Raw genomic sequence first — 56,500 nt, 5'->3', positions numbered from 1 at the left:
AGCTTCGCCATATAGTCGCTAAAAGTGTCGAGTTCGATGTTAAAGGCTTTATCCGGACGCCAGCTTGGCAGCACTTTGATATCAAACGCGGTGTCTTTTGCAATGACCGCGTGATGCTCCAGCGAGTCGATCGGGTCGTCGGTGGTGCCCACCATCTTCACGTTCATCTGCTTCATGATGCCGCGCGCGGAGAAGTTATCCTGTGCCAGCAAGTCGTTGCACTGCTCCCAGATCTCATCCGCCGTAGCCGGTGAAAGCAGCTTACCGGTAATGCCAAACGGACGGCGCAGTTCGAGGTGCGTCCAGTGATAGAGCGGGTTACCGATGGTCTGCGGCACGGTAGCCGCCCAGGCATCAAATTTCTCGCGGTCGCTTGCGTCGCCGGTACACAGGCGTTCAGCGACGCCGTTGGTGCGCATGGCGCGCCATTTATAGTGATCGCCCTTCAGCCAGATGTCATACAGGTTTTTAAAACGGTAATTGTCGGCAACCTGCTGCGGCGGTAAATGGCAGTGGTAATCAAAAATGGGCTGGTCTTTTGCGTAGTCGTGATACAGGCGGCGGGCAAATTCAGTGTCTAACAGAAAATCGTCGGTCATAAACGGTGTCATTATCGTCTTCCTCGTAACGGGAGCGGCAGAAAGCTTATGTTCAGATGCTGCAAAGTTATCACACCAATTTCCAGAGCCTGAGGTTTTTTTCGTGAGTTGGATCAATAAACCTGGACAAAAAAATTACCCCGAATGAGGTAAACCCTTCTGCAGACCGCGTCAGGACTGGCTTCGCCTGCGCCAGATAATGCCCCTACAAAGAATCATACATTTGTGATGTCACTCACCTTTTAAAGTTGTATGACAAGTTATCTTTTCGCCGTCGCAAACACGCAGCCGACGGAATGCATTACCGGTGTCAGACATCGGATTTAACGGTACGGAAACCGACTTATGCACGCTTATTTATGGCAAGGTTCGGGCCGTTCCGGGACGTTCTCCCGGTTACGCCCCTCCCGTTACACAGCCCTCCCCCAAACCGGTGAGAGGTTGCCGTGCCCTGGCACGGAAATAACATAACGATGAGGTTTTAGATGCGTAAAATTAAAGGGTTACGTTGGTATATGATCGCACTGGTGACGCTCGGCACCGTGCTGGGCTACCTCACGCGTAACACCGTGGCAGCCGCCGCGCCCACTTTGATGGAAGAGCTGCACATCTCCACGCAGCAATACTCCTACATCATTGCCGCCTACTCCGCGGCTTATACCATCATGCAGCCTGTTGCAGGCTATGTGCTGGACATTCTCGGTACCAAAATCGGTTATGCCTTCTTCGCCATCGCCTGGGCGGTGTTCTGCGGTGCAACGGCGCTGGCAGGCAGCTGGGGTGGCCTGGCGCTGGCACGCGGCGCGGTAGGTGCGGCGGAAGCGGCGATGATCCCGGCAGGGCTGAAAGCCAGCTCAGAGTGGTTCCCGGCAAAAGAGCGTTCTATTGCGGTCGGTTACTTCAACGTCGGCTCGTCCATCGGGGCGATGATTGCCCCTCCTCTGGTGGTGTGGGCCATCGTCATGCACAGCTGGCAGATGGCGTTTATTATCTCTGGCGTACTGAGCTTTGCCTGGGCCATGGCGTGGCTGGTGTTCTATAAACACCCGCGTGACCAGAAAAAACTGTCTGAAGAAGAACGCGAGTACATCATTGGCGGTCAGGAAGCGCAGCACCAGACCAACAACGGCAAAAAAATGTCCGTCTGGCAGATCCTGGGGACCCGTCAGTTCTGGGGTATCGCGCTGCCACGCTTCCTGGCTGAACCGGCCTGGGGCACCTTTAACGCCTGGATCCCACTGTTCATGTTTAAGGTCTATGGCTTTAACCTGAAAGAGATCGCCATGTTCGCCTGGATGCCCATGCTGTTCGCTGACCTGGGCTGTATCGTGGGTGGTTACCTGCCGCCACTGTTCCAGCGCTGGTTTGGGGTGAACCTGATTGTTTCCCGTAAGATGGTCGTGACCATGGGCGCGCTGCTGATGATTGGCCCGGGGATGATCGGCCTGTTCACCAGCCCGTACGTGGCTATCGCCCTGCTGTGCATCGGTGGTTTTGCACACCAGTCGTTATCCGGTGCGCTGATTACCCTCTCGTCTGACGTGTTCGGCCGTAACGAAGTGGCAACGGCCAACGGCCTGACCGGGATGGCCGCCTGGACCGCAAGTACCCTGTTTGCGCTGGTGGTGGGTGCGCTGGCGGATACCATCGGTTTCAGCCCGCTGTTTGCGGTACTGGCTATCTTCGACCTGATGGGGGCAGTCGTTATCTGGACGGTGCTGAAAAGCAAATCTGCCGACGAACTGGCGAAAGAGTCCCTCGGGAAACCGGCGACGCAGAGTTAGCATTGCTGTGCCGGGTGGCGCTGCGCTTACCCGAGCTATAAAACCAGCCGCCTCCGGGCGGCTTTTTTAATGGCAAAATCTGGAGAGTGGCATGCAAAAGTGGTATAACAAATCATCCGCCGTACCCTGCCTGGAGCGCATATGGAAATCACCGAACCACGTCGTTTATATCAACAACTTGCTGCCGAGCTGAAAGATCGCATCGAGCAAGGGGTCTATCTTGTCGGTGACAAACTCCCCGCTGAGCGCTTCATAGCCGATGAAAAAAACGTGAGCCGCACCGTGGTGCGCGAAGCGATCATCATGCTCGAAGTGGAAGGTTACGTTGAGGTTCGCAAAGGTTCCGGCATTCATGTGATTTCTAATCAGCCTAAACACTCTCCTGTTGCGGACGAAAGCCTGGAATTTGCCAGCTATGGTCCGTTTGAGCTGCTCCAGGCCCGCCAGCTCATTGAAAGCAACATTGCGGAATTTGCGGCAACTCAGGTGACCAAGCAGGACATCATGAAACTGATGGAGATCCAGGAGAACGCCCGCAAGGAAAAATGTTTCCGCGATTCGGAGTGGGATCTGCAGTTCCACGTTCAGGTGGCACTGGCAACGCAAAATACCGCGCTGGCCGCAATTGTAGAAAAAATGTGGACTCAGCGCGTTCACAACCCGTACTGGAAAAAACTGCACGATCATATCGATTCACGTACGGTGGATAACTGGTGTGACGATCACGACCAAATCCTCAAGGCGCTGATTCGTAAAGATCCCCACGCCGCGAAACTGGCCATGTGGCAGCACCTCGAGAACACCAAGCAGATGCTGTTCAATGAGACCAGTGACGACTTCGAATTTAACGCCGACCGTTATCTTTTTGCGGATAATCCTGTCGTTCACCTCGATACCGCGTCAAGTCAGGCAAAATAGTTTGCCTCCGTGCTGGCAGGCGCTTCGCTGCGCCTTCCCACGCTTATGGGTAAGCAAAACATATATAGTGTCAGCCTTTGTAAATCCCCTCGCTCACTTCCAGGGCTTACGCCAAAATCATCACACCCTGCAAATTCTGTGACGCAGAACGTTGGGCTTTGTTACAATTGGATTCAATTCCTTATTTTGTAAGTTAGTGCTTGCTAACCAGCCAATTAACAGGGAACAGTGTTGGCCACACCGCAATGTGTCCGCGAGCGACCATAATGAAATCACAACAATGTCGCCGTGCTGTTTGTCCCGGATAACAGGCGTGACGTTAACCGATTTCCAGGAGCACTGAATGGAACTTTTGACCCAACTACTGAATGCCCTCTGGGCTCAGGATTTCGAAACGCTGGCCAACCCTTCCATGATTGGCATGCTCTATTTTGTCCTGTTTATGATCCTGTTCCTTGAGAACGGTCTGCTGCCTGCGGCCTTTTTGCCTGGCGACAGTTTGCTGGTGCTGGTCGGCGTGCTGTGTGCCAAAGGGGCGATGGCGTTTCCGCAAACCATTTTTTTACTGACCGTCGCCGCCAGCCTCGGCTGCTGGGTGAGCTACATCCAGGGACGATGGCTTGGCAATACGCGGATCGTGCAGAACTGGCTTTCGCACCTTCCGGCACATTATCACCAGCGGGCGCACCATCTTTTCCATAAGCACGGCCTTTCCGCACTGCTGATTGGCCGCTTTATTGCGTTTGTACGTACTTTGTTGCCGACCATCGCGGGTCTGTCAGGTCTCAGCAGCACTCGCTTCCAGTTCTTTAACTGGATGAGCGGCCTGCTGTGGGTGCTGATCCTCACCACGCTGGGCTATGCGCTGGGTAAAACGCCGGTCTTTATGAAGTATGAAGATCAGCTGATGTCATGCCTGATGCTGCTGCCTGTCGTCCTGCTGGTCTTCGGCCTGATCGGTTCGCTGGTTGTCCTGTGGAAGAAAAAATACGGAGCCAGGAGCTAACCATGGTTATCTCAGCGCTCTCCCTGCGTCGTTGTGCGTACGCACTGATCGCCCTGGTGCTTATCAGCGCCATGCTTCTGGTCTGGAGCGCGCTTTCGCATCAGGAATCTACGCTGGCCATTCGCCCGGTTAATCAGGGTGTCAGCGTACCGGATGGGTTTTCTGTCTGGCACCATCTGGATGCCAACGGGATCCGCTTTAAAAGTATCACCCCACAAAACGATGTGTTACTGATCAAGTTTGACTCTCGTGCGCAGAGCGCGGCCGCGAAAGTGGTGCTTGACCGCACGCTGCCGCAGGGATACATCATTGCCCAGCAGGACGATGACAGCCGGCCAGCGGCCTGGCTGTCGCTGATTCGCGATACGTCGCATCGATTTGGATAATTACCAGGATTCCGAATCTTTTCACTCACTTTGGTGAATCCCCCGTTTACTTACTATGCTTAAGTACGCGGAGCACCCCTCAAATGTTCTCCGCTTAGTCTGGATAGCGGCGTATGCCGCAACACAATGGAAGGTTTCGATAATGAAATTCCGCATTACTCTGGCTTTGGCCCTTTTATCTTTAAGCACTGCCTCCTTCGCCACTTCTCTCTGTCAGGAGAAAGAGCAGGATATTCAGCGTGAGATCGGTTATGCCGAAAAGCACAACAATCAGCATCGTGTTGAGGGGCTGAAAAAAGCGCTGAGCGAAGTGAAAGCGAACTGTTCAGACAGCCAACTGCGTGCCGATCACCAGAAAAAAATCGCTGAACAGAAGGACGAGATAGCCGAGCGTCGTCACGACCTGCAGGAAGCGAAAGAGAAAGGGGATGCGGAAAAAATTGCCAAGCGCGAGAGAAAGCTGAAAGAAGCGCAGGACGACCTGAAAGCGCTGGAAGCTCGCGATTATTGAGTTAACGGAAATCTCAACAGGAGAAAATCATGTCAAAAGATACGACGTCTGAACATCTGCGCGCTGAACTGAAATCCCTGGCTGACACCCTTGAAGAGGTGCTGAACTCCTCCGCCGATAAGTCAAAAGAAGAGGTCAGCAAACTGCGCAGTAAAGCGGAGCAAGCGCTGAAAGAGAGCCGTTATCGCCTGGGTGAAACCGGTGATGCGCTGGCAAAACAGACCCGTGAAGCCGCAGCGCGTGCTGACGAATATGTTCGCGATAATCCGTGGACGGGTGTCGGTATTGGTGCCGCAATCGGTGTGGTACTGGGCGTACTGCTGACGCGTCGTTGATATGGAAGATCCTCGTCACGCACAAGGGCCTGCTAACAACGTCCTCGGCATCGGCCAGCGTATCTTAACGACGCTGGTCGGGATTGCCGAAACGCGCGTCCGGCTGGCAGTGGTAGAGCTGGAAGAGGAGAAAGCCAACCTCTTCCAGATGCTGCTGATGCTTGGACTGACCATGCTCTTCGCCGCGTTTGGTCTGATGAGCCTGATGGTACTCATCATCTGGGCCATCGATCCGCAATATCGACTCAACGCGATGATTGCCACCACCGTCGTTTTGCTGGTTGCAGCACTGATTGGCGGTATCTGGACGATGCGCAAAGCGCGTAAGTCCACTTTCCTGCGCCATACGCGCCAGGAGCTGGCGAACGATCGCGCTCTGCTGGAGGATGACAAGCCGTGAGCGATAAAGCCGAACGTGAAAAGCGAAAAGCCTTTCTGTTAAGTCAGATCCAGCAGCAACGGCTGGATCTGTCTGCCAGCAGCCGCGACTGGATTGATGCGACGCGTCGGTTTGACCGTGGCTGGAACACCTTCCTGAGCCTGCGTTCCTGGGCTCTGGTTGGCAGCAGTGTGATGGCAATCTGGACGATCCGTCATCCGAATATGCTGATCCGTTGGGCCCGACGCGGCTTTGGTGCCTGGAGCGCCTGGCGTCTGGTGAAAGCGACGATTCGCCAGCAGCAGCTTCGGTGATAAAAGCAAAACGGTAACCCTGGTTACCGTTTTTTGTTTTTACGCCCTCTCCCTGTGGGAGAGGGTTGGGGTGAGGGCACCAGCGCGCTCCTGCCCTTACTCAATATCTTTGAAAAAGATTGACAGTTTTCCTTGCTAACAATCGCCAACCGTCACGTTTATGATGCTCTCCATCGACAGCAAAGACGCGGTATCTACCCGAATTTGCAGACAAATAATGTTCAGCCGCTGATGTGGTTTCCTGGAGAGTAAAATGAAAAAATTAGAAGATGTTGGTGTACTGGTAGCACGTATTCTGATGCCAATTCTGTTCATCGTTGCAGGTTGGGGCAAAATCACCGGTTATGCGGGTACCCAGCAGTATATGGAAGCCATGGGCGTTCCGGGCTTCATGCTGCCACTGACCATTCTGCTTGAGTTCGGCGGCGGCCTGGCGGTACTGTTCGGCTTCCTGACCCGTACCACGGCGCTGTTTACTGCGGGCTTCACCCTGCTGACGGCGTTCATCTTCCACAGCAACTTTGCTGAAGGCGTGAACTCCCTGATGTTCATGAAAAACCTGACCATTGCGGGTGGCTTCCTGCTACTGGCTGTCACCGGCCCGGGCGCATACAGCATCGACCGCGTTCTGAATAAGAAATGGTAAGCACGCTATACTGAATAAACACAAAGCGAGGAGACCTCTCCTCGCTTTTGCTATCTGACGGAGGAGAAAAAAATGGGACAACTCGTAGACGGCGTCTGGCAGGATGTCTGGTATGACACCAAATCCACCGGTGGACGCTTCAAGCGCTCTGTTTCGGCCTTCCGTAACTGGCTTACCGCCGATGGTGCTCCCGGCCCGAGTGGCGAAGGTGGCTTTGCGGCCGAGAAAGATCGTTATCACCTCTATGTTTCCCTCGCCTGCCCGTGGGCGCACCGCACGCTGATTGTGCGCAAGCTGAAAGGCCTCGAATCCTTAATTCCGGTGTCGGTGGTGAACCCGCTAATGCTGGAAAACGGCTGGACGTTCGACCATGATTTCCCTGCTGCGACGGGTGATGAACTGTATCATCACGATTTCCTCTACCAGCTTTATCTGCGCGCCGACCCGCACTACACCGGGCGCGTCACCGTACCGGTTCTGTGGGATAAGAAAAACCAGACGATTGTCAGCAATGAATCTGCGGAGATCATCCGCATGTTCAACACCGCCTTCAACGCCCATGGCGCGCGCGCCGGGGATTACTATCCGGTTGAGCTGCGAGACAAAATCGATGAGCTGAACAGCTGGATTTACGACAACGTTAATAACGGCGTTTACAAGGCCGGTTTTGCCACCAGCCAGGAAGCCTACGACGAAGCGGTTGGAAAAGTCTTTGAATCTCTTGAGCGTCTGGAGCAGATCCTCGGCCAGCACCGCTACCTGACGGGCGATCGTCTGACGGAAGCGGATATCCGCCTGTGGACGACGCTGGTTCGCTTTGATCCGGTCTATGTCACCCACTTTAAGTGTGACAAACACCGCATCAGCGATTATCTGAACCTGTATGGTTTCCTGCGCGACATCTACCAGATGCCGGGAATTGCCGAAACGGTCGATTTTGACCATATCCGCACCCACTATTTCCGCAGCCACAAAACCATTAACCCGACGGGTATTATCTCCATCGGGCCGTGGCAGGATCTGAATGAACCCCACGGGCGCGACGTTCGTTTTGGATAAATATTAAGGGCATCGTGAGATGCCCTTTTTTAATTCACAATCTCCATCTATCCTTACCTCGATCGCTTAGAAAACAAGTGATTGACTGATAAATGAGGCAAGGAAATGGATTGGTATTTAAACGTACTGCGCAACTACATTGGATTTGGTGGCCGCGCGCGCCGCAAAGAGTACTGGATGTTCATTCTGGTGAACTTCATTTTTGCTCTGGTGCTGAGCATCGTGGATAAAATTCTGGGCTGGGAGTGGGCGAGTGGGGAAGGCGTCCTTACATCGATTTATGCCATCTTTATTCTTCTGCCGTCCTGGGCCGTACAGTTCCGCCGGCTTCACGACACGGATCGTTCCGCCTGGTGGTTACTGCTGCTGTTAATCCCGGTAGTAGGGTGGATTGTGATTTTAATCTTCAACTGTCAGAGCGGGACGCCGGGTGAAAACCGCTTTGGTCCGGATCCGAAGATCGGCGCGTAAATTTATGCCCGATGGCGCTTAGGCACATCGGGCTTACTCTTTTATTTGTTGTGATGCGCAAAGAGCTTTGGAATTTCTCGCAAACACCATGATTTCGCTTCGCCCATGCTGTCGCGACGCCACGCCATAATGATATCCACTTCGCTGGTGTACTCCGGGCTGACGACGCGCAGACGCCCTTCAGCAATGTCTTTTTCAACAAACGGATACGGCATAGTCGCCACGCCCAATCCTGCCAGCAATGCCTGGCGCTTATCTTCCAGCGATGTGACCGTCAGACGCGGCTGTTTATCCAGCAACTGCACCGTTAGCACCGGACGTTCACGCGCGGTATCCGCAACCGCCACGCCCCTGTACTTCACGCGCGTCACTTCAGAAAGCGGCTCCGGCTCCTGGTGAATCGGGTGATTTGGCGCGGCGACGTAAACGTTCATCACGCTGTAAAGTTTGCGGGAGTTGATCTCAGACGATGAACGGAAGTGCATATCCGGTGCAATTACGATATCCGCCCTGCCCGTCTCCAGACGCTCCCACGCGCCTGCCAGCACCTCGGTGATGATTGAAAGCTGCGTGTTCGCTTTGTCTGCCAGCCTGTCCACCAGCGGGAATAACGCCTCGGTAGGCACCAGAGCCTCTGTGACCAGCGTCAGGTGGGTTTCCCAGCCACGCGCCAGCGCCTCGGCGTCCGTCGTCAGTTTGTCTGCCGCTTCCAGCAGTACGCGACCACGTTCCAGCAGCATCCGTCCAACGTTCGTGAATTTTGTTCGATGACCGGAACGGTCAAAGAGCACCACGTCCAGCTCTTCCTCCAGCTTTTGCATGGTATAGCTGAGCGCAGACGGAACGCGCCCCAGTTCATCTGCCGCGGCGGCAAAGCTGCCACGCCTGTCAATCGCGTCCATGACGCGAAGCGCCTCAAGCGTCAATGCTCTCTCTTTAGCCATCTCGTTCTCATTCAGGAAATTTGAACATACCGGGCAGAATATCTGGCTAACAATGAAGCGTCCATACCTTTACCATTGTTTTAGTGTAAAGAGAGGTCAAGTTTATGATTACGACAAGAACAGCTAAACAGTGCGGACAAGCCGATTTCGGTTGGCTGCAGGCCCGCTACACCTTTTCCTTTGGACACTACTTTGACCCTAAACTCCTCGGTTACGCTTCACTGCGCGTGTTAAATCAGGAAGTGCTCGCCCCGGGCGCCTCCTTCCAGCCGCGTACGTATCCGAAAGTCGATATCCTGAACCTGATCCTGGAAGGCGAGGCAGAATACCGCGATAGCGAGGGCAATCATGTCCAGGCAAAGGCTGGCGAAGCGCTGTTAATTTCCACGCAGCCGGGCATTAGCTATAGCGAGCATAATCTCAGCAAAGACAAAACGCTGACCCGCATGCAGCTGTGGCTGGATGCATGCCCTGAGCGAGAAAATCCGCTGGTGCAAAAAATAGATCTGCAGAGCGAAAAGCAACAGCTGATCGCTTCTCCGGACGGGAGCAAAGGCAGCCTGCAACTGCGTCAGCAGGTGTGGCTGCACCATATTGAACTGAAGAAAGGTGAACAGGCGAGCTTTCAGCTTCATGGCCCGCGCGCCTACCTGCAATCGATTCACGGTGCGGTGCATGCGGTAACGCACACGGAAGAGAAAGAGGCGCTCACCTGCGGCGATGGGGCATTTATTCGTGATGAAGCGAATATTACGCTGGTGGCCGATACGCCGCTGCGTGCGCTGCTGATTGATTTGCCGGTGTAGAGAATGCCCTCACCCTAACCCTCTCCCACAGGGCTGAGGGCTCCCCAGTAATTTTTTAACCATAAGCGATAACGCTGCTCTCAGAATTACTGAGAGCATTCAGCGATGCTCTGGTCCGGCTGTAAATCGCTGAGGCGTTTCCTGCAGGCCGGGGCGAGGCGCATGGATGCGCCGAGAGGGCGGCTTTACAGGGACGTTACATCCGCCCGTCCCCGATAAGCCGGAAGGAATAAGCCGAAGGCACCGCGAAGCGGCGATTTACCGCCGGGAGCCCGGGTCGCCAGGGCGGTGGCGACTGAGCCGCCCTGGCACGTTCACAAGTCATGCCGTTACAGAGTAGCAAGGAACATAAAGTGAACGGAATGACCTCTACAGCCATATGTTCCCCCTCACCCCAGCCCTCTCCCTCAAGGGAGAGGGGGTCCTCCATGCAGGCATTATTTTATGGGGAACCCTCAGCCCACAGGGAGAGGGAACCGATCGAGCCCCTGAACTCGCTACACCTTACTCGCCATAATCTCAATAATCTGCCGGTCCGTTGCCTGCATTGAGCGGCACGCTAACGCGCACAGGTTCGAGATAGACTGCTCCACATCGTGCGCCACAATCCCTTCATTGCCCGTCACGGCAGACTCATCCAGCGCCATCATCACCGCTTTCCAGGCACTGCTGACGCTGGTTGAGACTTTCATCGCGCAGCTGTTGGATGCACCGTCGCAAATCATCCCGCTGACGTCACCGATCATACTGCTGATGGCCATCGCGATCGTTTGATAGTTTCCCCCCATCAGCCAGGCCATGCCGGCTGCCGCCCCCATCGCTGCCGTTGTCGCAGCGCACAGCGCCGACAGGCGCGGAAGCTGGGCGTGGATATAGATCGCCGAAAGATGGGACAGCATCAGCGCTCTGGCCAGCCGTTCCTCATCAGCCTGAACGTGCTCCGCCACAACCACTACCGGCATGGTGGCGGTGATCCCCTGATTGCCGGACCCTGAATTGCTCATTGCCGGAAGCGTAGCACCGCCCATTCGGGCGTCAGAGGCCGCGCTGGTGCGGATAACAATGTCCGAGCCAACATCCTTCGCCATCCATCCGCGCGTACGCTGCTTATTCAGCGTCGCGCCAATATGCAGCCCCCATTTTCCGCTCAGCCCTTCACGAGAAAGGGCATCGTTAAGCTGCCCCGCCTGCAGAATAAAGCGGATCGCCTCACACGGAACCTGCTCCACGAACGTGAGGATCGCCGACAGCGTGGTGTGAGAGAACACCTCCAGCGGATCGTCACCCGCCTCTCCCGGCTGTTCATCACGGGTGAAGCGTGTTTCGCCCTCACAGACCACCTCCACCACGCGAGTATGCCCGCCTGCGATGGTCACCATGGCCGAGGCCTCTCCGGCATAAACACAGGCGCGCGAATAGAGGATTTCCTCGCACGGCACCTGCAGTTTCACCTGGACCTGACCCGCATTGAGCAGGGCTTTGGCGCGTTCCAGCGCATCGGCTGACGCCCCTTTTAGCACCTCCAGCCCGGCGCGGGCATTCCCGCCCGTCGCTCCCAGCGCCGCCGCAATGGGTAGCCCGACCATGCCGGTGCCGGGTACCGTTACGCCAAGCCCATTTTTCATCAGATTGGGCGATACCCATGCTTCAATGCGCGTTACCTCACCGGGCAGGTGCTCAGCGGCTATCGCACAGGCCAGCGCCAGAGAGATAGGTTCAGTGCACCCCAACGCAGGTTTAACCTCTTCCTGCACCGCGCGAATAAAATGATTCCATAAAGGGTTAGTTTGCTCAGACATCGTTACGACCTTAATTGCTCCTCAGGAGAATGCGAGGAAAGGAGAAACACAAAGCAGCAGCCCGGTAATGATGATAATCACCAGTGATACGCCTTTATATTTATGCAGGGCGGGTACCTTGTAGACCAGCCATGCAGGGATCAGGCAGCCCACCATGCCGAAGATGGGGCTGCAAATGGAGGTGAAGCTCAACACCGGCGCGTTTAACACAATCGCGCTCCAGGCCAGCAGGATGGCGAACAGCATAATCCCGCGCTGCACGGTGTTTTCATTGATTTTCTCTGCCGACATTTTGCGACGCAGGATGTTCATCACGATGCCCTGCGTGGCCTCGCGAAAGCCAAGATAGACGCCGAAGAAGGCCGTCATAACAGCAAAGATATTGAGGATCACGCTGACGATTTTGACCCAGCCCGCACCCTCTCCGCTGATAAACTGCGCCGCAATCGCCAGGGCAGAGATGTTCTGCTCATAGGCTTTTACCGCTTCATCGTGCCCCATCGCCAGCGTGAAGGAGACGGCGTAGAAGAATACCGTCACAAACAGCACGCCAAAGGCGATATTCATGGCGCGCAGCGCTTTATGACGCGCCACCTCAACGGACTTTTCCCGTGAACGGTAGGAGATCACCATCGGGCTTAAGGTCTGAATAAACAGAATGGAGGTTAAGGTAAAGGGAAGCGTAATGATGGCATTTTTAATCAGCAGCCCCATCGGCGGCAGCATGCCTACGTTGGCTAAATGCCAGAGGCCAATCATCGACAAGCCCAGCGCGGCAACCACAAATAGCTTGGTCAACACCATCAGGCTGGAGACTTTAAACAGCAGCTTTTCACCGCGGGAAGAGATGGCCACCAGAATACAGATCAGCACTAACCCGTAGAACGGGTTTTCTGAGAGTAGCCCGTCGGTAACGCCAAAGGTCTGCAAATAAGAGGCGCTGTCGTTGGTAATGGCGGTGGAATAGACAAACATCCAGATGACCAGCATCACAAAATAGAGTGCGCCTAATAAGATGCCCCAGTTTTTCCCGAGATATCCGCTAATGACGCTCGGATAATCTTTGCATTCCGGTGATTCCGCCAGCGTATTAATAAACAGGCGCTGGAATAAATACATCGCCGGATATCCAATCACGGACGAGAGCAAAAAGACCCACAGCCCCATTAATCCGACCTGCACCGGGAGAAAAACAATCCCCGCGCCGATGGCCATCCCGATACTCATGATGACCCAGCCCGTATCGGTACTGTCGAACTTGATCGCCTCGCGCCATTCGCTCTCACGCATTCCCGCCCGCCTAGCCGCGGGGGAATCATTCACAATCACACTGCTGTTTGTAGCCGTATCCATAAGGCACTCGCTTTTTTGTAGGGTAACTGATTAATTTTTATAGGTTTCCGTTCGCCAGCGATGGCGAGTCAGAGAGTGCAGGTGCTTGTTGTTAGTGTGAGAAAATCATAGCCGGAGAGAGGGAGAAAAAAGTCACAAAATAAATAGGGCTTTTCTAATGCTGGAGGAAGATTTGCTTTTGAAATACTCAATAAGGTGGATATTTTCTAAACGTGATGGCATTCACGAAATTAAAAGCCTCCCCAAAGGGGAGGCCCAGCCTTAGCCTGGATTACATCGCCTGCGTAAACGTCCTTGAAATCACATCCTGCTGCTGCTCGCGCGTCAGGGCATTAAACCGCACCGCATACCCCGAAACGCGGATCGTCAGGTTCGGGTAATTTTCCGGGTGCTCAATGGCATCCAGCAGCATTTCCCGGTTCATGACGTTGACGTTCAGATGCTGCCCGCCCTCGATGGCTGTTTCATGGTGGAAGTACCCGTCCAGCAGCCCCACAAGGTTGGTTTTGCGTACCAGCTCGTCCTTGCCCAGCGCCTGCGGCACGATGGAGAAAGTGTAAGAGATCCCATCCTTGGCGTAGGTGAACGGCAACTTGGCAACCGAGGTTAACGACGCCACTGCCCCTTTTCTGTCACGTCCGTGCATTGGGTTGGCACCCGGCGCAAACGGCGTGCCGCCCCGGCGTCCGTCTGGCGTGTTGCCGGTCTTCTGGCCGTACACCACGTTCGAGGTGATGGTCAGGATCGACTGGGTCGGCACCGCGTTACGATAGGTTGGTAACGCCTGAATCTTCTTCATAAAGCGCTCCACCAGGTCACAGGCGATGCTGTCCACGCGATCGTCGTTGTTACCGTACTGCGGATAAACCCCTTCAATGACAAAATCGACCGCCAGACCGGTATGGTCGCGCACCGGTTTCACCGTCGCATATTTAATGGCCGACAGGGAATCGGCGGCCACCGACAGTCCGGCGATACCGCAGGCCATGGTGCGGTAGACGTCCCGATCGTGCAGCGCCATCAGCGAGGCTTCGTAGCTGTACTTATCATGCATGTAGTGAATGAGATTCAGCGCGCTGATGTACTGTACCGCCAGCCAGTCCATAAAGTGATCCAGGCTCGCCATCACGGTGTCGTAGTCCAGCACCTCGTCCAGCAGCGGCGCGGTTTTCGGCCCGACCTGGATCTTCAGCTTCTCATCCACCCCGCCGTTGATCGCATACAGCAGCGTTTTGGCGAGGTTGGCGCGGGCACCAAAGAACTGCATCTGCTTGCCGATCACCATCGGGCTGACGCAGCAGGCAATGGCGTAGTCGTCGCTGTTGAAGTCGGCACGCATCAGATCGTCGTTCTCATACTGCAGCGACGAGGTGACAATCGAGACCTGCGCGGCGTATTTCTTGAACGCGATCGGCAGTTGTTCAGACCACAGGATCGTCAGGTTTGGCTCTGGCGCAGGCCCCATGGTGTGCAGCGTGTGCAGGTAGCGGAAGCTGTTTTTGGTCACCAGCGTGCGGCCGTCCAGCCCCATCCCGCCGATCACCTCTGTCGCCCAAATCGGATCGCCAGAGAAGAGCGTGTCGAACTCCGGCGTACGCAGGAAACGCACCATGCGGATCTTCATGATGAAGTGGTCGATCAGCTCCTGGGCCTGTACCTCGCTAAGGCGTCCGGCCTGCATATCGCGTTCAATGTAGATATCGAGGAATGACGCGGTACGCCCCAGCGACATCGCCCCACCGTTCTGGGATTTCACTGCGGCCAGGTAGGCAAAGTACAGCCACTGCACCGCTTCCTGCGCGTTCATCGCCGGACGCGAGATATCAAAGCCGTAGTTCGCCGCCATCTGCTGGATCTGCAGCAGCGCACGCTTATGCTCCGCCAGCTCTTCGCGCAGGCGGATCGTCGCCTCCAGATCCTCGCCGCGTTCCAGTCTCGGCTGCAGATCCGCGAACTGCAGTTCACGCTCACGCACCAGATAGCTGATGCCGTACAGCGCCACGCGGCGGTAGTCGCCGATGATGCGCCCGCGTCCGTAGCCGTCCGGCAGCCCGGTCAGTACGCCCGATTTACGGCAACGCATCATCTCCGGCGAGTAGACGTCAAACACGCCCTGGTTATGGGTTTTACGCAGGTCGGTAAACAGGTATTCGAACTGCGGATCCATCTCGCGGCCGTAGGCTTCGAACGAGCTGCGGATCATGTTGATCCCACCATACGGATGCAGGGCGCGCTTGAGCGGCTTATCGGTTTGCAGGCCGACGATGGTCTCCAGCTCCCGGTCGATATAGCCCGGTCCGTGAGCGGTAATGGTGGTGGCGATGTTGGTATCGAAATCCACCGGGGCGTGGGTGGCATTTTCCTGGCGAATCCCCACCATCACCTTTTGCCACAGCGCCGTCGTTGCTGGCGTCGCCTGCGCGAGGAAAGTTTCGTCGCCTTCATAAGGGGTGTAGTTATGCTGAATAAAATCGCGCACGTTAACGGCGTCTTTCCATTCTTCACCGCGAAACCCGGCCCATGCGTCGCTGTAGGGCGCAACGCGCGTATCAATCGTTACTTTCATGAGATTCTCGCTCTGTCAGGCGTAAGCCGCAGCCGGGGTAACCTTCCCAAGACGGAGGGCGTCCAGCGCGATCATTTTTTCTTCATTGGTAGGGATCACCGCACACGCCACGCGGGACGTATCGGCGCTGATGATGCGTTCACCCGCGCTGCCAGGCAGGGCGTTGCGGGTCTCGTCGAGGATGAGGCCAAAGACCTTGAGATGTTCTGCTACCAGCCTGCGGATGAGCGTAGAGTTCTCGCCAATCCCTCCGGTAAACACCACCCCGTCCAGGCGATGCAGCGACGCCGCGTGTCCGGCGATATGCCGTGCAATGCGGTGCACAAAGGTGTTTATCGCCAGCTGCGCCCGCGGATTTCCCTCGCGCCAGGCTTTTTCCAGCGTCCTGAGATCGGCGGAAATTCCGGAGATCCCCAGCAAGCCAGATTCTTTGTTAACCACACGCTCCAGATCCTCGAACGACTGGCCGGTTTGCTGGGCAATCCACGCCATCGCGCCAAAATCCACGTCGCCACAGCGCGTGCCCATCATCAGCCCTTCCAGCGGCGTCATCCCCATCGAGGTATCGACGCTTTTGCCATTACGAACCGCGCAAATCGACGCGCCATTACCCAGGTGGGCAATCACTAACCCGCTGTCGTCCGGCGAAAGCCCGAGAAGCGCATGCGCCTGCCCGGCAACGTAGCGGTGGGAAGTACCGTGAAAACCGTAGCGCCGCACGCCCAGCTCCTCAAAATAGCGGTACGGCAACCCGTAAAGATACGCCTGCGGCGGCAGCGTCTGATGGAAACTGGTGTCAAACACCGCCACCTGCTGAACGTTCGGGAACAGGCGTTCCGCCGCTTCCACACCGCTTAAGTTGGCGTAGTTGTGCAGTGGTGCCAGAGAAGAAACCTGGCGGATCTCATTGATAACCTGCTCCGTGATAAGGGTCGACTCGCTGAAGCGTTCACCGCCGTGGGCAATGCGGTGGCCAATTAAGGCCACGCTGCTCATCAGGTCACGCTTCTCCAGCTCCAGGGCGATGGCAGCCAGCGCCCCTTCGTAGTCATGGTGAGCCAGTGTGGCTGGCTCACTCCCGTTCACGGAAATAAAGGCTTTTTCAGTGTTGATACCGTCGGCAATGCCCGTCATCAGGGCATAGCAGCTGCTGGCATCGAGCACTGAAAACTTAACAGAGGACGAACCGCAGTTAATAACCAGTACAACCGGAAACTCAATCATGGTGTGACTCCGCTCTTCCTGAGCATTGATTTAGAACAGTTTGTAAACGATGTTCAGAATGGTCAGCAGACCGACAACGGTGACGAAGATGTTCTCGGGTCTGCCCTTATACTTCGCCATTGCCGGGGCTTTGCGGATGGCATACATCGGCAACAGACACAGCAGAGAAGCGATGATGGGTGCTCCCATGGCCTCAATAAGGTCCAGAATGTTCGGGTTGGCATACGCGACAACCCAGGTGGAGCCCATGATGAAGACCATGCTGATGGTGTTCAGTTTGCCCACCGAGACTTTCTTCTTATCGCCCTTGTACCCGAACTTCAGGATCAGGCCGTTCAGCCCTTCCAGCGTGCCCAGATAGTGGCCGAAGAAAGATTTGAAGATTGCGACCAGCGCGATGATAGAGGCGCCGTATTCCAGCACCGTCGCAAACGTCGATTTGGTGCCTGACATCGACGCAAAATGGTTCGCCAGATAAGAGAGCACCGGAATGTTCTGCGCTTTGGCATCAGCCATGTTTTGCGGAGAGAGCGTAAACAGGCAGCTAAAGGCGAAGAACATCACCACGGCGACCATCAGCAGGCTGGCGCGGCCGATGATTCTGGAACATTTCTGCTCGGTGAATTCTTTACCGAACTCCGGTTCGTACTCTTCGCGCTTGGAGACCACAAACGAGGAGACAATCGGCGAGAAGTTAAAGGAGAAGACCATGATGGAGATCCCCAGCCACACCGTCACCAGTATGCCGTCATGGCCGGTGAAGGCGATATCGCTCAGGTTAACCTGGTCGATCACCGCCGAGTTCCAGTAAGGGATCAGCGACAGGGAAATCAGCACCAGACTGGCGATAAACGGGAATACCAGATAGCTCATGACCTTCACCATCAGGTCTTTACCGAACCAGATCACAAAGGCCATCAGCAGCAGCAGGAACAGCGCCACCACGCCGCGGTTTAGCGCCGGCATCTGGAGCTGGTTTTCCCAGAAGGTCATAAAGGTGTTGGTAATGGTGACGCCGTAAATCCACAGCAGCGGGCAAATGGCGAAGAAGTAGAGGAACGTGATGACCACTCCGCCTGTTTTACCAAAATGCTCCTCCACCGTTTCGGTGATATTGCCGGAAACGTTGCTACCGGACAGGCACAGACGCGCCAGCGCGCGGTGGCAGTAGAACGCAATCGGGAACGCGAGAAGCAGCATCAGCAGGATAGGGATCAAGCCGCCGAAACCTGCACGTATAGGGAAGAACAGCACGCCTGCGCCAATGGCGGTACCAAACAATCCCAGCGTCCAGGTGGTGTCTGACTTACGCCAGGAGGACGTTTTTGTCTGGCCAACGATAATGCTTTCAGTGTTGCTCATAGGTCATCCTTATGCGTCAACGAAGCCGGTAATTTGGGAAACACGAGAGAGATCGATATTGCCGCCGGAAATAATGCAGACGGTTTTGCGCCCCTGAATATAATGGTCGAGCTTGCCGCTCAATAACGCCGCGCAGGCCAGCGCCCCCGCCCCTTCGGTCACCACTTTGTTTCGCTGAATTAACGCAATCATGCTGTTACGAATATCGTCTTCGCTGACCAGCACAATGTCGTCGACTAATTCACGAACAATTTCGAAGGTTAATTTACCCGGACGAGAAACGTCGCAGCCGTCTGCTAATGTGCCGGTAACCCGATGGTTAATAATTTCACCCGCCTGATACGACGCCGCCATGCCGTGAACGTTTTCAGACTGTACGCCGATAATATTAATGGTCGGGTTAATCGATTTTATTGCCGTTGCGATGCCAGCAATTAACCCGCCACCGCCGATGGGCACAATGACGTTATCCACATCGTATAAATCTTCGAGAATTTCGAGGCCGATCGTGCCCTGGCCGGCGATCACTTTCGGGTCATCGTAAGGCGGGATAAAAATACGCCCTTCCATCTCAACGATTTCGCTCACTTTGGCGATCGTGTCGTTGAAGTTCTCGCCGTGCAGCACCACTTCCGCCGAGTAGTCACGCGTGGCGGCAACTTTGGATTTTGGCGCGCCCATCGGCATCACCACTTTGCCGTCGATGCCGAGCATGGCACAGGAAAGGGAGACGCCCTGCGCATGGTTTCCCGCAGAGCAGGCCACAACCCCTTTACGTCTTTCAGCATCGGTCAGCGAGCTTAATTTATTGAACGCGCCGCGAATTTTGAAGGAGCCGGTACGCTGCATATTTTCAAACTTCAGAAAGATTTCACCCTTACAGCGTTCGCTGAGATAATTCGAGCGCGGCATGCCGGTTTTATATATCTTTCCTGCCAGTCGTTTTCTGGCGTCCTGAATATCTTCAATGGTTACCGGGAGATCGTAGGTAATATGCATAATATCCTCGTTATAATAATTCATTCTTTTCGGGCAAAGTCAGGGTATCAGAGCACAGCTAAAATAAGCTCTGGGGTGTTTTTCAAAAAATAGGCAGTACTTATTTGGAAATTAATTATTCATCGTCGTCGTTCACTGGTCAGTGACGCATATTGTTTCGCCAGCTCAACTAACACTGACGCTGATTTTTTAATTCTGTAATTTTTTGACCACACGGCGGCATAGCGTGCTACCGGTAATTCATCTTCCACTGGTAGCACTATAAACTGCTCTGAACCGAACGGCGCAATCATGTCGCGGGGGATCACCGTCAGGTAGTCGGCATTGAGGACAAGGTTATAAATGGTGACGACGGAATCGGTCTGGACGATGTTTTCAATACTGATGTGGTTGTCTTGCAGGGTGGTCAGAAGTTCTTTGTAGTAGCCCATGTCGGTTTGCGGCATTACCCACTGCTCATGGGTGAGCGATGCCAGTGTCGTCGGGGCGGTGCACGTTCGTGATTTGCTGGCCACCAGCACAAATTCAGACTCGAACAGCGGCTCGACATGCAGATCCTGCAGCAGCATTTCATCACTCAGCGTGCCGATGGCAAAGTCCAGCCGCCCGTCACGAATGGCGGGAAGGAAAGAAGAGAGCTGTGCTTCATACATGGAGACCCGCGCTTTCGGGAATACTTCCTTGAATTTTTTGATCATTTCAGAGAGGAACGTGAAGCCAATCAGCGACGGATAACCAAACGAGACGTCCATGACGGTGCTGAAACTGAGGCTGTTAATCTCGCTCACCATGTTTTTCATCTCACGGGTGATCGACTCTGAGTACGAGAGCAGAACCTGGCCCGCCGCCGTCAGTTTTACGCCCGTGTTTTTACGCACCATCACTTCCACACCGAAGTAAGATTCGATGTCACTGATAATTTTGCTGACGGCGGGTTGCGTCAGACCCAGTTGTCTTGCTGCAGAACCTATGGAGCCACTTTTAATGACTTCCTGAAATACCACGAGGTGCTGTGTTTTCGGTAGAATAATAGTGTTCATAATATTCTGCGCTTATTTCCCTATGACGGGGTGGATTCTACTCAATATTGTTTCAGGGGGTATGTGCTGTTACTCACAATTTGCCTTTCCGCACCCTTACCAGGAACTACCCAACCCCATTAAAAACCTTTTAAATCAATAAAATACAACCAATAAAATACGCGATTACGCTGATATTGATCAACAAAAATGGCGGTAATAAATTTATTTTATGGCGATAACCCGGATAAATTTTGCTGCGTTTAAAAAATCAATAAAGACTATCTTTCAGGCAATTAAAGAACAATAAATAACCATTATTCATGTGAAACATTCTTTCAGTTTTTTGAAATTTACGGGCGTAATTTGACAGAGATTCGGGAAAGAGTGGAATACGTCACACATTCTTAGGGTGAATGTTTTTAATTTCAAAATATGCATATCAAATAAGAAAACATTCGGGATCATCAAGTTAACATTCATAACAAATTAATCATACTCAGAATTCAGGATTTTTTAGCGGTAAATTTTGTGATAACGATCGGGATTAGACAGCAGAGCGGCAATGAATGGAGAAAACAGTGAAATGTGCTTAATGTCGCAAATATGAGAATTGGTGTCGTTTGGGAGGTTGCCGGGTGGCGCTGCGCTTAACCTGCGTACATACCCATTAAGCAAAAACCCCGCCGAAGCGGGGTTCTCTAAGAAGTTGAAGCTGACCGATAAGCCGCGTTCTTTCATAGAAAGCGGAGTGGACAGTCATTCATCTCTTTTAGCGCAGATAGCAAAAACCCCGCCGAAGCGGGGTTTTCTAAGAAGTTGAAGCTGACCGATAAGCCGGGTTCTGTCGTGGACAGTCATTCATCTAGGCCAGCAATCGCTCACTGGCTCAAGCAGCCTACCCGGGTTCAGTACGGGCCGTACCATGTGAACCCCTATTTGGCCTTGCTCCGGGTGGAGTTTACCGTGCCACGGACTGTTACCAGCCGCGCGGTGCGCTCTTACCGCACCCTTTCACCCTTACCTGATCCCACTTGCGTGGGCCATCGGCGGTTTGCTCTCTGTTGCACTGGTCGTGGGTTTCCCCCCCAGGCGTTACCTGGCACCCTGCCCTATGGAGCCCGGACTTTCCTCCCCTCCGCCCGTCTCCACCCGAAGGTGGACGACGACGAAGCGGCGACTGTCTGGTCAGCTTCGGCGCGCAGTATAGTGGGTTTGCACGCCGCTGTCACCCTTGGTTGTAGGGAAGCCGAAATTAACGGGAGACTTCCACCTTCGCCAGTTTTTCGTAGTAGCACGCAATGGCACTGTGGTCAGCGCTGCCCAGGCCATCGGCACGTAGCGCCTGCATCATCTCCATGACGGCGGCGGTCAGCGGCAGTTGGGCCCCTACGCCGTGTGAAGTGTCCAGCGCGTTAGCCAGATCTTTAATGTGCAGGTCGATACGGAAACCGGGTTTGAAGTTACGATCCATCACCATCGGCGCTTTAGCGTCCAGCACCGTGCTACCCGCCAGCCCACCGCGGATCGCCTGGTAAACCAGGTCCGGGTTGACGCCCGCTTTGGTGGCCAGAGTGAGCGCCTCCGACATGGCGGCAATATTCAGCGCCACAATCACCTGGTTTGCCAGCTTGGTTACGTTACCCGCGCCAATCTCCCCGGTGTGCACCACGGAACCGGCCATCGCTTTCATCAGATCGTAGTATTTGTCGAAAATCGCCTTATCGCCGCCGACCATGACCGACAACGTGCCGTCGATGGCTTTCGGTTCACCGCCGCTCACCGGGGCATCGAGCATCTCGACGCCTTTCGCTTTCAGCGCCTCGCTGATTTCCCGACTGGCTAGCGGTGCGATGGAGCTCATGTCGATCAACACCAGGCCCGGCTTCGCGCCGTCGATAATGCCGTTCTCACCCAGCGCGACCTCTTTTACATGTGGAGAGTTTGGCAGCATGGTGATAATGACATCGCACTGCTCTGCAATGGCTTTGGCTGTGGTGGCGGTTTCTGCGCCAGCCGCCATCACTTCGGCCACGGCCTGCGAATTATGGTCTGAAACCACCAGGGAGTATCCTGCTTTGATGAGGTTTTTACTCATTGGTTTGCCCATAATGCCGAGGCCAATAAAACCCACTTTCAGCGTCATAATCTGTTTTCCTCAAGATGGTTATTTTTTAAAAGCGTCCGCTAATTTCTGCGTCGCAGAACGGAATACGCCGAGGTCGCTGCCGACGGCAACGAAGGTCGCGCCCCACTCCAGATATCGGCGTGCGTCTGCTTCAACCGGCGCCAGAATGCCACACGGTTTGCCGTGCGCTTTGGCGCGGGCAAAGATGTGCTGAATGGCGCGCTGCACATCCGGGTGACCCGCATTGCCCAGGTGCCCAAACGCGGCCGCCAGATCGCTTGGGCCGACGAAAATGCCGTCCACGCCCTCGGTGGCGGCGATGGCATCCACGTTATCGACACCCTGCTGACTCTCAATCTGTACCAGAATGGTGATGTTGCTGTTGGACTGCGCAAAGTAGTCCGGTACGGTGCCAAACATGTTGGCGCGATGCGAAACGGAGACGCCGCGGATCCCTTCCGGCGGATAGCGTGTTGACGCCACGGCCTGTGCCGCCTCCTCCTGCGTTTCGACAAACGGGATCAGGAAGTTGTAGAAGCCGATATCCAGCAGGCGCTTGATGATCACCGGCTCGTTCGTGGGGACGCGGACCACCGGCGCGCTCTGGCTGCCTTTGAGCGCCATCAGCTGCGGAATAAAGGTGCTGATATCGTTCGGCGCATGCTCGCCATCAAGCACCAGCCAGTCGAACCCCGCCAGACCCAGCACTTCGGTGCTGATTGGGTTTGCCAGTGCGGACCAGCATCCAATCTGAATCTGGTGCGCCGCAAGCGCCGCTTTAAATTTATTTGGGAAGATAGCGTTATTCATCGTATTTACCTTTTTAATTCCGCAGCCCTGGTCAGTATATTTATTACCAGCGTTATATTTATTCTCTATTTCGGCGTGATAAAATCGTCATTCAGTATAATCGCCACTTTCCGGCAGCACATTGTTTTAATGCTCAAGTGTTACGCTCTGTTTCAATAATATTTTGAGCATATGCACAAACCATTGGGCGCTGATGCACAGAATCAGCCATTACTGGTTCGGGAGCGATCGCGATCACATTCTCACGTTCTGTCTCCTGACATGCTCTATTTTCGCAAGCTGCGTTTTTATTTTTGCCATAAGAAAATTGGCTGTATTTATTATCAGATTCTTTGCTGGAGAATATTGAACAATGGCCGACATTGAAATTCGACAAGCGTTGCCGACGGCGTTCTATATAAAAGTTCACGACACGGATAATGTGGCAATTATTGTGAACGACAATGGCTTAAAAGCCGGAACCCGCTTCCCGGATGGCCTGGAGCTGATTGAACATATTCCGCAGGGGCATAAAGTGGCGCTGGTGGATATCCCGGCCCAGGGTGAAATCGTGCGTTATGGTGAAGTCATTGGCTATGCCGTCCGTGCCATTCCGCAAGGCAGCTGGATTGATGAGTCTCTGGTTGAGCTGCCAGAAGCCCCACCGTTGAACACCCTGCCGCTGGCGACCCGCGTCCCGGAGCCGCTGCCACCGCTGGAAGGGTACACCTTTGAAGGCTATCGCAACGCAGACGGCAGCGTTGGAACCAAGAATCTGCTCGGCATTACCACCAGCGTTCACTGTGTGGCAGGCGTGGTGGATTATGTGGTGAAACTCATCGAGCGCGATCTGCTGCCAAAGTACCCGAACGTTGATGGCGTGGTGGGGCTGAATCACCTTTACGGCTGCGGCGTGGCGATCAATGCCCCTGCGGCCGTGGTGCCAATCCGAACTATCCACAATATCGCCCTGAACCCGAACTTTGGTGGCGAAGTGATGGTGATAGGCCTGGGTTGTGAAAAGCTACAGCCTGAGCGCCTGCTGCAGGGCACCGAGGATGTAAAAGCCATTCCGGCCGATGAGGCCAGCATTGTACGTCTGCAGGACGAACACCACATTGGTTTCCGTTCGATGGTTGACGATATCCTTGAGGTTGCAGAGCGTCATCTGGCTAAACTCAATACGCGTCAACGTGAGACCTGCCCGGCTTCCGAGCTGGTGATTGGTACACAATGTGGCGGCAGCGATGCGTTTTCCGGCGTGACCGCCAACCCGGCGGTGGGTTATGCCTCCGACCTGTTTGTTCGCTGCGGGGCCACGGTGATGTTCTCTGAAGTGACAGAAGTGCGAGATGCCATTCATCTGCTCACGCCGCGTGCCATCAACGAAGAGGTGGGCAAACGCCTGCTCGAAGAGATGGCCTGGTACGATAACTACCTCAATATGGGAAAAACCGACCGCAGCGCCAACCCCTCTCCGGGGAACAAAAAAGGGGGCCTGGCGAACGTGGTGGAAAAAGCGCTCGGCTCTATCGCCAAATCCGGTCAAAGTGCCATTGTAGAAGTCCTCTCGCCGGGCCAGCGCCCAACGAAACGCGGCCTGATCTACGCGGCAACCCCGGCCAGTGACTTTGTTTGCGGCACCCAGCAGGTGGCTTCCGGTATTACGGTGCAGGTCTTTACCACCGGACGCGGTACGCCGTACGGCCTGATGGCGGTGCCTGTTATTAAAATGGCCACCCGCACTGAGCTGGCTAACCGCTGGTATGACTTAATGGACATTAATGCAGGCACCATCGCCACCGGGGAAGAGAGCATAGAAGAGGTAGGCTGGAAGCTGTTCCACTTTATTCTGGATGTGGCGAGCGGCAGGAAGAAAACCTTCTCGGACCAGTGGGGGCTGCACAATCAGCTGGCGGTGTTTAACCCGGCACCGGTGACGTGATAGCCCCTCACCCTGCCCTCTCCACAGTGGAGAGGGTAAAAACCGCACCGAGCAGTCCCCTCTCCCCTGTGGGGAGAGGGTTAGGGTGAGGGGAGAAACTACCCTTTCACCAACACCACGTCGATCCCGCTTTTACGCAACCCATCCAGGCTCTCCGCCGGAATGCCTTCGTCGACAATAATCATATCAATCCGTTGTGTATCAATGATTTTATGCAGGCTCGAGCGGTTAAATTTGCTGGAGTCGGTCACGACAATAATACGCTCTGCCACTTCGCACATCCGGCGGTTGAGGCGCGCCTCGTCTTCGTTGTGCGTGCTCACACCGCGATCAAGATCGATGGCGTCAACGCCCAGGAACAAAAGATCGAAGTGATAATTCTGCAATGACTGCTCCGCCTGGTCGCCATAGAAGGATTGCGACTGACGGCGCAGATGCCCGCCTGTCATCAGCAGTTCCACTCCTTCCGCTTCCAGCAAAGCGTTCGCGACGTTCATGCCATTGGTCATGGCAATCACATCCGTGTGCTGGCGCAGCATTCGGGCAATTTCAAACGTTGTTGTACCCGAATCCAGAATGATGCGATGCCCTGGCTTTACCAGTTCTGCGGCAACCTTCGCGATGCTGCGCTTCACGGCAGTATTCAGCGAGCTTTTATCTTCAACGGAGGGTTCAACGCCCGGCACATTGCCTTCGCAAATCAACGCGCCGCCATAGGCACGAACGGCGATACCTTGCTTCTCCAGAAAAGCCAGATCGTTGCGGATCGTTACCGTCGACACGCCGTATAAATGGGAAAGATCGTTAACCTGTACGCTTCCCTGCGCCCGCAACCGCTGAATGATCTGCTCTCGCCTTTCACTGGTGCCGGTGATGCGCTTTTCCGCGGAGGAATCAGTGCTGCTCATACGCGATCCTTTATAAATAAACTTTCGTTTCATTTCGTTTTGCCTATTAAGGCCTTTCTTTTAGGGGAATGCAAGCCCCATATGCCGTTCTTACCCTCCCCTTACCGACGCTGAAACCTTTCATTGCGTTTCTTTTGTGAAACAGATCGGAAAACTATTATCTTTCGTTTTATTTTTATACCACCATAATGCAGTATCAAATGAAACAAAACGAAAGATGAATACCATCACCATCCGAAATGGAGAGGAAAGTGAAACATCTGACTGATATGGTGGAACAACATAAACGGGGGAATACAAACGGGATTTATGCCGTCTGTTCCGCACATCCATTAGTACTTGAAGCTGCAATTCGTTACGCCCATTCGCAACAAACGCCGCTGCTGATTGAAGCCACCTCAAACCAGGTCGATCAGTTTGGCGGTTACACCGGCATGACGCCCGCCGACTTTTACGGGTTCGTCCGCAAACTGGCGGAATCTCTTGGCTTCCCCGCGTCACAGCTGATCCTCGGCGGCGACCACTTAGGGCCAAACCGCTGGCAACACCTGCCCGCGCAGGAAGCGATGGCCAATGCTGACGATCTTATTAAAAGCTATGTCGCAGCCGGGTTCAAAAAGATCCACCTCGACTGCAGTATGTCCTGCGAGGATGATCCGGTTCCTTTGACCGACGCGATCGTCGCCGAACGCGCGGCACGTCTGGCGAAAGTCGCCGAACAGACCTGCCGTGAACAGTCTGGTGAATCCGATCTGGTCTATGTCATTGGCACTGAAGTCCCTGTGCCGGGTGGCGCACACGAAACGCTTACCGAGCTTGAAGTCACCACGCCGGACGCGGCTCGCGCGACGCTTGAGGCGCATCGTCATGCGTTCGAAAAGGAAGGGTTAGGTGACATCTGGCCACGCATTATTGGCCTGGTGGTTCAGCCTGGCGTGGAGTTCGACCATGCGCACGTCTGTGACTACCAGCCGCAAAAAGCCCATGCCCTGAGCACCATGGTTGAAGCCTACGATACGCTGGTTTTTGAAGCGCACTCTACCGACTACCAGACGCCACAGGCGCTTCGCCAGCTGGTAAAGGATCACTTCGCCATTTTAAAAGTCGGCCCGGCCCTTACCTTCGCTCTGCGTGAGGCACTCTTTGCGCTGGCTGCCATAGAAGAAGAGCTGCTGCCAGCGAAAGCCAGCTCGGGCCTGCGTCACGTGCTGGAAACCGTGATGCTCGATCGGCCGGAATACTGGCAAAGCCACTACCATGGCGACAGCAACGCACGCCGCCTGGCGCGTGGCTACAGCTACTCTGACCGCGTACGCTACTACTGGCCGGACAGCCAGATTGACGATGCCTTTGAACATTTGGTGCGTAACCTGGCGGACGAACCGCTACCGTTGCCGCTGATTAGCCAGTATTTGCCGTTGCAGTACAGCAAAGTTCGCGAGGGGGCTCTCAAGTCAACGCCGCGAGAACTCATCATCAACCACATTCAGGACATACTTCAGCAGTACCACGCCGCCTGCGAAGGCGTAACGACTCAGCATGCATAATTAAAAAGAGGAAAAAGCTATGCCAAACATTGTCTTATGCCGAATTGATGAACGTCTGATCCACGGTCAGGTGGGCGTGCAATGGGTGGGGTTCGCGGGGGCGAACCTGGTACTGGTCGCGAATGACGAGGTGGCAGAGGATCCGGTTCAACAGAACCTGATGGAAATGGTGCTCGCGGAGGGGATCGCCGTGCGTTTCTGGTCATTGCAAAAAGTGATCGACAACATTCATCGCGCCGCTGATCGCCAGAAAATTCTGCTGGTCTGTAAATCTCCCGCTGATTTTCTGAAGCTGGTTGAGGGGGGCGTGCCCATCACCCGTATCAACGTAGGAAACATGCACTACGCCAGTGGCAAACAACAAATTGCCAAAACGGTATCTGTAGACGCGGACGACATAGCCGCCTTCAACGGCCTGAAAGCGGCCGGGGTGGAATGCTTCGTTCAGGGCGTTCCAACAGAGACTGCTTTGGATCTCTTTAAACTGCTTTGAGGGATTCACAATGGAAATCAGTCTGTTGCAGGCTTTCGCGCTGGGGCTTCTCGCCTTTATCGCGGGTCTGGATATGTTTAATGGCTTAACACACATGCACCGTCCGGTCGTACTCGGGCCGCTGGTTGGCCTGATCCTTGGCGATCTGCACACCGGGATTTTAACCGGCGGGACGTTAGAGCTGGTCTGGATGGGTCTGGCACCGCTCGCGGGCGCACAGCCGCCAAACGTCATTATCGGCACCATCGTCGGGACCACGTTTGCCATCACCACAGGCGTGAAACCGGATGTCGCCGTCGGGGTCGCCGTGCCGTTTGCCGTCGCGGTACAGATGGGAATTACTTTCCTCTTCTCGGTAATGTCCGGCGTGATGTCCCGCTGCGATCGCATGGCGGCTAATGCAGATACCAACGGCATTGAACGGGTTAACTATCTGGCTCTGCTGGCACTTGGCCTCTTCTATTTCTTGTGCGCATTTCTGCCCATTTACTTTGGTGCGGAGCACGCGAAAACCGCCATTGATGTGCTGCCGGAGCGCCTGATTGATGGCCTTGGCGTCGCGGGCGGCATCATGCCTGCCATTGGCTTTGCCGTGCTGCTCAAAATCATGATGAAAAACGTCTACATCCCCTACTTCATTATCGGTTTTGTCGCTGCGGCCTGGCTCAAGCTTCCGGTTCTGGCGATTGCCGCTGCCGCGCTGGCCATGGCTTTGATAGACCTGATGCGTAAATCACCTGAACCGGTGGCACCTGCAGCCCAGAAAGAGGAATTCGAAGATGGCATCTAATCACACAACATTACCGGGCGTGTCTGAAAGCGAAGAGACGCTGCTGACCGGCGTCAATGAAAACGTCTACGAAGACCAGAGCATCGGTGCCGAACTGACCAAAAAGGACATCAACCGCGTCGCCTGGCGTTCTATGCTGCTGCAGGCCTCATTCAACTATGAACGTATGCAGGCCTCCGGCTGGCTTTATGGGTTACTGCCTGCGTTGAAAAAGATCCATACCAACAAGCGCGATCTGGCACGCGCCATGAAAGGTCACATGGGGTTCTTTAATACCCACCCGTTCCTGGTGACCTTTGTTATTGGCATTATTCTGGCGATGGAACGCTCCAAACAGGATGTAAACAGTATTCAGAGCACCAAAATTGCCGTCGGTGCCCCGCTTGGCGGCATTGGTGACGCCATGTTCTGGCTGACCCTGTTGCCTATCTGCGGCGGTATTGGTGCCAGCCTGGCGCTGCAAGGTTCGATTCTGGGTGCGGTGGTGTTTATCGTGCTGTTTAACGTGGTGCATCTCGGCCTGCGTTTTGGCCTGGCGCATTACGCTTACCGGATGGGCGTCGCAGCCATTCCGTTGATCAAAGCCAATACTAAAAAGGTCGGCCATGCGGCTTCCATCGTCGGGATGACGGTAATCGGTGCGCTGGTGGCAACCTATGTTCGTCTCAATACCACACTCGAAATCAAAGCCGGGGATGCGGTCGTTAAACTGCAGGCTGACGTTATCGATAAGCTAATGCCTGCGTTTCTGCCGCTGGTCTACACCCTGACCATGTTCTGGTTAGTGCGTCGTGGCTGGAGCCCGCTGCGGCTGATTGGTATCACCGTGGTGCTGGGTGTTGTCGGTAAATTCTGTCACTTCCTGTAAAAACAAAGAGGTTGCGATGTTAGGCATTATTTTGACGGGTCACGGTGGATTTGCCAGCGGGCTTGAGCAGGCTATGAAGCAAATCCTCGGCGAGCAGCCGCAGTTTATCGCCATCGATTTTCCGGAAACCTCCACCACCGCGCGGCTGACCGCGCAGCTTGAGCAGGCGGTGAGCGAGCTCGATGCCCGGCACGATATTGTGTTCCTTACCGATCTGCTGGGCGGGACGCCGTTTCGCGTTGCTTCTACGCTCGCTATGAAAAGACCGGGCAGCGAAGTGATCACCGGCACCAACCTGCAATTGCTGCTGGAGATGGTGCTCGAACGTGAGGGTCTGAGCAGCGAAGCGTTTCGTCGGCAGGCGCTGGAGTGTGGTCACCGCGGTCTGACGAGCCTGGTAGATGAGCTTGGCCGCTGTCGCGAGGAAGCGCCCGCTGAGGAAGGGATATGAGTCAGCTACTGCGCGCGCGGCGGGTACTGACCGAACAGGGCTGGCTGGATGACCACCAGCTTCGTATCGAGAACGGCGTTATCACGGCGATTGAACCTGTCCCGGCGGGGGTTAACGCCCGCGATGCCGGGCAGCTTTGTCCGGCGTACATCGATATTCACGTTCATGGTGGCATGGGTGTGGATGTGATGGATGACGCCCCCGATGCGCTGAACGTTTTGGCTCTTCATAAAGCACGTGAAGGCGTCGGGGCATTTTTGCCCACAACGGTCACCGCGCCGCTGGAGGCGATTCACGGCGCACTCACGCGGATCGCCCGACGCTGTCAGTCAGGCGGCCCTGGCGCGCAGATTCTGGGCAGCTATCTGGAGGGCCCGTACTTTACGCCGCAGAACAAAGGGGCGCATCCGCCTGCACTGTTTCGTGAACTGGATATCGCCGAGCTGGACGCGTTGATTGCGGTATCGCACAACACACTGAAGGTGGTGGCACTGGCACCGGAAAAGCCCGGCGCGCTACAGGCCATTCGCCACCTGAAGCAGCGGGGTATCCGTGTGATGCTGGGCCACAGTGGCGCCACGTACGAGCAAACCCTCGCCGCCTTTGACGCCGGTGCAGACGGACTGGTGCACTGCTTTAACGGTATGACGGGGCTGCATCACAGAGCGCCGGGTATGGTCGGTGCCGGGCTGACGGACAAACGGGCGTGGCTGGAGCTTATTGCCGACGGTCATCATGTTCATCCGGGCGCCATGCGTATATGCAGCTGCTGTGCGAAGGACCGCGTGGTGCTGATTACCGATGCCATGCAGGCGGCAGGTATGCCGGACGGGCGGTATATGCTCTGTGGCGAAGAGGTCACAATGCACCACGGCGTAGTGAAAACCGCCTCCGGCGGGCTGGCGGGAAGCACGCTGTCGCTGGATGCCGCCGTCAGGCATATGGTGGAACATGCGGGTGTGACAGCAGAAGAGGCTATTCATATGGCTTCGCTGCATCCTGCCCGCCTGCTGGGCATTGATCATCAGCTTGGCTCCTTAGCGCCAAGGAAACGCGCCAATATTATTGCGCTGGATGACGGTTTACACCTTCAGCAGATCTGGATTCAGGGCCAGGCTCTCCCCCTTTAGCCCTTTTATTGTGTCTCCTTTTGGCTTTACGGCGCCAAACCGTAAGGCCTTTCTTTTCCTTTCCTTAAGTTTACCCTTTCCTTTCGCGATCACACTTTTCGTTTTATTTCTTTTCTTTCATTGAACTTTCGATTTCTTTTCTATAGATTTTATTTAACTGCTTAAGTGAACAAGTGAAACGAAACGAAAGATAGCGACACATTTGCCAGCGTCTGATGTGGAATTCACACGACTAAGGACTGAGTTATGCCACAGATCACTCCCACCGCCACCACCGGCACCTGGACCGAAGAAGAGATTCGCCAGCAGCCTGCCAGCTGGATCCGCTCGCTCCACAACATCGATAATTTGCGCTCCTCAATTGACAGTTTCCTGACGCCACTGCTGCGTAAGCACGATCTGCGGATCGTACTGACCGGCGCGGGCACGTCCGCGTTTATAGGCGATATCATTGCGCCATGGCTTGCGGGCCACACCGGGAAAAACATCTGCGCCGTTCCGACAACCGATCTGGTCACAAACCCGATGGATTACTTCAGCCCTGCACATCCGCTGCTGCTGATCTCTTTTGCCCGTTCCGGTAACAGCCCTGAGAGCGTCGCCGCCGTTGAGCTGGCCAATCAGTTCGTGCCGGAGTGCTACCACCTGTCGATCACCTGTAACGAGGCGGGAAACCTGTATCAGAGCGCTATCGACAGTGATAACGCCTGTGCCCTGCTGATGCCTGCCGAAACGCACGATCGCGGTTTCGCGATGACCAGCAGTATCACCACCATGATGGCAAGCTGCCTGGCCGTATTCGCGCCAGAGACGATCAACAGCAACACCTTCCGCGACGTGGCCGATCGCTGTCAGGCGATCCTCACCTCACTTGGTGATTTCCGCCATGGCGTATTTGGTAACGAGCCCTGGAAACGGATCGTCTACCTGGGAAGCGGTGGCCTGCAGGGGGCGGCGCGGGAATCGGCGCTGAAGGTACTGGAACTGACCGCGGGCAAGCTGGCGGCATTCTACGATTCCCCAACGGGGTTCCGTCACGGGCCTAAGTCGCTGGTAGATAACGAAACGCTGGTGGTGGTGTTTATCTCCAGCCATCCGTATACGCGTCAGTACGATCTGGATCTTCTGGCCGAATTGCGTCGCGATCGCCAGGCCCTGCGCGTTGTCGCCATCGCCGCTGAAAACGATCCGGTGATTGAAGCGGGCCCGCACATCCTGCTGCCGCCTTCACGCCCGTTTATTGATATGGAACAGGCGTTCTGCTTCCTGATGTACGCCCAGGTCTTTGCGCTGTCCCAGTCCCTCAGCGTGGGCAATACACCCGATACGCCATCCGCCAGCGGCACGGTCAACCGCGTGGTACAGGGCGTTGTTATTCACCCGTGGCAGGCTTAAGAGGATCACATCATGAGCATTATCTCAACGAAATATCTTCTGCAGGACGCACAGGCAAAAGGCTACGCCGTACCGGCGTTTAACATCCACAACGCAGAGACGATCCAGGCGATCCTCGAAGTGTGTAGCGAGATGCGATCGCCGGTGATCCTCGCAGGCACGCCGGGCACGTTCAAACATATTGCCCTGGAAGAGATCTACGCCCTGTGCAGCGCATATTCATTAACTTACGACATGCCGCTGGCGCTGCATCTCGATCATCACGAATCCCTCGACGATATTCGTCGCAAGGTTAACGCTGGCGTGCGTAGCGCGATGATCGACGGCAGCCACTATCCGTTTGAACAAAACGTGAAGCTGGTGAAATCGGTAGTCGATTTCTGCCACCTCAACGACTGTAGCGTCGAGGCTGAACTGGGCCGTCTGGGCGGCGTGGAAGATGACATGAGCGTCGACGCGGAGAGTGCATTTCTCACCGACCCGCAGGAAGCGAAACGCTTTGTCGAACTGACCGGCGTGGATAGCCTCGCCGTCGCCATCGGCACCGCACATGGCCTGTATACCAAACGCCCTAAAATTGACTTTCAGCGCCTGGCCGAGATCCGCGAAGTGGTCACCGTGCCGCTGGTGCTGCATGGCGCGAGCGATGTGCCAGATGAGGATGTACGTCGCACCATCGCGCTGGGTGTGTGCAAAGTCAACGTGGCGACCGAGCTGAAAATCGCCTTCTCTGACGCAGTGAAAGCCTGGTTTGCTGAAAACCCGCAGGGTAACGATCCGCGTTTTTATATGCGGGTCGGAATGGATGCCATGAAAGAGGTGGTCAGGAGCAAAATTACCGTGTGTGGCTCGGCAAACCGCTTGCTGCTTCCGACAGAAGCCTGATGAAAAAGGATCTTACCCTGATGAAAAAAATCCTCACCCTATCCATGCTTGCCCTGTGTGTTTCCCATAGCTCGATAGCAGCGAATTACACCCTTAATAACCACAACATTGCCCTGTCATTTGATGACGCGAACTCGACGGTCGTGGTGAAGGACACCAGGGCTAATCATCCGCTGACGCCGCAGGAGCTGTTCTTTCTGACGCTGCCGGACGAGACTAAAATTCACACGGCGGATTTTAAGGTCAAACATGTCGAAAAACAGGACAGTGGAATTGTCGTCGACTTCACCCATCCTGACTTTAACGTGACGGTGAAGTTGAACCTGGTGAAGGGCAAATACGCCAGCATCGACTACACCATCGCCGCCGTCGGGCAGCCACGGGATGTGGCGAAAATCACCTTCTTCCCGACCAAAAAGCAAGCTCAGGCACCTTACGTAGATGGGGCAATTAACAGCTCGCCGATTATCGCAGACTCGTTCTTTATCCTGCCGGATAAACCCATCGTTAACACGTACGCCTATGAAGCGACGACCAACCTCAATGTGGAGCTGAAAACCCCCATTCAGCCGGCAACACCGGTCAGCTACACCACCTACTTCGGTACCTTCCCGGAGACCAGCCAACTGCGCCGTAGCGTAAACCAGTTTATCGATGCCGTGCGTCCGCGTCCGTATAAACCTTACTTACACTACAACAGCTGGATGGATATCGGCTTCTTTACACCGTACTCCGAGCAGGATGTGCTGGGGCGGATGGACGAATGGAACAAGGAATTTATTGCCGGGCGGGGTGTCGCGTTGGATGCTTTCCTGCTTGACGATGGCTGGGATGACCTTACCGGGCGATGGCTGTTCGGCCCGGCTTTCAGCAAAGGTTTTGGCAAGGTACGGGAGAAAGCAGACAGCCTGCACAGCTCTGTTGGCCTGTGGCTCTCGCCATGGGGCGGATATAACAAACCGCGCGATACGCGCGTCTCGCATGCAAAAGAGTACGGTTTCGAAACGGTAGACGGGAAGCTGGCGCTGTCAGGCCCGAATTATTTTAAAAATTTTAATGAGCAGATCGTTAAGCTTATCAAAAACGAGCACATTACCTCGTTCAAGCTCGACGGGATGGGTAATGCCAATTCGCATATTAAGGGCAGCCCGTTCGCCTCGGATTTTGACGCCTCTATTGCACTGCTGCATAACATGCGCAGCGCCAATCCGAATCTGTTTATTAACCTGACGACCGGTACCAATGCCAGCCCATCCTGGCTGTTCTACGCCGATTCCATCTGGCGTCAGGGAGACGACATCAACCTGTACGGCCCCGGCACACCGGTGCAGCAGTGGATGACCTATCGCGATGCGGAGACGTATCGCTCTATTGTGCGTAAAGGTCCGCTATTCCCGCTGAACTCCCTGATGTATCACGGGATCGTCAGCGCGGAGAATGCGTATTACGGTCTGGAGAAGGTGCAAACGGACAGCGATTTTGCTGACCAGGTCTGGAGCTACTTCGCCACCGGCACCCAGTTGCAGGAGCTGTATATCACCCCTTCAATGCTCAACAAGGCGAAGTGGGATACCCTGGCGCAGGCTGCCAAATGGTCCCGGGATAACGCCAGTGTGCTGGTGGATACCCACTGGATTGGCGGAGACCCAACGGCGCTTGAGATCTACGGCTGGGCGTCGTGGAATAAAGACAAAGCCATTTTTGGATTACGAAACCCGTCGGATAAGCCGCAAAGCTATTATCTGGATTTGACGAAAGATTTCGAAATCCCGACCGGAGATGCGACGCCGTTTAGCCTGAAAGCGGTCTATGGCAGTAACGCCACGATACCGGCAGAGTATAAAAACGCGGTGGTGATTACCCTCAAACCGCTGGAAACGCTGGTATTTGAGGCGATGCCTGTTCACTAATCGTAGGCCGGGTAAGGCGCAGCCGTCACCCGGCAAAATAAGCACGCAGGGGCTTACTCCCCCTGCTGCTCCAGCGCATATTTATAGAGCGCATTCTTCTTCACGCCGTGGATTTCTGCCGCCAGTGCTGCTGCTTTCTTAAGCGGCAATTCAGCCTGTAGCAGTGCCAGAGTACGCAGCGCATCGGCAGGCAGTGCGTCCTCCTCCGCTTTATGCCCTTCGACAATCAGCACCATCTCACCCTTGCGACGGTTTTCGTCCTCTTTTACCCACGCCAGCAGTTCGCCGACCGGCGCGCCGTGAATGGTTTCCCAGGTTTTGGTCAGCTCGCGCGCCAGCACCACGTAGCGGCTCTCTCCCCAGACGGTCACCATATCTTCCAGGCTTTCCAGCAGGCGATGCGTGGATTCGTAGAAAATCAGCGTACGCGGTTCAGCTTCCAGCTCTTTTAACACGTCACGGCGGCCTTTGGATTTGGCGGGCAGGAAACCTTCATAGCAGAAACGATCGGACGGCAGGCCCGCTGCGCTCAACGCAGCAATCGCAGCACACGGTCCCGGCAGTGGGACCACCCGGATCCCGGCTTCACGGCAGGTACGCACCAGATGGTAGCCCGGGTCGTTAATCAGCGGCGTACCGGCGTCAGAGACGAGCGCAATGTTCTGCCCCTCTTTGAGCTTCGCCACCAGCGTTTCTGCTTTTTGCTGCTCATTATGATCGTGCAGGGCGAAGAGACGAGCGTTAATCGCAAAGTGTTGCAGCAATAAACCGGTATGCCGGGTATCTTCAGCGGCAATTAAATCAACAGCTTGCAATACGGTCAGCGCACGTTGGGTAATATCAGACAAATTCCCGATAGGAGTAGGTACAATATAAAGCTGGCCTTGAGAATTCTCTGCCGTTTCGTGTTGTTTCATTGTTTCGTCCGTATTGCCGATTTAATATTGAGCATTGCGTAAAAAAAATCACTGGATACAGTATGGTACCGTTAACGTTTCTTCGAAAAAAAGCCACGCGCAGCGTGCCGCTTCTGCTGGCAGCCCTGATCTTTGCAGGCTGTGGCACCCAGGCACCTGACCAGAGCACGGCCCATCTGCAGGGATCCGCTCAGGCTGATTCTGGCTTTTATCTGCAACAAATGTCGCAAAGCTCAAATGATACCAGGATCAACTGGCAATTACTCGCCATTCGTGCACTGCTGAAAGAGGGCAAAACCCAGCAGGCCGCCGAACTGTTCAACCAGCTTCCGCACGAGCTTAACGATGCCCAGCGTCTTGAGCAGAGCCTGCTCTCTGCCGAGCTGAAAGTCGCGCTGAAAGATTATGCCGCCGCGAAAAAGATCCTTGGCGACATCGACGTGAGCGCGCTGGATAAAAATCAGCAGGCCCGTTTCTGGCAGGCGGGTATCACCGCTGAGCAGGGACGTCCTTCCCTGACGCTGCTGCGGGCGCTGATCGCCCAGGAGCCGCTGCTCGGCGGTGCGGACAAGCAGAAAAATATCGATGCCACCTGGCAGGCGCTCGCCTCAATGACCCAGGAACAGGCGCAGGCGCTGGTCATCAATGCTGATGAAAACGTGTTGCAGGGGTGGCTGGATCTGCAACAGATGTGGTTTAACAACCGCAGCGATCCAAACATGCTGAAAGCCGGTATTACCGACTGGCAAACGCGCTACCCACAAAACCCGGGCGCGAAAATGCTGCCGACACAGCTGGTGAACGTGCAGAACTTTAAGCCTGCCTCCACCAGCAAAATCGCCCTGCTTCTGCCGTTAAACGGCCAGGCGGCGGTATTTGGCCGCACCATTCAACAAGGTTTTGAAGCGGCGAAGAACGGTACCACGCCAGTGACCGGCAGTGCAGTTCCGGCGCAGGCAGCTCAGGCGGCAAACGTGAACGACGTTGTCAGCCCTTCCGCCGCGGAAACCAGCGACCTGACCACAGCACAAACGCCGCCGCAGGGGACGATGCAGAACCCGGTGACGGCACCGACTACACCTGCGGCCTCAGCACCCGCGCCTGCGACTCCGGTAGAGACACAATCCGCACCGGCGACGGAGCCTGCGACAGAGGAGCAACCTCAACCGCAGACCACTGAGCCCGCAGCACAACCTGCCGCTCAGCCTGCCGCCCAGCCACAGGCCGTAGCTACCACCAGCGCTAACCCGGCCGCTGAGCTGAAAATCTACGACACCAGTTCTCAGCCGCTCGATCAGGTTCTGGCGCAGGTGCAACAGGATGGCGCCAGCATCGTTGTGGGTCCGCTGCTGAAAAACAACGTCGAAGAGTTGATGAAGAGCAACACTGCGCTGAACGTGCTGGCGCTCAACCAGCCTGAACAGGTTCAGAACCGCGCCAATATCTGCTATTTCGCCCTCTCTCCGGAAGATGAAGCCCGCGATGCGGCGCGTCATATTCACGAGCAAGGGAAACAGTCTCCGCTGCTGCTGATCCCTCGCAGTACGCTGGGCGATCGCGTCGCCAACGCCTTTGCCGAAGAGTGGCAGAAGCTGGGCGGCGGCATCGTGCTGCAGCAGAAATTCGGTTCCGTCTCTGAACTGCGCGCGGGCGTTAACGGCGGCGCGGGTATTGCGCTTAACGGCAGTCCGGTGAGTGCAAGCCTGCCACAGCAGCAGAGCGTGACGATTGGCGGTCTGACCATCCCTGCCCCACCTACCGACGCGCAGATTAGCGGTGGCGGTAAAGTGGATGCGGCCTATATTGTCGCTACGCCACAAGAGATTGCCTTCATCAAGCCGATGATCGCCATGCGTAACGGCAGCCAGAGCGGCGCCACGCTCTACGCCAGCTCTCGCAGCGCACAAGGCACCGCAGGCCCGGATTTCCGCCTGGAGATGGACGGCCTGCAATACAGCGAAATTCCGATGCTGGCGGGCAGCAATCCGGCCCTGATGCAGCAGGCGCTGAGCGCAGTCCGTAACGACTACTCACTGGCGCGTCTGTACGCGATGGGCGTCGATGCCTGGACGCTGGCGAACCACTTTACCCAAATGCGTCAGGTGCCGGGCTTTGAGCTAAACGGCAATACCGGCGATCTGACGGCCACTCAGGATTGCGTGATTAACAGGAAGTTATCATGGCTCAAATACCAGCAGGGACAAATCGTCCCGGCCAGTTAAGCCGTAAAGAGACCGGCGACGCCTGGGAATTAAAAGCGCGTCGCTGGCTTGAGGGCAAAGGACTGCGCTTTATCGCCGCTAACGTTCGCGGACGTGGCGGCGAAATCGATCTGATCATGAAAGAGGGTCAGGTCATTGTGTTTGTGGAAGTACGCTACCGACAGTCTTCCCGTTTTGGCGGTGCTGCCGCCAGCGTGACGCCCGCCAAACAACATAAATTATTACAGACTGCCCACTTGTGGCTTGCCCGCCATAATGGGAGTTTTGATACTGTGGATTGCCGGTTCGATGTGTTAGCCTTCACCGGAAACGAGATCGAATGGCTGAAAAACGCTTTTGGCGAAGACGCATAATTAAGATTTAAAAGGGATAACGTGCTCGAAAGAATTAAAGTGTGCTTCACAGAAAGCATTCAGACTCAGATTGCCGCGGCAGAAGCCCTCCCTGACGCAATCTCTCGCGCCGCCATGACGCTGGTGCAGTCCCTGCTCAATGGCAACAAAATCCTCTGTTGTGGCAATGGCACGTCCGCTGCCAACGCACAGCATTTTGCTGCCAGTATGATCAATCGTTTTGAAACAGAACGCCCCAGTTTACCTGCCATTGCACTTAATACCGATAATGTGGTCTTAACAGCGATTGCTAACGATCGTCTGCATGACGAGATTTACGCTAAGCAGGTGCGTGCCTTGGGCCATGCGGGCGATGTGCTGCTGGCCATCTCCACGCGCGGCAATAGCCGTGACATTGTCAAAGCCGTCGAAGCCGCCGTTACCCGCGATATGACTATCGTTGCCTTAACCGGCTATGACGGGGGCGAGCTGGCGGGCCTGCTGGGGCCGCAGGATGTGGAAATCCGCATTCCGTCTCACCGTAGCGCACGCATTCAGGAGATGCATATGCTCACGGTGAACTGCTTATGTGATTTGATCGATAACACGCTTTTCCCTCACCAGGATGATTAAGGAGTTCTCATGAAGGCTTTATCGACCCTCGCAGTCCTTATGTCTGCATTACTGCTGCAGGGATGTATCGCTGCGGCTGTCGTGGGTACCGCTGCCGTCGGCACCAAAGCAGCGACCGATCCGCGCACCGTTGGCACCCAGGTAGATGACGGCACGCTGGAGCTGCGCGTTAACAGTGCGCTGTCGAAAGACGAACAAATCAAGAAAGAAGCGCGGATCAACGTGACGGCTTACCAGGGCAAAGTGCTGCTGACAGGCCAGGCGCCAAATAGCGAACTCTCCAGCCGCGCGAAACAGATCGCGATGGGTGTAGAGGGCACTGCGGAAGTCTTCAACGAAGTCCGTCAGGGGCAGCCAATCAGCCTTGGTACCGCCTCCAATGATACGTGGATCACCACCAAAGTCCGTTCCCAGCTGCTGGGTTCAGACCAGGTGAAATCATCCAACGTGAAAGTGACGACCGAAAACGGCGAAGTGTTCCTGCTGGGTCTGGTTACCGACCGTGAAGGGAAAGCGGCGGCCGATATCGCCAGCCGGGTGAGCGGCGTGAAACACGTCACCACCGCATTTACCTACATTAAGTAATTCCCACCTGACTGTAAGCCCGGTGAGCGCTCGCGCCACCGGGCTTTTTTCACAGAAGCGCAATACCCCCCACAATCACCCCACTCAACGCCACCAGCCCTGCGGTGAGCCACAGCGCTTTCGCCGGGAATGACTTACGCAGCATGATAAGCGACGGCAGGCTGATGGCAGGCAAGGTAATGAGCAATGCCAGTGCCGGTGCGGTGCCCATGCCGGCCAACATCATGGTCTGCACAATCGGAATTTCAGCCGCCGTTGGGATCACAAACAGACAACCGGCAATGGCCATCGCAATGACCCACATCAGGGTATTGTCAATGGCGCCGTCGGCATGCGGGAATAGCCATACACGTGCGGCCCCGAGCACCAGCACCGCCAGGATATACACAGGAATGGTGCTCCAGAAAAGCTGCCACAATGCATTACCCCAGCGCGCAAAGAAGCTTCCCTGTGGCTCGCTGACATCAAGCTCAATGGCGGCCGGTTCAACGGCGTTATCTTTCACCCATTTCTGCACCAGCGTTGCCACCACCAGCACCGTCAGCAGACCGGCCACCAGGCGGATAAAGGCGAAATGCCAACCCAGCACAAAGCCCATAAACACCAGCGTTGCCGGGTTTAACAGCGGGTTGCCCATCCAGAACGCCAGCGCACCGCCCATAGAGACTCGCTGACGGCGCATACCGGCGGCGACAGGCGCGGCACAGCACGAACACATCATGCCCGGCAGGGAGAAAATGGTCCCCAGCAGGGTGCCCTGAAAACGTGGCTGCCCCAGGGTTTTCACCAGCCAGTGACGCGGGATAAGCACCTGAATCAACGAGCCCAGAATGACGCCTAATACGGCGGCTTTCCAGACGGCAAGGAAATAGACCATGGCATAATCCCACGCCGCGCGAAGCGGGCTGGAATCAGCGTGAGCGAGAATAGATTTACCGATGCTGTGCGTTTCGGCGGCAGTGAAGGCTTTACCGTAGTACGGCTGCCATTTCACATACCAGAGGCCGATAATGACCACGAGAAAGAAGAGCGCGGGCTTCCACCATTGGACAGGTGTTGCCGCCTGAGATGAAGACTGACCAGTCATAGCATTCCCCGGAGAGTGTTATTTAATTAGCCGGGGGAGTTTACGCCTCGCCCTGCGCGATTTCACGCAGTTTCGCCGAAGGGATGATATTCACTCCCTCCTGCGATGGTGACAGCCCCTCTTTTAGCATCGCACGCGCCACATCGCGCGCCTCGATGGATTTCCAGTTACCGGGGAGAATGCGGAACAACGGGGCAAACATCGACTCGTTAAAACGACGCTCGTCGCGATGCCCCAGCAGCATGGAGGGACGGACTATTGTCAACCGCTCCCACTTCTGGGCAATCAGGGCCTCTTCCATCTCGCCCTTCACCTTGCTGTAAAAGAACGGCGAACGGGCGCTGGCGCCCAGCGAGCTGACCACCACAAAATGGGTGGCACCCAGCTTTTTCGCCGTTAGCGCCGTATCGACCACCAGCGTATAGTCAGCATGAACAAACGCCTCTTTACTGCCCGCCTCACGCCGCGTTGTCCCGAGGCAGCAAAAGGCGATATCGATGGGATCCTGCACCTGCGCCAGTGCGTCGGTCAGCTGTGGATCGTGAGGATTAAAGACGCCAGAAATGTCCGCCAGCGGTCGACGTGTCGGGGCCGCAATGTAGTTCACCCTGCGATCCTGGATCAGCAGCCGCAGCAGATGATCGCCCACCAGCCCGGTTGCCCCCGTAATCAGTACCTGACTCATTTCATCCCCTTTACAGAATAGTCCGTTTGCGAACTCAGCATGGTCAACCACACTTAGAAGTCTGTTACCGGTAAGTATTTACCACAAACGGGAAAAAAACAGTCTGAAGCGAAAACAACGGAGGAAGCATGGGTAAAAAAATCGCAGTCCTGATTACCGACGAGTTTGAAGATTCAGAATTCACCTCACCTGCTGAGGCGTTCCGCAAGGCGGGACATGAGGTCATCACCATTGAGAAAGAGGCGGGAAAAACGGTGAAAGGCCATAAGGGCGAGGCCAGCGTGACCATCGATGAGACCATCGATAACGTCAGCCCGTCTGATTTTGATGCCCTGCTGTTACCCGGCGGTCATTCACCGGATTCCCTGCGCGGCGACGAACGCTTCGTAACGTTCACCCGCGATTTTGTCTCCACCGGAAAACCGGTCTTTGCTATCTGCCACGGTCCGCAACTGCTTATCAGCGCGGATGTGGTGCGCGGGCGTAAACTCACTGCCGTGAAACCGATCGTTGTCGATCTGAAAAACGCGGGGGCCGAGTTTTACGATCAGGAGGTGGTCAACGACAAAGACCAGCTGATCACCAGCCGAACCCCGGACGATCTGCCGGCGTTCAACCGCGAAGCGCTACGCCTGCTCGGCGCGTAGCCAGTGCAGCTTTTTGCCAAAGCCCAGCGTGTTGTCGGTAAATTTCAGCTCATCAAGGCGGATTTCCCACACCGGGGCTTTTAAGGCGGCGGCTACCGGAAAGCGGCGCGTGTAGTGCTTACGGCGCGCGTCGCTCTCTTCACCGTCCAGACGACGGATCTCCCCTTTAAACTGCACCCCACGGATCAGTGCCACCGTTTTAGGCTGACCGTTAACTGTCCCTGCCACCTTCGCCTGCTGACCGGTCATCTGCGCATGGCGCGTTTTATCTTCGCTCATCACATAAAACGCAACGCGCTCAGGGTCATAATAGTAAAACGCATTCGCGCACCACATTTCACCGTCGTCATACACGCACCAGGTGACAACATGCTGTTTCGCCAGCCAGCGGTTAATGACAGCCAGAGTTTCCATTTTCGTTCTCTCTCATGCTATGGTGCGTTCACCTTAACATACTGAATCTGTTTACCGTGTGCTGGTTTCTCTATCTTGTCCGTACCGCCGATAACGCTCTCTACACCGGGATCACGACCGATGTGGCGCGGCGTTTTCTTCAGCATCAAACGGGAAAAGGGGCAAAAGCGCTGCGGGGGAAAGGAGAATTGACGCTCGCCTTTTCTGCCCCCGTGGGTGACAGATCGCTGGCGTTAAGAGTGGAATACCGCATTAAGCAGTTGACGAAGCGCCAGAAAGAGCGCCTCGTCACCGGAGACGGATCGTTTGAGGCGCTGTGTGAAAGCCTGATTAGAAGCGATTAAAATGGTCGTGATACTCCACGAGGCCATTTACGCCGTTGAGCGCGTCATCCGCCAGACGGTGCACCTGGAAGGCAGTTTCGGTGCCCGGCCAGCGACAGCGGAGATCGTACTGCGCCGCCGACTCGAAGCCCAGGCGACCATAGAAAGCAGGATCGCCCAGCGTCACCACCGCGGCGTAGCCAAACTCATTGAGCGAGTCCAGCCCTTCATACACCAGCTGACGTGCCAGCCCTTGTCCACGATAGTGTTCATCTACCGCCAGCGGCGCCATTCCTACCCACTGTAATTCTTCACCCTGAACGGTTACCGGGCTGAAGGCAACGTAGCCCACCACCTGACCTTCGTCATCGGTGGCAACCAGCCCCAGCGTGATCAGGCCGTCTTCGCGGAGATCGTGGACCAGTTGGGCTTCTGCGTCGCTCGCAAAAGAGCGGCGTAACAACGCATCGATACCCGGTGCATCAATCCCAATTTCGACTCGAATCAGCATGGCTCACCTACTGAAGTGTGTTTACTGTCAGGCGGGGTTTTCAGCCCGGCCTCAACGAAATCTGCCATTTGCATTAACATCACGCGCAGCGCTTTTGGCATCTGCTCCAGCTCAATGGCATCCATTAAATTTTTGACGTACAGACCCAGTTCCGTATCGCCTTCAATGACCAGACGGCGCTGGAAAAAGAGGGTATCCGGATCCTGCTTACGCGCGGCGATCATCAGCAGATCGCAGGCGTCGGCGCTAAAGCTCACATCCGCGTCGGCGGACTGGCGCACAATCAGCTGGTCATTCTCGACGGAGGTAAACCAGCGCAGACCGATATCACGCACTTCAATGCTTAACCAGCGGCCTTCCAGAAACGTCAGTTCGCCTTCCTGCAGCGCCTGGCGGAACTGCCAGCTCAGGAGCTGCTCCAGCACCTGACGTTTAAGCGCGAACGGCGCCAGTTTTACCGGCACGCTCAGCATTGATGGACCAAATTGTACGAGACGTGAACGCAGTTTATCCAGCACGAGCTTTACTCCCTGATAGCGATAGTCCGGGTATTTTGCCATATCCGGAGGAGAACATAGCGGCGTAAATCAACAAACCGTCGTCCGGTGTACCTCATTATTGGTGCCATCAATACGCCATTAGCTGCCTTAAATCAAAAATTGTCGCGTATGGGTTAATTAAAATCCCAGCTCGTTAACATTTTTGCTCTCGACGACATCAGGATAAATTATGGAGCTGCTCTGCCCTGCCGGAAACCTTCCGGCGCTTAAGGCGGCCATCGAAAATGGGGCCGATGCGGTCTATATCGGGCTGAAAGATGATACTAACGCCCGCCATTTTGCTGGCCTCAACTTTACGGAGAAAAAGCTTCAGGAAGCCGTTAACTTCGTACATCAGCACCGCCGCAAATTGCATATTGCCATCAATACCTTTGCCCATCCTGATGGCTATGCCCGCTGGCAGCGCGCGGTAGATATGGCAGCACAGCTGGGTGCCGATGCGCTGATTCTGGCCGACCTCGCCATGCTAGAGTATGCGGCAGAACGCTATCCTCATATTGAGCGCCATGTCTCTGTTCAGGCCTCTGCCACCAACGAAGAGGCGATACGTTTTTATCATCAACACTTTGACGTGGCCCGGGTGGTTTTACCGCGCGTGCTCTCTATTCATCAGGTTAAGCAACTCGCACGCGTCACGCCAGTGCCGCTGGAAGTTTTTGCCTTTGGTAGCCTGTGCATCATGGCTGAAGGCCGCTGCTATCTCTCCTCGTATTTAACCGGTGAATCCCCTAATACCGTTGGCGCCTGCTCGCCTGCCCGCTTTGTTCGCTGGCAGCAAACGCCACAGGGGCTGGAATCTCGCCTGAATGAGGTACTGATTGACCGCTATCAGGACGGTGAAAACGCTGGCTACCCGACGCTGTGCAAAGGCCGCTATCTGGTTGACGGCGAGCGTTATCACGCGCTGGAAGAACCCACCAGCCTCAACACGCTGGAACTGCTGCCGGAACTGCTGGCCGCTAATATTGCCTCGGTGAAGATTGAAGGTCGCCAGCGCAGCCCGGCCTACGTCAGTCAGGTGGCGAAAGTCTGGCGTCAGGCCATTGACCGCTGCATGGCAGATCCGCAGAACTACGCCCCGCAATCGGCCTGGATGGAGACGCTCGGCGCAATGTCTGAAGGCACCCAAACCACGCTTGGCGCGTATCACCGTAAATGGCAGTGAGATAACCATGAAATATTCATTAGGACCGGTGCTCTACTACTGGCCAAAAGAGACGCTGGAAGATTTTTATCAACAGGCCGCGACCAGCAGCGCCGATGTGATTTACCTTGGCGAAGCGGTATGCAGCAAGCGCCGTGCCACCAAAGTGGGCGACTGGCTGGAGATGGCGAAAAGCCTGGCCGGTAGCGGCAAACAGGTGGTGCTCTCTACGCTGGCGCTGGTGCAGGCCTCATCTGAACTGGGTGAGCTGAAGCGCTACGTGGAGAACGGCGAGTTTCTGCTGGAGGCCAGCGATCTGGGCGTGGTGAATATGTGCGCCGAACGCAAGCTGCCGTTTGTCGCGGGCCATGCATTGAACTGCTATAACGCCGTGACCCTGCGCCTGCTGCTGAAACAGGGGATGACGCGCTGGTGCATGCCGGTAGAGCTGTCGCGTGACTGGCTGGTAAACCTCCTGAACCAGTGTGACGAGCTGGGTATTCGCAACCAGTTTGAAGTGGAAGTGTTGAGCTATGGCCATCTGCCGCTGGCGTACTCTGCCCGCTGCTTCACTGCCCGCTCTGAAGATCGCCCGAAAGACGAGTGCGAAACCTGCTGCATCAAGTACCCGAACGGACGCAGCATGCTGTCGCAGGAGAATCAGCAGGTGTTTGTCCTGAACGGCATTCAGACCATGAGTGGTTATGTGTATAACCTTGGTAACGAGCTGGCGTCGATGGACGGACTGGTGGACATGGTGCGTCTGTCCCCGCTGGACACCAGCGTGTTTGCCATGCTGGATGCTTTTCGTGCCAATGAAAACGGCGCATCGCCGCTGCCGCTGACGGCAAACAGTGACTGTAACGGCTACTGGAAGCGGCTGGCCGGACTGGAGTTGCAGGCCTGAAAAAGGCTCACTTTGTTAACAACGGTTATCATTATTTAATGCAGTATTAAAGATTGACCGTCGACAAAGTGAGCTGTTATGACTGACAAAACCCTTCCGTTTTCGGTGCTGGATCTGGCGCCGATCCCACAAGGCTCCTCGGCAAGAGAAGCCTTTTCGCACTCTCTCGATCTGGCTCAACTGGCCGAAAAGCGTGGCTATCACCGTTACTGGCTGGCGGAACATCACAACATGATCGGCATCGCCAGCGCTGCCACCTCGGTGCTGATTGGCTATCTGGCCGCGAACACCACTACCCTGCACCTGGGATCCGGTGGCGTGATGCTGCCAAACCATGCTCCGCTGGTGATCGCCGAACAGTTTGGTACGCTGAATACCCTCTACCCGGGCCGTATTGATTTAGGCCTTGGCCGTGCGCCGGGCAGCGACCAGCCCACCATGCGCGCCCTGCGTCGCCATATGAGCGGTGACATCGACAATTTCCCGCGTGATGTGGCTGAACTGGTGGACTGGTTCGATGCGCGTGACCCGAACCCGCACGTGCGCCCGGTGCCGGGCTATGGCGAGAAGATCCCGGTATGGCTGTTAGGCTCAAGTCTTTATAGCGCGCAGCTTGCTGCACAGCTGGGGCTGCCCTTCGCGTTCGCCTCCCACTTCGCACCGGATATGCTGCATCAGGCGCTGCATCTCTACCGCACGAACTTCAAACCTTCTGAAAGGCTGGAGAAACCGTACGCGATGGTGTGTATCAACATCATTGCCGCCGACAGCAATCGCGATGCGGAATTCCTGTTTACCTCCATGCAGCAGGCGTTTGTGAAGCTGCGTCGCGGTGAGACCGGCCAGCTTCCACCGCCGGTGGAGAATATGCATCAGCTGTGGTCAGCTTCCGAGCAGTATGGTGTTCAACAGGCGCTGAGCATGTCGCTGGTGGGAGATAAAGCGAAGGTGCGTCACGGGCTTGAGGCGGTGCTGCGCGAAACGCAGGCTGATGAGATTATGGTTAACGGCCAGATTTTCGATCATCAGGCGCGTTTGCACTCGTTTGAGCTGGCGATGCAGGTGAAAGAGGAGTTGGTGGGGTAGTTTTTTTGCCCGGTGGCGCTTCGCTTACCGGGCCTACGGGATCGCGTAGGCCGGATAAGGCGTAGCCGCCATCCGGCACAAAAACTTACTGATATACCGGCAACAGATTAAAGCTCGACAGCACGTGGACCAGCGCGTTACCAACACCAAACACCAGAATCAGTGCAATCATCGGTTTACCGCCCCAGACGCGGAATTTCGGGCTACCGAAGCGCTGACGGGATTTACGCGCCAGAAGCGCCGGCACAATTGCCGCCCAGATGGTAGCCGCCAGACCGGCATAACCAATGGCGTACAGGAAGCCGTTCGGCCACAGCAGGCCGCCCACCATCGGTGGCAGGAAGGTCAGCAGTGCGGTTTTGAAGCGCCCCATAGCGGAGTCATCAAAGCCAAACAGGTCCGCCAGATAGTCAAACAGGCCGAGCGTCACGCCGAGGAAAGAGCTCGCAACCGCAAAGTTGGAGAATACCACCAGCAGCAGATCCAGACTGCGGCTGTTCAGTACACCGCTCAGCGCCTGCACCAGCACATCTATATTCCCGCCCTTCTGCGCAATGCCGATAAACTCAGGACGCGGGATGTTGCCCATCGTCCCCAGCAGCCAAATCACATACAGCCCCAGCGCCAGCAGCGTACCGTAAACCAGGCACTTGACGATTGTCCGCGGGTCTTTGCCGTAATACTTCATCAGGCTCGGTACGTTGCCGTGGTAGCCAAACGACGCCAGACAGAACGGCAGGGTCATCAGCAGATACGGCGTATACGACGTATTGGTTTCAGCCACGTTAAACAGTGTTGACGGGGTAACGTGCCCCAGCAGGCTACCGAAGGTCAGGAAGAAAGTGATGACCTTTGCGCCCAGTACGATGGCCGTCATCCGGCTCACCGCTTTGGTACTCATCCAGACGATAAACGCGACACCCAGCGCAAAGCACAACCCGGCCAGACGCGCCGGAACGTTCAACGACATCTCCGAAAAGGTGTGATGCAGAATCGAGCCACTTGCTGAGATATACGCGTAGGTCAAGATGTAGAGCACAAACGCGATGGAAAGGCCGTTCACCAGGTTCCAGCCTTTACCCAGCAGATCTTTCGTGATGGTGTCGAAGCTGGAGCCAATGCGGTAGTTCAGGTTGGCTTCAAGGATCATCAGCCCTGAATGGAGCATACAGAACCAGGTGAAGACCAGCGCAGCCAGCGACCAGAAGAACCACGCACCGGACATGACCACTGGCAGGGAGAACATCCCGGCACCAATAATGGTTCCGCCGATGATCACCACGCCGCCAAGCAGCGAAGGTGACGTTTGGGTGGTGGTTAGTGTCGCCATACAGCCATATCTCCAGTCAAAAATGTGGTTTGCATTTTAATGTGCCGCACTGTACCAGTACAAGAGTACAAAGGGAATAAAAAAAGCCCCGATAGTCTTTATCGGGGCTGTATATATTACTTTACGTCAGAAACGAAAGGCTTACGCGTCACCAAAACGACGACGGCTGGTACCTTCTTCACGACGTGGGCCACGGCTATCACGGCGTTCACCGGAGAAACGACGACCTTCACCACCGCGACCTTCGCTACGACCGCCCTCACGACGCTCGCCACCGAAACCGCGACCACCGCCACGACGTTCGCCGCCACGGTCAGGACGTGGCTGTGCATCGCCCAGCAGCTGCATGTTCATCGGCTTGTTCAGGATGCGGGTGCGAGTAAAGTGCTGCAGTACTTCGCCCGGCATGCCTTTTGGCAGCTCGATGGTGGAGTGAGATGCGAACAGCTTGATGTTACCGATGTAACGGCTGCTGATGTCGCCTTCGTTCGCGATCGCGCCAACGATATGACGAACTTCAACACCATCATCACGGCCCACTTCAATGCGGTACAGTTCCATTTCGCCAGCGTCACGACGCTCACGACGTGGACGGTCTTCGCCACCACGCTCTGAACGGTCACCACGTGGGCCACGATCGTTACGGTCACCACGGCGTTCGAAGCGATCGTCACGATCGCGGAACTCACGACGAGGACGCATCGGTGCATCTGGTGGCACGATCAGGGTACGTTCGCCCTGTGCCATCTTCAGCAGTGCTGCAGCCAGCGTTTCGATATCCAGCTCTTCGCCTTCAGCGGTTGGCTGAATCTGCGCCAGCAGCGCACGGTACTGATCCAGGTCGCTGCTTTCCAGCTGCTGCTGGACTTTCGCGGCGAATTTTTCCAGACGGCGTTTGCCCAGCAGTTCTGCGTTTGGCAGCTCCGCTTCCGGAATGGTCAGCTTCATGGTGCGTTCAATGTTACGCAGCAGACGACGCTCGCGGTTCTCAACGAACAGCAGGGCACGACCCGCACGACCTGCACGACCGGTACGGCCGATACGGTGAACGTAAGACTCGGAGTCCATTGGGATGTCGTAGTTTACAACCAGGCTGATACGCTCAACGTCCAGACCACGTGCTGCCACGTCGGTTGCAATCAGGATATCCAGACGACCGTCTTTCAGACGCTCCAGCGTCTGCTCACGCAGAGCCTGGTTCATGTCGCCATTCAGCGCTGCGCTGTTGTAGCCGTTACGCTCCAGGGCTTCAGCCACTTCCAGGGTCGCGTTTTTGGTACGAACGAAGATAATCGCCGCATCAAAATCTTCCGCTTCCAGGAAACGCACCAGCGCTTCGTTTTTGCGCATGCCGTACACAGACCAGTAGCTCTGGCTGATGTCCGGGCGAGTGGTAACGCTGGACTGAATGCGCACTTCCTGCGGCTCTTTCATGAAGCGGCGGGTAATGCGACGGATTGCTTCTGGCATGGTGGCAGAGAACAGAGCGGTCTGGTGACCTTCCGGGATCTGCGCCATGATGGTTTCTACGTCTTCGATGAAGCCCATACGCAGCATTTCGTCGGCTTCATCCAGTACCAGACCGCTCAGTTTAGAGAGATCCAGTGTACCGCGCTTCAGGTGATCCAGCAGACGGCCCGGCGTACCGACCACAATCTGTGGGCCCTGGCGCAGGGCGCGTAACTGCACGTCATAACGCTGGCCGCCGTACAGGGCTACCACGTTTACGCCGCGCATGTGTTTAGAGAATTCCGTCATCGCTTCCGCAACCTGAACCGCCAGTTCACGGGTTGGAGCCAGGACGAGGATCTGCGGTGCACGCAGGTCCGGATCAATGTTGTTCAGCAGCGGCAGCGAGAATGCTGCGGTTTTGCCGCTACCAGTCTGGGCCATGCCCAGCACGTCACGACCAGAGAGCAGATGTGGGATACATTCTGCCTGGATCGGAGATGGTTTTTCGTAACCGAGATCGTTAAGAGCTTCAAGGATAGGAGCCTTCAGGCCCAGATCTGCAAAAGTGGTTTCGAATTCAGCCATGTAGTACGAGTGCCTCAATGTCAATGGCGGCCAGTCTACTTAGCTCATCGTGAAAATGATCTGCAATTTTCATTGAAAAGTGTGAACCGGCTCAAATTAGGTGTATTGACGAACAACAACGCCCTCACCAGTGAAGGTGATGGCAATCAAAAAGATTACGGGCTGATGTTTATGTCGTCAGCTATTGCTGGTCCGATTCTGCCAGGTCATCTTGCTCCTGGCCCAAGAGCGATAATTCCAACAATGCATAACGGTGCTCAACGAAGTTGTGTACGTTGTTAGCAACCGCTAATTTGAACAGTGCCGTAGCGCTGTCCTTATCCCCCAGACTTAGGTAGTACTTACCTAAATAGAAGTTGGTTTCACTGAGATGCTCAGCGAGCGAGGTGTTATCCGTTGCGTCCGCCTTGAGGCGTTCCATCAGCGTTGCTTCGCTAATGTTGCCCAGGTAGAACTCGACAATGTTCCATCCCCACTGTTCCTTGTCCGATTTGTCGAAGCGCTGTTTCAGTGCCTCTTTTGCCTGCTTCTCATCGAGCTTCTGCTCAACGATGTAAAGCCACAGGCTACGGAAAGGATCATTAGGATCGTCTTGATAAAACGCCAGCAGATCATCTTGCGCTAACTTATCACGACCGCCGTAATACAATGCGATACCGCGATTCAAGTGCGCGTAGTTGTAAGTTGGATCAAGCTCAAGTACAGAATCAAACGCTTCATAGGCAGCATCAAAATTGCCTGCCTGCGTTAAATAAATGCCTAAGTAATTGAATACTTCAGGCATATCAGGTCGGATAGCCAGCGCTTGTGAGAAATCATTTCGCGCTAATGCCCTCAGACCGAGACTATCATACAACACTCCGCGCTCATATAAAAGCTGTGCGCGTTCGTCATCGGTTAAAGCCCGACTGGCAAGAATTTGTTCCATGCGTGCCAGAATCACTTCCTGCTGCAAAGTCGGTTGCAATGGCACTGCGAGGACTTCGCTCTTACGCCAGGCAGAGTTGCTGCATCCTGCCAGCGTTAAAGCTGTCGCAACGAAACACCAGCGCAAAAAAGGCTTCATTTCCCACTCCCGAAGACAACTATTGGATGAACGTCCTGTCCCCCGGCGGCTTAACAAGGCGTCCTGCCTGATAATGGCCCTCCGCGATGCGGAGGGCAAATGGCAACCTTACTCGCCTTGCTGTTCTGCTGCCGGTGCTTCTGGCGCAGCAGCTGGCTGAGACTGCTCGGTTGCTTCTTTAATGCTCAGACGGATACGGCCCTGGCGGTCAACTTCCAGAACTTTAACCGGTACTTCCTGACCCATCTGCAGGTAATCGGTCACTTTCTCAACGCGCTTGTCAGCGATTTGAGAGATGTGTACCAGACCTTCTTTACCGCCACCGATGGCAACGAACGCGCCAAAGTCAACGATACGGGTCACTTTACCATTGTAGATACGGCCCACTTCGATTTCTGCAGTGATTTCTTCGATGCGACGAATCGCGAATTTCGCTTTTTCGCCGTCCGTCGCTGCGATCTTCACCGTACCGTCATCTTCGATTTCAATGGTGGTGCCGGTCTCTTCGGTCAGCGCGCGGATCACGGAACCGCCCTTACCGATAACATCTTTGATCTTGTCTGGATTGATCTTGATGGTGTGAATACGCGGAGCGAATTCGGAGATATCACCGCGTGGCGCGTTGATAGCCTGTTCCATCACGCCCAGGATGTGCAGACGCGCACCTTTTGCCTGGTTCAGAGCAACCTGCATGATCTCTTTGGTGATACCTTCAATTTTGATATCCATCTGCAGTGCAGAGATACCGTCGCGGGAACCCGCTACTTTGAAGTCCATATCGCCCAGGTGGTCTTCGTCGCCCAGAATGTCAGACAGAACAACAAAGTTGTCGCCCTCTTTCACCAGACCCATTGCGATACCCGCAACGGCGGCTTTGATTGGCACGCCTGCATCCATCAGCGCCAGAGAGGCACCACACACGGAAGCCATGGAAGAAGAACCGTTGGATTCGGTGATTTCAGAAACCACACGAACGGTGTACGGGAATTTGTCTGCGTCTGGCATCACTGCCAGCACGCCGCGCTTCGCCAGACGACCGTGACCAATTTCACGACGCTTAGGCGAACCCACCATACCGGTTTCCCCTACGGAGTACGGAGGGAAGTTATAGTGGAACAGGAAGCTGTCAGTGCGCTCGCCCATCAGCTCGTCGATGATCTGTGCGTCACGTGCAGTACCCAGGGTCGCGGTAACCAGCGCCTGCGTTTCGCCACGGGTGAACAGCGCAGAACCGTGAGTACGTGGCAGTACGCCAGTACGCACGTCCAGACCACGGATCATGTCTTTTTCACGGCCATCGATACGCGGCTCGCCAGCCAGTACGCGGCTACGAACAACGTTTTTCTCGATTGCGTGCAGAATTTCGCTCAGCTCGTTAGCGTCCAGCGTTTCGTCTTCAGCAACCAGCGTGGCGATGGTTTCGTCTTTGATCACGTCAACCTGAGCATAACGCTCCTGCTTGTCGGTGATACGGTACGCATCGCTCAGACGCGCTTCAGCCAGTGCAGCAACGCGTGCGTTCAGCGCGTCGTTAGCGGCTTCAGGCTGCCAGTCCCAACGTGGTTTACCGGCTTCTTTCACCAGCTCGTTGATGTTCTGGATAACAACCTGCTGTTGGTCGTGGCCGAAGACCACAGCGCCCAGCATCTGGTCTTCGCTCAGCAGCTCTGCTTCAGACTCAACCATCAGAACGGCGGCTTCCGTACCGGCAACAACCAGGTCCAGCTTACTTTCTTTCAGCTCTTCCTGAGTCGGGTTCAGCACGTACTGGTCGTTAATGTAACCAACGCGCGCGGCACCGATAGGACCATTGAATGGAATACCGGACAGAGACAGCGCAGCGGAGGCACCGATCATCGCAACGATATCCGGGTTAACCTGTGGGTTAACGGAAACCACGGTTGCGATAACCTGCACTTCGTTTACGAAGCCTTCCGGGAACAGCGGACGAACCGGGCGGTCAATCAGACGCGCGATCAGGGTTTCGCCTTCGCTTGGGCGGCCTTCACGACGGAAGAAGCCACCCGGGATTTTACCGGCAGCGTAAGTACGCTCCTGGTAGTTAACGGTCAGTGGGAAGAAGTCCTGACCTGGTTTAGCTTTTTTCTGGCCAACAACGGTCACGAATACCGCGGTGTCATCCATGCTTACCATAACGGCAGCAGTAGCCTGACGTGCCATCATGCCGGTTTCCAGCGTGACGGTATGCTGACCATACTGGAATTTACGAACGATCGGATTCAGCAAAATTCTGTCCTTTCTTAAATGTTTGACAGCACACCACCGGTGTGCTGACGATTTAACCCGACCTTCTTCGCATCCTCGCGACTAATGACAACCAACACCCCCATGGGTGAAGCCTCTCATTAGCCGCGCGAACCTCTGCAAGGAAGATCATTTATAGCAACAATACAATAGTTTCCAGTGAATTGCTGCGGTCCGGTTGAAAAAAGGGGCCATCAGGCCCCCTTTTCTGAAACTCGCAAGACTTAGCGACGCAGACCCAGACGCTCGATCAGCGCGGAGTAACGTGCAACATCTTTACGTTTCAGGTAGTCGAGCAGTTTACGACGCTGAGAAACCATACGCAGCAGACCACGACGGCTGTGGTGATCTTTTTTGTGCTCTGCAAAGTGACCCTGCAGGTGGTTAATCTGTGCAGTCAGCAGTGCAACCTGAACTTCGGTAGAACCGCTGTCGTTAGTACCACGACCAAACTCAGAAACGATTTTAGCTTTAGCTTCAACGCTTAGAGACATTTTCAAACTCCAAAGTATAAAGAATGTAAGGATGCCGATCTCTAATTCAGCAATCCCCGTATACGCCCCGCAAAATTGTTAAACAATTTGCCGGACGTTAAGCCGCGATATTCTACTCGCCTCACCGGTTTACCGCAAGGTGAGCTGATATCGCCGTCAGCCTTCGACCGGGTATTCCACCACCAGACGGCGGGGCGCAACGCGTCCTTCACCGTCCATTTCACCCATGCCGATAAACTTACTGTCATCCCCTTCGGTCACGCGTACCAGGCCTTCCAGCGGTGCATTCGTGGTCCGAACCGGGTTTCCGTTCTTAAAGTAAACGGACGATGTTAAAGGAAGATTAACAACCGGGAAGTCGGCCGCCGGGCTGTCCATCGGCATCAGCAGCGGGTCAAGCAAATCTGCCGCGGCAACACCCTGCGCTTGCGCCTGTTCAACCAGCGCGTGCAGATACTCAAGGGTCACCATCCGCTCAACCGGATATTTACTGACTGCCAGGCGACGCAGGTAGATAACATGCGCACCGCAGCCCAGCTTCTCGCCCAGGTCATCGATAATGGTGCGAATATAGGTGCCTTTCGAACAGTGCACTTCCAGCTCCAGTTCGTCACCCTCGTGGCGAATAAAGAGCAGTTCATACACGGTGATCGGGCGGGCTTCACGCGGCACTTCAATACCCTGGCGCGCATATTCGTAGAGCTTTTTACCCTGATATTTCAGTGCAGAATACATCGACGGCACCTGCAGCGTATCGCCACGGAAGCTCTCCAGCGCCGCATCCAGTTGCTCTGCGCTAAACGTCACAGGACGCTCTGCCACCACCTGACCATCGGCATCGGAGGTGTCCGTGCGCTGGCCCAGCCTGGCGATAACGCGATAACGCTTATCGGAATCCAGCAGGTACTGAGAAAACTTTGTTGCCTCCCCCAGGCAGATGGGCAGCATGCCCGTCGCCAGGGGGTCCAGCGCGCCTGTATGGCCCGCACGGTTGGCATTATAAATACGCTTCACTTTTTGCAGCACGTCGTTGCTGGATGCGCCCTGGGGTTTATCCAGCAGCAGCACACCATGCACGTCGCGGCCACGACGACGAGGACGACTCATCAGTCCTCCTTGCTGTCGTCCGCCGGGTTAACACGACGTTCGTCGTCATGTTTCACCACGCTGGTCACCAGGTTGGACATACGCATACCTTCGACCAGGGAGTTGTCGTAGAAGAAGGTCAGCTCAGGCACGATACGCAGGCGCATCGCTTTGCCGAGCAGAGAGCGGATGAAACCAGAGGCTTCCTGCAGCGCTTTAATGCCATTTTTCACTGCTGCTTCGTCCTGATCGTTCAGGAACGTCACGAACACTTTGGCATACGCGAGGTCACGGGACATCTCCACGCCGGACACGGTGGTCATCATGCCCACACGCGGATCTTTAATTTCGCGTTGCAGAATGAGCGCGATCTCTTTCTGCATTTCCTGCGCTACGCGCTGCGGGCGACCAAATTCTTTCGCCATAATAAATTCTCCAGACAAAAAAGGG

The 56,500-nt window shown here is 55.4% G+C and carries 57 protein-coding genes and 1 other RNA gene (1 of these 58 only partly in view); 31 read left to right on the top strand and 27 right to left on the bottom strand.

The genetic code is table 11. The features are described from left to right. Positions 1-611 carry the 5' end (the start) of a glucuronate isomerase gene (gene uxaC, locus EQV24_RS12740; protein ID WP_038420676.1) on the bottom strand. Its footprint begins 802 nt before the window's first position, so 611 of the gene's 1,413 nt are visible here — the first part of the coding sequence; the start codon lies at positions 609-611; its stop codon lies off the left edge, out of view. A gap of 473 nt (positions 612-1,084) precedes the next feature. Between uxaC and EQV24_RS12735 the strand changes: the two genes are divergently transcribed. The 11 genes from EQV24_RS12735 to EQV24_RS12685 all read left to right on the top strand — a co-directional run bounded on the left by EQV24_RS12735 (position 1,085) and on the right by EQV24_RS12685 (position 8,408). After that, positions 1,085-2,383, top strand: a complete 1,299-nt coding sequence (locus EQV24_RS12735) for an MFS transporter (protein WP_029883511.1) — start codon at positions 1,085-1,087, stop codon at positions 2,381-2,383. A 141-nt stretch (positions 2,384-2,524) separates the two neighbouring features. Further along, positions 2,525-3,301, top strand: coding sequence for a transcriptional regulator ExuR (exuR, locus tag EQV24_RS12730; protein WP_013098862.1), 777 nt, complete (start codon positions 2,525-2,527; stop codon positions 3,299-3,301). Between the two features lie 343 nt (positions 3,302-3,644). Next, a complete protein-coding gene (gene yqjA, locus EQV24_RS12725) occupies positions 3,645-4,307 on the top strand; it encodes a DedA family general envelope maintenance protein YqjA (RefSeq protein ID WP_013098863.1) in 663 nt (220 codons plus the stop codon). Between the two features lie 2 nt (positions 4,308-4,309). After that, positions 4,310-4,693, top strand: a complete 384-nt coding sequence (mzrA, locus tag EQV24_RS12720; protein ID WP_020689389.1) for an EnvZ/OmpR regulon moderator MzrA — start codon at positions 4,310-4,312, stop codon at positions 4,691-4,693. A gap of 142 nt (positions 4,694-4,835) precedes the next feature. Further along, positions 4,836-5,204, top strand: coding sequence for a DUF1090 domain-containing protein (locus EQV24_RS12715; protein WP_020689388.1), 369 nt, complete (start codon positions 4,836-4,838; stop codon positions 5,202-5,204). Between the two features lie 29 nt (positions 5,205-5,233). Further along, a complete protein-coding gene (locus EQV24_RS12710; RefSeq protein ID WP_013098866.1) occupies positions 5,234-5,539 on the top strand; it encodes a YqjD family protein in 306 nt (101 codons plus the stop codon). A 1-nt stretch (position 5,540) separates the two neighbouring features. Further along, the gene (locus EQV24_RS12705) at positions 5,541-5,939 is read left to right on the top strand and encodes a phage holin family protein (protein WP_013098867.1); all 399 of its coding nucleotides are present in this window, start codon (positions 5,541-5,543) and stop codon (positions 5,937-5,939) included. Then, positions 5,936-6,232, top strand: a complete 297-nt coding sequence (locus EQV24_RS12700) for a YqjK-like family protein (protein ID WP_130626651.1) — start codon at positions 5,936-5,938, stop codon at positions 6,230-6,232. Before EQV24_RS12705 ends, EQV24_RS12700 begins: the two co-directional genes overlap by 4 nt. A 253-nt stretch (positions 6,233-6,485) precedes the next feature. Beyond that, complete coding sequence (locus EQV24_RS12695) at positions 6,486-6,878, top strand: DoxX family protein (RefSeq protein WP_013098869.1); 393 nt, start codon at positions 6,486-6,488, stop codon at positions 6,876-6,878. Between the two features lie 72 nt (positions 6,879-6,950). Beyond that, complete coding sequence (locus EQV24_RS12690; protein ID WP_130626650.1) at positions 6,951-7,937, top strand: glutathione S-transferase family protein; 987 nt, start codon at positions 6,951-6,953, stop codon at positions 7,935-7,937. A gap of 105 nt (positions 7,938-8,042) precedes the next feature. After that, positions 8,043-8,408 (top strand): DUF805 domain-containing protein, encoded by a 366-nt coding sequence (locus tag EQV24_RS12685; protein ID WP_013098871.1) that lies wholly within the window; start codon positions 8,043-8,045, stop codon positions 8,406-8,408. A 41-nt stretch (positions 8,409-8,449) separates the two neighbouring features. Here the strand turns inward: EQV24_RS12685 and EQV24_RS12680 are convergent, their stop codons facing one another. Then, positions 8,450-9,352: a LysR family transcriptional regulator gene (locus EQV24_RS12680; protein ID WP_014885334.1), complete on the bottom strand. Its 903-nt coding sequence runs from the start codon at positions 9,350-9,352 to the stop codon at positions 8,450-8,452. Positions 9,353-9,456: 104 nt separating this feature from the next. Between EQV24_RS12680 and EQV24_RS12675 the strand changes: the two genes are divergently transcribed. After that, on the top strand, positions 9,457-10,158 hold the full coding sequence (locus EQV24_RS12675; RefSeq protein ID WP_130626649.1) for a pirin family protein: 702 nt from the start codon (positions 9,457-9,459) through the stop codon (positions 10,156-10,158). 497 nt (positions 10,159-10,655) lie between these two features. Here the strand turns inward: EQV24_RS12675 and EQV24_RS12670 are convergent, their stop codons facing one another. The 10 genes from EQV24_RS12670 to garL all read right to left on the bottom strand — a co-directional run bounded on the left by EQV24_RS12670 (position 10,656) and on the right by garL (position 23,418). Next, positions 10,656-11,957 (bottom strand): serine dehydratase subunit alpha family protein, encoded by a 1,302-nt coding sequence (locus EQV24_RS12670; RefSeq protein WP_013098874.1) that lies wholly within the window; start codon positions 11,955-11,957, stop codon positions 10,656-10,658. Positions 11,958-11,978: 21 nt separating this feature from the next. After that, the gene (locus tag EQV24_RS12665) at positions 11,979-13,310 is read right to left on the bottom strand and encodes an amino acid permease (protein WP_058651406.1); all 1,332 of its coding nucleotides are present in this window, start codon (positions 13,308-13,310) and stop codon (positions 11,979-11,981) included. Between the two features lie 271 nt (positions 13,311-13,581). Further along, positions 13,582-15,876, bottom strand: a complete 2,295-nt coding sequence (gene pflB / locus EQV24_RS12660) for a formate C-acetyltransferase (RefSeq protein WP_058651407.1) — start codon at positions 15,874-15,876, stop codon at positions 13,582-13,584. 15 nt (positions 15,877-15,891) lie between these two features. Next, positions 15,892-17,100, bottom strand: a complete 1,209-nt coding sequence (tdcD, locus tag EQV24_RS12655) for a propionate kinase (protein ID WP_058651408.1) — start codon at positions 17,098-17,100, stop codon at positions 15,892-15,894. A 30-nt stretch (positions 17,101-17,130) separates the two neighbouring features. Then, positions 17,131-18,462 carry a threonine/serine transporter TdcC gene (gene tdcC, locus EQV24_RS12650; protein ID WP_040021964.1) on the bottom strand — a complete coding sequence of 444 codons (1,332 nt, stop codon included), beginning with the start codon at positions 18,460-18,462 and terminating at the stop codon, positions 17,131-17,133. A gap of 9 nt (positions 18,463-18,471) precedes the next feature. Next, entirely contained in the window at positions 18,472-19,461 is a 990-nt protein-coding gene (gene tdcB, locus EQV24_RS12645) for a bifunctional threonine ammonia-lyase/L-serine ammonia-lyase TdcB (protein WP_038983796.1), read from the bottom strand. Between the two features lie 119 nt (positions 19,462-19,580). Continuing rightward, positions 19,581-20,501 carry a transcriptional regulator TdcA gene (gene tdcA / locus EQV24_RS12640; protein ID WP_129253335.1) on the bottom strand — a complete coding sequence of 307 codons (921 nt, stop codon included), beginning with the start codon at positions 20,499-20,501 and terminating at the stop codon, positions 19,581-19,583. 796 nt (positions 20,502-21,297) lie between these two features. Continuing rightward, positions 21,298-21,676, bottom strand: an RNA gene (gene rnpB / locus EQV24_RS12635) — RNase P RNA component class A. Positions 21,677-21,735: 59 nt separating this feature from the next. Beyond that, positions 21,736-22,626, bottom strand: coding sequence for a 2-hydroxy-3-oxopropionate reductase (garR, locus tag EQV24_RS12630; protein WP_130626648.1), 891 nt, complete (start codon positions 22,624-22,626; stop codon positions 21,736-21,738). Between the two features lie 21 nt (positions 22,627-22,647). Continuing rightward, positions 22,648-23,418 (bottom strand): 2-dehydro-3-deoxyglucarate aldolase, encoded by a 771-nt coding sequence (gene garL, locus EQV24_RS12625; protein WP_013098883.1) that lies wholly within the window; start codon positions 23,416-23,418, stop codon positions 22,648-22,650. Positions 23,419-23,770: 352 nt separating this feature from the next. Here garL and garD point away from each other — a divergent pair, with 352 nt between their 5' ends. After that, positions 23,771-25,342 carry a galactarate dehydratase gene (garD, locus tag EQV24_RS12620; RefSeq protein ID WP_100168358.1) on the top strand — a complete coding sequence of 524 codons (1,572 nt, stop codon included), beginning with the start codon at positions 23,771-23,773 and terminating at the stop codon, positions 25,340-25,342. Positions 25,343-25,440: 98 nt separating this feature from the next. Here the strand turns inward: garD and EQV24_RS12615 are convergent, their stop codons facing one another. Then, positions 25,441-26,250: a DeoR family transcriptional regulator gene (locus EQV24_RS12615; RefSeq protein WP_013098886.1), complete on the bottom strand. Its 810-nt coding sequence runs from the start codon at positions 26,248-26,250 to the stop codon at positions 25,441-25,443. A gap of 239 nt (positions 26,251-26,489) precedes the next feature. Here EQV24_RS12615 and kbaZ point away from each other — a divergent pair, with 239 nt between their 5' ends. From kbaZ to EQV24_RS12570, 9 genes are all read left to right on the top strand, one after another. Beyond that, a complete protein-coding gene (gene kbaZ / locus EQV24_RS12610; protein WP_130626647.1) occupies positions 26,490-27,797 on the top strand; it encodes a tagatose-bisphosphate aldolase subunit KbaZ in 1,308 nt (435 codons plus the stop codon). A gap of 19 nt (positions 27,798-27,816) precedes the next feature. Further along, complete coding sequence (agaV, locus tag EQV24_RS12605; RefSeq protein WP_013098888.1) at positions 27,817-28,290, top strand: PTS N-acetylgalactosamine transporter subunit IIB; 474 nt, start codon at positions 27,817-27,819, stop codon at positions 28,288-28,290. Positions 28,291-28,300: 10 nt separating this feature from the next. Continuing rightward, complete coding sequence (gene agaW, locus EQV24_RS12600; protein ID WP_013098889.1) at positions 28,301-29,080, top strand: PTS N-acetylgalactosamine transporter subunit IIC; 780 nt, start codon at positions 28,301-28,303, stop codon at positions 29,078-29,080. After that, positions 29,070-29,948, top strand: a complete 879-nt coding sequence (agaE, locus tag EQV24_RS12595) for a PTS N-acetylgalactosamine transporter subunit IID (protein WP_013098890.1) — start codon at positions 29,070-29,072, stop codon at positions 29,946-29,948. Before agaW ends, agaE begins: the two co-directional genes overlap by 11 nt. A 16-nt stretch (positions 29,949-29,964) precedes the next feature. Continuing rightward, positions 29,965-30,399, top strand: a complete 435-nt coding sequence (agaF, locus tag EQV24_RS12590) for a PTS galactosamine/N-acetylgalactosamine transporter subunit IIA (protein ID WP_013098891.1) — start codon at positions 29,965-29,967, stop codon at positions 30,397-30,399. Further along, positions 30,396-31,529 (top strand): N-acetylglucosamine-6-phosphate deacetylase, encoded by a 1,134-nt coding sequence (gene nagA / locus EQV24_RS12585; RefSeq protein ID WP_013098892.1) that lies wholly within the window; start codon positions 30,396-30,398, stop codon positions 31,527-31,529. The genes agaF and nagA overlap by 4 nt, the downstream gene beginning before the upstream one ends. A 246-nt stretch (positions 31,530-31,775) precedes the next feature. Further along, entirely contained in the window at positions 31,776-32,924 is a 1,149-nt protein-coding gene (locus EQV24_RS12580) for an SIS domain-containing protein (RefSeq protein WP_013098893.1), read from the top strand. A 12-nt stretch (positions 32,925-32,936) separates the two neighbouring features. Beyond that, positions 32,937-33,809, top strand: coding sequence for a tagatose-bisphosphate aldolase subunit KbaY (gene kbaY / locus EQV24_RS12575; protein WP_029883379.1), 873 nt, complete (start codon positions 32,937-32,939; stop codon positions 33,807-33,809). A gap of 20 nt (positions 33,810-33,829) precedes the next feature. Beyond that, the gene (locus EQV24_RS12570) at positions 33,830-35,719 is read left to right on the top strand and encodes an enterotoxin (RefSeq protein ID WP_129253381.1); all 1,890 of its coding nucleotides are present in this window, start codon (positions 33,830-33,832) and stop codon (positions 35,717-35,719) included. 53 nt (positions 35,720-35,772) lie between these two features. Here EQV24_RS12570 and rsmI read toward each other — a convergent pair whose 3' ends face one another. Further along, positions 35,773-36,636: a 16S rRNA (cytidine(1402)-2'-O)-methyltransferase gene (gene rsmI, locus EQV24_RS12565; RefSeq protein WP_013098896.1), complete on the bottom strand. Its 864-nt coding sequence runs from the start codon at positions 36,634-36,636 to the stop codon at positions 35,773-35,775. A 62-nt stretch (positions 36,637-36,698) separates the two neighbouring features. Here rsmI and EQV24_RS12555 point away from each other — a divergent pair, with 62 nt between their 5' ends. From EQV24_RS12555 to dolP, 4 genes are read left to right on the top strand one after another with little or no spacing between them, the layout of a single operon-like run. Then, complete coding sequence (locus EQV24_RS12555) at positions 36,699-38,858, top strand: penicillin-binding protein activator (RefSeq protein WP_040021951.1); 2,160 nt, start codon at positions 36,699-36,701, stop codon at positions 38,856-38,858. After that, the gene (locus tag EQV24_RS12550) at positions 38,816-39,211 is read left to right on the top strand and encodes a YraN family protein (RefSeq protein WP_013098898.1); all 396 of its coding nucleotides are present in this window, start codon (positions 38,816-38,818) and stop codon (positions 39,209-39,211) included. Before EQV24_RS12555 ends, EQV24_RS12550 begins: the two co-directional genes overlap by 43 nt. Before the next feature lie 21 nt (positions 39,212-39,232). Beyond that, positions 39,233-39,823, top strand: coding sequence for a DnaA initiator-associating protein DiaA (gene diaA / locus EQV24_RS12545; protein ID WP_003861754.1), 591 nt, complete (start codon positions 39,233-39,235; stop codon positions 39,821-39,823). A gap of 9 nt (positions 39,824-39,832) precedes the next feature. After that, positions 39,833-40,408, top strand: coding sequence for a division/outer membrane stress-associated lipid-binding lipoprotein (dolP, locus tag EQV24_RS12540; protein ID WP_013098899.1), 576 nt, complete (start codon positions 39,833-39,835; stop codon positions 40,406-40,408). Between the two features lie 49 nt (positions 40,409-40,457). Here dolP and EQV24_RS12535 read toward each other — a convergent pair whose 3' ends face one another. Both EQV24_RS12535 and EQV24_RS12530 read right to left on the bottom strand, forming a co-directional pair. Next, positions 40,458-41,495, bottom strand: a complete 1,038-nt coding sequence (locus tag EQV24_RS12535) for a permease (RefSeq protein WP_038983602.1) — start codon at positions 41,493-41,495, stop codon at positions 40,458-40,460. A 40-nt stretch (positions 41,496-41,535) separates the two neighbouring features. After that, the gene (locus EQV24_RS12530; protein WP_013098901.1) at positions 41,536-42,180 is read right to left on the bottom strand and encodes an NAD(P)H-binding protein; all 645 of its coding nucleotides are present in this window, start codon (positions 42,178-42,180) and stop codon (positions 41,536-41,538) included. Between the two features lie 128 nt (positions 42,181-42,308). Between EQV24_RS12530 and EQV24_RS12525 the strand changes: the two genes are divergently transcribed. Further along, positions 42,309-42,827, top strand: a complete 519-nt coding sequence (locus tag EQV24_RS12525) for a type 1 glutamine amidotransferase domain-containing protein (protein WP_013098902.1) — start codon at positions 42,309-42,311, stop codon at positions 42,825-42,827. Here EQV24_RS12525 and EQV24_RS12520 read toward each other — a convergent pair. After that, entirely contained in the window at positions 42,807-43,241 is a 435-nt protein-coding gene (locus tag EQV24_RS12520) for a YhbP family protein (RefSeq protein ID WP_129253341.1), read from the bottom strand. The two genes, EQV24_RS12525 and EQV24_RS12520, sit on opposite strands and share 21 nt — an antisense overlap. Positions 43,242-43,255: 14 nt before the next feature. Between EQV24_RS12520 and EQV24_RS12515 the strand changes: the two genes are divergently transcribed. Continuing rightward, positions 43,256-43,585, top strand: a complete 330-nt coding sequence (locus EQV24_RS12515; RefSeq protein WP_020687335.1) for a GIY-YIG nuclease family protein — start codon at positions 43,256-43,258, stop codon at positions 43,583-43,585. Here the strand turns inward: EQV24_RS12515 and EQV24_RS12510 are convergent. Then, on the bottom strand, positions 43,572-44,075 hold the full coding sequence (locus EQV24_RS12510; RefSeq protein ID WP_129253343.1) for an N-acetyltransferase: 504 nt from the start codon (positions 44,073-44,075) through the stop codon (positions 43,572-43,574). The two genes, EQV24_RS12515 and EQV24_RS12510, sit on opposite strands and share 14 nt — an antisense overlap. Further along, positions 44,069-44,593, bottom strand: a complete 525-nt coding sequence (locus EQV24_RS12505) for an SCP2 domain-containing protein (protein WP_045293762.1) — start codon at positions 44,591-44,593, stop codon at positions 44,069-44,071. The genes EQV24_RS12510 and EQV24_RS12505 overlap by 7 nt, the downstream gene beginning before the upstream one ends. 211 nt (positions 44,594-44,804) lie before the next feature. On the opposite strand from EQV24_RS12505, the gene EQV24_RS12500 reads away from it, so the two are divergent. From EQV24_RS12500 to EQV24_RS12490, 3 genes are all read left to right on the top strand, one after another. Then, the gene (locus tag EQV24_RS12500) at positions 44,805-45,800 is read left to right on the top strand and encodes a peptidase U32 family protein (protein WP_062728996.1); all 996 of its coding nucleotides are present in this window, start codon (positions 44,805-44,807) and stop codon (positions 45,798-45,800) included. A 7-nt stretch (positions 45,801-45,807) separates the two neighbouring features. Continuing rightward, positions 45,808-46,686, top strand: a complete 879-nt coding sequence (locus EQV24_RS12495; RefSeq protein WP_038420694.1) for a U32 family peptidase — start codon at positions 45,808-45,810, stop codon at positions 46,684-46,686. Between the two features lie 78 nt (positions 46,687-46,764). Beyond that, the gene (locus tag EQV24_RS12490; protein WP_058679444.1) at positions 46,765-47,772 is read left to right on the top strand and encodes an LLM class flavin-dependent oxidoreductase; all 1,008 of its coding nucleotides are present in this window, start codon (positions 46,765-46,767) and stop codon (positions 47,770-47,772) included. An 85-nt stretch (positions 47,773-47,857) separates the two neighbouring features. Here the strand turns inward: EQV24_RS12490 and mtr are convergent, their stop codons facing one another. From mtr to rbfA, 8 genes are all read right to left on the bottom strand, one after another. After that, a complete protein-coding gene (mtr, locus tag EQV24_RS12485; protein ID WP_038420695.1) occupies positions 47,858-49,102 on the bottom strand; it encodes a tryptophan permease in 1,245 nt (414 codons plus the stop codon). A 141-nt stretch (positions 49,103-49,243) separates the two neighbouring features. Continuing rightward, positions 49,244-51,139, bottom strand: coding sequence for a DEAD/DEAH family ATP-dependent RNA helicase (locus EQV24_RS12480; RefSeq protein WP_013098911.1), 1,896 nt, complete (start codon positions 51,137-51,139; stop codon positions 49,244-49,246). Next, entirely contained in the window at positions 51,132-51,212 is an 81-nt protein-coding gene (gene yrbN, locus EQV24_RS12475; RefSeq protein WP_097533792.1) for a protein YrbN, read from the bottom strand. Before yrbN ends, EQV24_RS12480 begins: the two co-directional genes overlap by 8 nt. Before the next feature lie 108 nt (positions 51,213-51,320). Beyond that, positions 51,321-52,205: a lipoprotein NlpI gene (gene nlpI, locus EQV24_RS12470; RefSeq protein ID WP_013098912.1), complete on the bottom strand. Its 885-nt coding sequence runs from the start codon at positions 52,203-52,205 to the stop codon at positions 51,321-51,323. Positions 52,206-52,313: 108 nt separating this feature from the next. Continuing rightward, the gene (gene pnp, locus EQV24_RS12465) at positions 52,314-54,452 is read right to left on the bottom strand and encodes a polyribonucleotide nucleotidyltransferase (protein ID WP_013098913.1); all 2,139 of its coding nucleotides are present in this window, start codon (positions 54,450-54,452) and stop codon (positions 52,314-52,316) included. A gap of 242 nt (positions 54,453-54,694) precedes the next feature. Continuing rightward, positions 54,695-54,964, bottom strand: a complete 270-nt coding sequence (gene rpsO / locus EQV24_RS12460; protein WP_013098914.1) for a 30S ribosomal protein S15 — start codon at positions 54,962-54,964, stop codon at positions 54,695-54,697. 156 nt (positions 54,965-55,120) lie between these two features. Continuing rightward, on the bottom strand, positions 55,121-56,071 hold the full coding sequence (gene truB, locus EQV24_RS12455; protein ID WP_129253345.1) for a tRNA pseudouridine(55) synthase TruB: 951 nt from the start codon (positions 56,069-56,071) through the stop codon (positions 55,121-55,123). Next, positions 56,071-56,475 carry a 30S ribosome-binding factor RbfA gene (gene rbfA / locus EQV24_RS12450; RefSeq protein WP_003024988.1) on the bottom strand — a complete coding sequence of 135 codons (405 nt, stop codon included), beginning with the start codon at positions 56,473-56,475 and terminating at the stop codon, positions 56,071-56,073. The genes truB and rbfA overlap by 1 nt, the downstream gene beginning before the upstream one ends. Positions 56,476-56,500: the final 25 nt, after the last annotated feature.

The organism is Enterobacter sp. A8 (genome assembly GCF_004296595.1).
In the GTDB taxonomy this organism is placed as follows: Bacteria; Pseudomonadota; Gammaproteobacteria; order Enterobacterales; family Enterobacteriaceae; genus Enterobacter; species Enterobacter cloacae.
Note: the sequence above shows the minus strand (reverse complement) of the source record. Positions and strands in the feature narration are given on the sequence as shown.

Excerpts from the sequence above, each read along its gene's own strand:
- garR (WP_130626648.1), bottom strand. The coding sequence starts at position 22,626 with ATGACGCTGAAAGTGGGTTTTATTGGCCTCGGCATTATGGGCAAACCA.
- garD (WP_100168358.1), top strand. The coding sequence starts at position 23,771 with ATGGCCGACATTGAAATTCGACAAGCGTTGCCGACGGCGTTCTATATA.
- tdcC (WP_040021964.1), bottom strand. The coding sequence starts at position 18,462 with ATGAGCAACACTGAAAGCATTATCGTTGGCCAGACAAAAACGTCCTCC.
- EQV24_RS12690 (WP_130626650.1), top strand. The coding sequence starts at position 6,951 with ATGGGACAACTCGTAGACGGCGTCTGGCAGGATGTCTGGTATGACACC.
- mtr (WP_038420695.1), bottom strand. The coding sequence starts at position 49,102 with ATGGCGACACTAACCACCACCCAAACGTCACCTTCGCTGCTTGGCGGC.
- EQV24_RS12580 (WP_013098893.1), top strand. The coding sequence starts at position 31,776 with ATGCCACAGATCACTCCCACCGCCACCACCGGCACCTGGACCGAAGAA.
- EQV24_RS12510 (WP_129253343.1), bottom strand. The coding sequence starts at position 44,075 with ATGCTGATTCGAGTCGAAATTGGGATTGATGCACCGGGTATCGATGCG.
- EQV24_RS12680 (WP_014885334.1), bottom strand. The coding sequence starts at position 9,352 with ATGGCTAAAGAGAGAGCATTGACGCTTGAGGCGCTTCGCGTCATGGAC.
- tdcB (WP_038983796.1), bottom strand. The coding sequence starts at position 19,461 with ATGCATATTACCTACGATCTCCCGGTAACCATTGAAGATATTCAGGAC.
- rbfA (WP_003024988.1), bottom strand. The coding sequence starts at position 56,475 with ATGGCGAAAGAATTTGGTCGCCCGCAGCGCGTAGCGCAGGAAATGCAG.
- EQV24_RS12735 (WP_029883511.1), top strand. The coding sequence starts at position 1,085 with ATGCGTAAAATTAAAGGGTTACGTTGGTATATGATCGCACTGGTGACG.
- EQV24_RS12490 (WP_058679444.1), top strand. The coding sequence starts at position 46,765 with ATGACTGACAAAACCCTTCCGTTTTCGGTGCTGGATCTGGCGCCGATC.
- EQV24_RS12615 (WP_013098886.1), bottom strand. The coding sequence starts at position 26,250 with ATGAGCAGCACTGATTCCTCCGCGGAAAAGCGCATCACCGGCACCAGT.
- EQV24_RS12670 (WP_013098874.1), bottom strand. The coding sequence starts at position 11,957 with ATGTCTGAGCAAACTAACCCTTTATGGAATCATTTTATTCGCGCGGTG.
- EQV24_RS12665 (WP_058651406.1), bottom strand. The coding sequence starts at position 13,310 with ATGGATACGGCTACAAACAGCAGTGTGATTGTGAATGATTCCCCCGCG.
- agaW (WP_013098889.1), top strand. The coding sequence starts at position 28,301 with ATGGAAATCAGTCTGTTGCAGGCTTTCGCGCTGGGGCTTCTCGCCTTT.
- pflB (WP_058651407.1), bottom strand. The coding sequence starts at position 15,876 with ATGAAAGTAACGATTGATACGCGCGTTGCGCCCTACAGCGACGCATGG.
- EQV24_RS12710 (WP_013098866.1), top strand. The coding sequence starts at position 5,234 with ATGTCAAAAGATACGACGTCTGAACATCTGCGCGCTGAACTGAAATCC.
- tdcA (WP_129253335.1), bottom strand. The coding sequence starts at position 20,501 with ATGAACACTATTATTCTACCGAAAACACAGCACCTCGTGGTATTTCAG.
- kbaY (WP_029883379.1), top strand. The coding sequence starts at position 32,937 with ATGAGCATTATCTCAACGAAATATCTTCTGCAGGACGCACAGGCAAAA.
- tdcD (WP_058651408.1), bottom strand. The coding sequence starts at position 17,100 with ATGATTGAGTTTCCGGTTGTACTGGTTATTAACTGCGGTTCGTCCTCT.
- mzrA (WP_020689389.1), top strand. The coding sequence starts at position 4,310 with ATGGTTATCTCAGCGCTCTCCCTGCGTCGTTGTGCGTACGCACTGATC.
- EQV24_RS12550 (WP_013098898.1), top strand. The coding sequence starts at position 38,816 with ATGGCTCAAATACCAGCAGGGACAAATCGTCCCGGCCAGTTAAGCCGT.
- EQV24_RS12535 (WP_038983602.1), bottom strand. The coding sequence starts at position 41,495 with ATGACTGGTCAGTCTTCATCTCAGGCGGCAACACCTGTCCAATGGTGG.
- yqjA (WP_013098863.1), top strand. The coding sequence starts at position 3,645 with ATGGAACTTTTGACCCAACTACTGAATGCCCTCTGGGCTCAGGATTTC.
- dolP (WP_013098899.1), top strand. The coding sequence starts at position 39,833 with ATGAAGGCTTTATCGACCCTCGCAGTCCTTATGTCTGCATTACTGCTG.
- agaV (WP_013098888.1), top strand. The coding sequence starts at position 27,817 with ATGCCAAACATTGTCTTATGCCGAATTGATGAACGTCTGATCCACGGT.
- exuR (WP_013098862.1), top strand. The coding sequence starts at position 2,525 with ATGGAAATCACCGAACCACGTCGTTTATATCAACAACTTGCTGCCGAG.
- truB (WP_129253345.1), bottom strand. The coding sequence starts at position 56,071 with ATGAGTCGTCCTCGTCGTCGTGGCCGCGACGTGCATGGTGTGCTGCTG.
- agaE (WP_013098890.1), top strand. The coding sequence starts at position 29,070 with ATGGCATCTAATCACACAACATTACCGGGCGTGTCTGAAAGCGAAGAG.
- EQV24_RS12685 (WP_013098871.1), top strand. The coding sequence starts at position 8,043 with ATGGATTGGTATTTAAACGTACTGCGCAACTACATTGGATTTGGTGGC.
- EQV24_RS12515 (WP_020687335.1), top strand. The coding sequence starts at position 43,256 with ATGCTATGGTGCGTTCACCTTAACATACTGAATCTGTTTACCGTGTGC.
- EQV24_RS12555 (WP_040021951.1), top strand. The coding sequence starts at position 36,699 with ATGGTACCGTTAACGTTTCTTCGAAAAAAAGCCACGCGCAGCGTGCCG.
- garL (WP_013098883.1), bottom strand. The coding sequence starts at position 23,418 with ATGAATAACGCTATCTTCCCAAATAAATTTAAAGCGGCGCTTGCGGCG.
- kbaZ (WP_130626647.1), top strand. The coding sequence starts at position 26,490 with ATGGAGAGGAAAGTGAAACATCTGACTGATATGGTGGAACAACATAAA.
- EQV24_RS12480 (WP_013098911.1), bottom strand. The coding sequence starts at position 51,139 with ATGGCTGAATTCGAAACCACTTTTGCAGATCTGGGCCTGAAGGCTCCT.
- EQV24_RS12520 (WP_129253341.1), bottom strand. The coding sequence starts at position 43,241 with ATGGAAACTCTGGCTGTCATTAACCGCTGGCTGGCGAAACAGCATGTT.
- EQV24_RS12705 (WP_013098867.1), top strand. The coding sequence starts at position 5,541 with ATGGAAGATCCTCGTCACGCACAAGGGCCTGCTAACAACGTCCTCGGC.
- EQV24_RS12500 (WP_062728996.1), top strand. The coding sequence starts at position 44,805 with ATGGAGCTGCTCTGCCCTGCCGGAAACCTTCCGGCGCTTAAGGCGGCC.
- rpsO (WP_013098914.1), bottom strand. The coding sequence starts at position 54,964 with ATGTCTCTAAGCGTTGAAGCTAAAGCTAAAATCGTTTCTGAGTTTGGT.
- EQV24_RS12695 (WP_013098869.1), top strand. The coding sequence starts at position 6,486 with ATGAAAAAATTAGAAGATGTTGGTGTACTGGTAGCACGTATTCTGATG.
- nlpI (WP_013098912.1), bottom strand. The coding sequence starts at position 52,205 with ATGAAGCCTTTTTTGCGCTGGTGTTTCGTTGCGACAGCTTTAACGCTG.
- EQV24_RS12675 (WP_130626649.1), top strand. The coding sequence starts at position 9,457 with ATGATTACGACAAGAACAGCTAAACAGTGCGGACAAGCCGATTTCGGT.
- agaF (WP_013098891.1), top strand. The coding sequence starts at position 29,965 with ATGTTAGGCATTATTTTGACGGGTCACGGTGGATTTGCCAGCGGGCTT.
- EQV24_RS12495 (WP_038420694.1), top strand. The coding sequence starts at position 45,808 with ATGAAATATTCATTAGGACCGGTGCTCTACTACTGGCCAAAAGAGACG.
- nagA (WP_013098892.1), top strand. The coding sequence starts at position 30,396 with ATGAGTCAGCTACTGCGCGCGCGGCGGGTACTGACCGAACAGGGCTGG.
- EQV24_RS12525 (WP_013098902.1), top strand. The coding sequence starts at position 42,309 with ATGGGTAAAAAAATCGCAGTCCTGATTACCGACGAGTTTGAAGATTCA.
- EQV24_RS12570 (WP_129253381.1), top strand. The coding sequence starts at position 33,830 with ATGAAAAAAATCCTCACCCTATCCATGCTTGCCCTGTGTGTTTCCCAT.
- EQV24_RS12530 (WP_013098901.1), bottom strand. The coding sequence starts at position 42,180 with ATGAGTCAGGTACTGATTACGGGGGCAACCGGGCTGGTGGGCGATCAT.
- rsmI (WP_013098896.1), bottom strand. The coding sequence starts at position 36,636 with ATGAAACAACACGAAACGGCAGAGAATTCTCAAGGCCAGCTTTATATT.
- yrbN (WP_097533792.1), bottom strand. The coding sequence starts at position 51,212 with ATGAAAATTGCAGATCATTTTCACGATGAGCTAAGTAGACTGGCCGCC.
- EQV24_RS12715 (WP_020689388.1), top strand. The coding sequence starts at position 4,836 with ATGAAATTCCGCATTACTCTGGCTTTGGCCCTTTTATCTTTAAGCACT.